This is a genomic window from Mesorhizobium sp. WSM4850 (assembly GCF_055811735.1).
The window spans coordinates 1-55,905 of the sequence record NZ_JBVVPV010000032.1; the positions used below are offsets into that span (position 1 = coordinate 1).

At 61.9% G+C, this 55,905-nt stretch carries 53 protein-coding genes (1 of these 53 only partly in view); 26 read left to right on the forward strand and 27 right to left on the reverse strand.

From position 1 onward, the window contains the following. Positions 1-295: hypothetical protein (locus tag AC0L2Z_RS24530; protein WP_473629547.1), on the forward strand; the 295-nt coding region annotated here is incomplete at its 5' end. 827 nt (positions 296-1,122) lie between these two features. Here AC0L2Z_RS24530 and AC0L2Z_RS24535 read toward each other — a convergent pair. Continuing rightward, on the reverse strand, positions 1,123-2,019 hold the full coding sequence (locus tag AC0L2Z_RS24535) for a LysR family transcriptional regulator (protein ID WP_473629548.1): 897 nt from the start codon (positions 2,017-2,019) through the stop codon (positions 1,123-1,125). 78 nt (positions 2,020-2,097) lie between these two features. Here AC0L2Z_RS24535 and AC0L2Z_RS24540 point away from each other — a divergent pair, with 78 nt between their 5' ends. The 5 genes from AC0L2Z_RS24540 to AC0L2Z_RS24560 are packed head-to-tail and all read left to right on the forward strand — an operon-like array spanning position 2,098 to position 7,442. Beyond that, on the forward strand, positions 2,098-3,312 hold the full coding sequence (locus AC0L2Z_RS24540) for a trans-sulfuration enzyme family protein (RefSeq protein ID WP_128168205.1): 1,215 nt from the start codon (positions 2,098-2,100) through the stop codon (positions 3,310-3,312). A gap of 29 nt (positions 3,313-3,341) precedes the next feature. Further along, positions 3,342-4,376, forward strand: coding sequence for a transporter substrate-binding domain-containing protein (locus AC0L2Z_RS24545; RefSeq protein ID WP_128244946.1), 1,035 nt, complete (start codon positions 3,342-3,344; stop codon positions 4,374-4,376). Positions 4,377-4,436: 60 nt separating this feature from the next. Beyond that, positions 4,437-5,552, forward strand: a complete 1,116-nt coding sequence (locus AC0L2Z_RS24550) for an amino acid ABC transporter permease (protein WP_128244945.1) — start codon at positions 4,437-4,439, stop codon at positions 5,550-5,552. A gap of 2 nt (positions 5,553-5,554) precedes the next feature. Then, positions 5,555-6,643: an amino acid ABC transporter permease gene (locus tag AC0L2Z_RS24555; protein ID WP_287260334.1), complete on the forward strand. Its 1,089-nt coding sequence runs from the start codon at positions 5,555-5,557 to the stop codon at positions 6,641-6,643. 55 nt (positions 6,644-6,698) lie between these two features. Then, positions 6,699-7,442, forward strand: coding sequence for an amino acid ABC transporter ATP-binding protein (locus AC0L2Z_RS24560; RefSeq protein WP_287363498.1), 744 nt, complete (start codon positions 6,699-6,701; stop codon positions 7,440-7,442). 78 nt (positions 7,443-7,520) lie between these two features. Here AC0L2Z_RS24560 and AC0L2Z_RS24565 read toward each other — a convergent pair whose 3' ends face one another. Beyond that, complete coding sequence (locus AC0L2Z_RS24565) at positions 7,521-8,102, reverse strand: TetR/AcrR family transcriptional regulator (protein ID WP_473629569.1); 582 nt, start codon at positions 8,100-8,102, stop codon at positions 7,521-7,523. 123 nt (positions 8,103-8,225) lie between these two features. On the opposite strand from AC0L2Z_RS24565, the gene AC0L2Z_RS24570 reads away from it, so the two are divergent. The 3 genes from AC0L2Z_RS24570 to AC0L2Z_RS24580 all read left to right on the forward strand — a co-directional run bounded on the left by AC0L2Z_RS24570 (position 8,226) and on the right by AC0L2Z_RS24580 (position 9,550). After that, positions 8,226-8,405: a hypothetical protein gene (locus tag AC0L2Z_RS24570; protein ID WP_023798529.1), complete on the forward strand. Its 180-nt coding sequence runs from the start codon at positions 8,226-8,228 to the stop codon at positions 8,403-8,405. A 2-nt stretch (positions 8,406-8,407) separates the two neighbouring features. Beyond that, a complete protein-coding gene (locus tag AC0L2Z_RS24575) occupies positions 8,408-8,929 on the forward strand; it encodes a hypothetical protein (RefSeq protein ID WP_473629549.1) in 522 nt (173 codons plus the stop codon). 288 nt (positions 8,930-9,217) lie between these two features. After that, positions 9,218-9,550 (forward strand): four-helix bundle copper-binding protein, encoded by a 333-nt coding sequence (locus tag AC0L2Z_RS24580; RefSeq protein ID WP_473629550.1) that lies wholly within the window; start codon positions 9,218-9,220, stop codon positions 9,548-9,550. Between the two features lie 180 nt (positions 9,551-9,730). Here the strand turns inward: AC0L2Z_RS24580 and AC0L2Z_RS24585 are convergent, their stop codons facing one another. Genes AC0L2Z_RS24585 through AC0L2Z_RS24595 form a run of 3 tightly spaced genes read right to left on the reverse strand, consistent with a single transcriptional unit; the run spans position 9,731 to position 14,741 of the window. Further along, entirely contained in the window at positions 9,731-12,898 is a 3,168-nt protein-coding gene (locus AC0L2Z_RS24585; protein WP_473629551.1) for an efflux RND transporter permease subunit, read from the reverse strand. Further along, entirely contained in the window at positions 12,895-14,343 is a 1,449-nt protein-coding gene (locus AC0L2Z_RS24590) for an efflux RND transporter periplasmic adaptor subunit (protein ID WP_473523199.1), read from the reverse strand. The genes AC0L2Z_RS24585 and AC0L2Z_RS24590 overlap by 4 nt, the downstream gene beginning before the upstream one ends. Next, entirely contained in the window at positions 14,340-14,741 is a 402-nt protein-coding gene (locus tag AC0L2Z_RS24595) for a FixH family protein (RefSeq protein WP_473629552.1), read from the reverse strand. The genes AC0L2Z_RS24590 and AC0L2Z_RS24595 overlap by 4 nt, the downstream gene beginning before the upstream one ends. Before the next feature lie 182 nt (positions 14,742-14,923). On the opposite strand from AC0L2Z_RS24595, the gene AC0L2Z_RS24600 reads away from it, so the two are divergent. Both AC0L2Z_RS24600 and AC0L2Z_RS24605 read left to right on the forward strand, forming a co-directional pair. Further along, positions 14,924-15,232, forward strand: a complete 309-nt coding sequence (locus tag AC0L2Z_RS24600; protein WP_287064511.1) for a hypothetical protein — start codon at positions 14,924-14,926, stop codon at positions 15,230-15,232. A 171-nt stretch (positions 15,233-15,403) separates the two neighbouring features. Continuing rightward, on the forward strand, positions 15,404-15,766 hold the full coding sequence (locus AC0L2Z_RS24605; RefSeq protein ID WP_473523198.1) for a hypothetical protein: 363 nt from the start codon (positions 15,404-15,406) through the stop codon (positions 15,764-15,766). Between the two features lie 54 nt (positions 15,767-15,820). Here AC0L2Z_RS24605 and AC0L2Z_RS24610 read toward each other — a convergent pair whose 3' ends face one another. The 13 genes from AC0L2Z_RS24610 to AC0L2Z_RS24670 form a co-directional block, all read right to left on the reverse strand. Beyond that, positions 15,821-17,221, reverse strand: coding sequence for an adenylate/guanylate cyclase domain-containing protein (locus AC0L2Z_RS24610; protein WP_473523197.1), 1,401 nt, complete (start codon positions 17,219-17,221; stop codon positions 15,821-15,823). 201 nt (positions 17,222-17,422) lie between these two features. Further along, on the reverse strand, positions 17,423-17,707 hold the full coding sequence (locus AC0L2Z_RS24615; protein ID WP_287249236.1) for a copper-binding protein: 285 nt from the start codon (positions 17,705-17,707) through the stop codon (positions 17,423-17,425). A 26-nt stretch (positions 17,708-17,733) separates the two neighbouring features. After that, positions 17,734-18,222: a cupredoxin domain-containing protein gene (locus tag AC0L2Z_RS24620; protein WP_287249237.1), complete on the reverse strand. Its 489-nt coding sequence runs from the start codon at positions 18,220-18,222 to the stop codon at positions 17,734-17,736. 42 nt (positions 18,223-18,264) lie between these two features. Next, positions 18,265-19,623: a multicopper oxidase family protein gene (locus tag AC0L2Z_RS24625; protein ID WP_128186672.1), complete on the reverse strand. Its 1,359-nt coding sequence runs from the start codon at positions 19,621-19,623 to the stop codon at positions 18,265-18,267. A gap of 17 nt (positions 19,624-19,640) precedes the next feature. Further along, positions 19,641-21,098 carry a TolC family protein gene (locus AC0L2Z_RS24630; RefSeq protein ID WP_473629553.1) on the reverse strand — a complete coding sequence of 486 codons (1,458 nt, stop codon included), beginning with the start codon at positions 21,096-21,098 and terminating at the stop codon, positions 19,641-19,643. Further along, the gene (locus AC0L2Z_RS24635; RefSeq protein ID WP_473550210.1) at positions 21,095-21,328 is read right to left on the reverse strand and encodes a hypothetical protein; all 234 of its coding nucleotides are present in this window, start codon (positions 21,326-21,328) and stop codon (positions 21,095-21,097) included. The genes AC0L2Z_RS24630 and AC0L2Z_RS24635 overlap by 4 nt, the downstream gene beginning before the upstream one ends. Positions 21,329-21,411: 83 nt before the next feature. Beyond that, positions 21,412-21,780, reverse strand: coding sequence for a hypothetical protein (locus AC0L2Z_RS24640; RefSeq protein ID WP_473629554.1), 369 nt, complete (start codon positions 21,778-21,780; stop codon positions 21,412-21,414). A 162-nt stretch (positions 21,781-21,942) separates the two neighbouring features. After that, complete coding sequence (locus tag AC0L2Z_RS24645) at positions 21,943-22,380, reverse strand: YqaA family protein (RefSeq protein WP_473629555.1); 438 nt, start codon at positions 22,378-22,380, stop codon at positions 21,943-21,945. Positions 22,381-22,406: 26 nt separating this feature from the next. Continuing rightward, positions 22,407-24,410: a multicopper oxidase domain-containing protein gene (locus AC0L2Z_RS24650; RefSeq protein ID WP_473629556.1), complete on the reverse strand. Its 2,004-nt coding sequence runs from the start codon at positions 24,408-24,410 to the stop codon at positions 22,407-22,409. Between the two features lie 66 nt (positions 24,411-24,476). Further along, positions 24,477-25,037 (reverse strand): cytochrome c, encoded by a 561-nt coding sequence (locus AC0L2Z_RS24655; protein WP_027151848.1) that lies wholly within the window; start codon positions 25,035-25,037, stop codon positions 24,477-24,479. Further along, positions 25,034-25,432: a Cu(I)-responsive transcriptional regulator gene (gene cueR / locus AC0L2Z_RS24660; protein ID WP_473629557.1), complete on the reverse strand. Its 399-nt coding sequence runs from the start codon at positions 25,430-25,432 to the stop codon at positions 25,034-25,036. The genes AC0L2Z_RS24655 and cueR overlap by 4 nt, the downstream gene beginning before the upstream one ends. 9 nt (positions 25,433-25,441) lie before the next feature. After that, on the reverse strand, positions 25,442-27,958 hold the full coding sequence (locus tag AC0L2Z_RS24665) for a heavy metal translocating P-type ATPase (protein ID WP_473629558.1): 2,517 nt from the start codon (positions 27,956-27,958) through the stop codon (positions 25,442-25,444). A gap of 229 nt (positions 27,959-28,187) precedes the next feature. Beyond that, positions 28,188-29,354: an FAD-dependent monooxygenase gene (locus tag AC0L2Z_RS24670; protein ID WP_473629559.1), complete on the reverse strand. Its 1,167-nt coding sequence runs from the start codon at positions 29,352-29,354 to the stop codon at positions 28,188-28,190. Between the two features lie 215 nt (positions 29,355-29,569). On the opposite strand from AC0L2Z_RS24670, the gene AC0L2Z_RS24675 reads away from it, so the two are divergent. Then, entirely contained in the window at positions 29,570-30,232 is a 663-nt protein-coding gene (locus AC0L2Z_RS24675; RefSeq protein WP_473629560.1) for an adenylate/guanylate cyclase domain-containing protein, read from the forward strand. A 32-nt stretch (positions 30,233-30,264) separates the two neighbouring features. Here AC0L2Z_RS24675 and AC0L2Z_RS24680 read toward each other — a convergent pair whose 3' ends face one another. Beyond that, positions 30,265-30,465 carry a hypothetical protein gene (locus AC0L2Z_RS24680; protein ID WP_473523190.1) on the reverse strand — a complete coding sequence of 67 codons (201 nt, stop codon included), beginning with the start codon at positions 30,463-30,465 and terminating at the stop codon, positions 30,265-30,267. Positions 30,466-30,677: 212 nt separating this feature from the next. On the opposite strand from AC0L2Z_RS24680, the gene AC0L2Z_RS24685 reads away from it, so the two are divergent. From AC0L2Z_RS24685 to AC0L2Z_RS24705, 5 genes are all read left to right on the forward strand, one after another. After that, positions 30,678-31,397: a FadR/GntR family transcriptional regulator gene (locus tag AC0L2Z_RS24685; protein WP_473629561.1), complete on the forward strand. Its 720-nt coding sequence runs from the start codon at positions 30,678-30,680 to the stop codon at positions 31,395-31,397. Between the two features lie 60 nt (positions 31,398-31,457). Beyond that, a complete protein-coding gene (locus AC0L2Z_RS24690) occupies positions 31,458-32,432 on the forward strand; it encodes a sialic acid TRAP transporter substrate-binding protein SiaP (protein WP_027151856.1) in 975 nt (324 codons plus the stop codon). A 79-nt stretch (positions 32,433-32,511) separates the two neighbouring features. Beyond that, positions 32,512-33,084 carry a TRAP transporter small permease gene (locus AC0L2Z_RS24695; protein WP_091593869.1) on the forward strand — a complete coding sequence of 191 codons (573 nt, stop codon included), beginning with the start codon at positions 32,512-32,514 and terminating at the stop codon, positions 33,082-33,084. Between the two features lie 3 nt (positions 33,085-33,087). Continuing rightward, complete coding sequence (locus AC0L2Z_RS24700) at positions 33,088-34,494, forward strand: TRAP transporter large permease (protein ID WP_091593867.1); 1,407 nt, start codon at positions 33,088-33,090, stop codon at positions 34,492-34,494. Continuing rightward, the gene (locus AC0L2Z_RS24705) at positions 34,491-35,540 is read left to right on the forward strand and encodes an L-idonate 5-dehydrogenase (protein WP_473629562.1); all 1,050 of its coding nucleotides are present in this window, start codon (positions 34,491-34,493) and stop codon (positions 35,538-35,540) included. The genes AC0L2Z_RS24700 and AC0L2Z_RS24705 overlap by 4 nt, the downstream gene beginning before the upstream one ends. A 42-nt stretch (positions 35,541-35,582) precedes the next feature. Here the strand turns inward: AC0L2Z_RS24705 and AC0L2Z_RS24710 are convergent, their stop codons facing one another. Next, a complete protein-coding gene (locus AC0L2Z_RS24710; RefSeq protein ID WP_473629563.1) occupies positions 35,583-38,186 on the reverse strand; it encodes a TRAP transporter permease in 2,604 nt (867 codons plus the stop codon). A 72-nt stretch (positions 38,187-38,258) separates the two neighbouring features. Beyond that, positions 38,259-39,242, reverse strand: coding sequence for a TAXI family TRAP transporter solute-binding subunit (locus AC0L2Z_RS24715; RefSeq protein WP_128168180.1), 984 nt, complete (start codon positions 39,240-39,242; stop codon positions 38,259-38,261). Positions 39,243-39,359: 117 nt separating this feature from the next. Here AC0L2Z_RS24715 and AC0L2Z_RS24720 point away from each other — a divergent pair, with 117 nt between their 5' ends. After that, a complete protein-coding gene (locus AC0L2Z_RS24720; protein ID WP_198032801.1) occupies positions 39,360-40,232 on the forward strand; it encodes a MurR/RpiR family transcriptional regulator in 873 nt (290 codons plus the stop codon). A gap of 10 nt (positions 40,233-40,242) precedes the next feature. On the opposite strand, the gene AC0L2Z_RS24725 is transcribed toward AC0L2Z_RS24720, so the two are convergent. Further along, the gene (locus AC0L2Z_RS24725; RefSeq protein WP_128168179.1) at positions 40,243-41,565 is read right to left on the reverse strand and encodes an aspartate aminotransferase family protein; all 1,323 of its coding nucleotides are present in this window, start codon (positions 41,563-41,565) and stop codon (positions 40,243-40,245) included. Positions 41,566-41,659: 94 nt separating this feature from the next. Between AC0L2Z_RS24725 and AC0L2Z_RS24730 the strand changes: the two genes are divergently transcribed. Together AC0L2Z_RS24730 and AC0L2Z_RS24735 are read left to right on the forward strand one after the other, a co-directional pair. After that, positions 41,660-42,517: a beta-keto acid cleavage family enzyme gene (locus AC0L2Z_RS24730; protein WP_128168178.1), complete on the forward strand. Its 858-nt coding sequence runs from the start codon at positions 41,660-41,662 to the stop codon at positions 42,515-42,517. A gap of 112 nt (positions 42,518-42,629) precedes the next feature. Further along, positions 42,630-42,905: a hypothetical protein gene (locus AC0L2Z_RS24735; protein ID WP_198032602.1), complete on the forward strand. Its 276-nt coding sequence runs from the start codon at positions 42,630-42,632 to the stop codon at positions 42,903-42,905. A gap of 84 nt (positions 42,906-42,989) precedes the next feature. On the opposite strand, the gene AC0L2Z_RS24740 is transcribed toward AC0L2Z_RS24735, so the two are convergent. Next, positions 42,990-43,676 carry a N5-glutamine methyltransferase family protein gene (locus AC0L2Z_RS24740; RefSeq protein ID WP_128168177.1) on the reverse strand — a complete coding sequence of 229 codons (687 nt, stop codon included), beginning with the start codon at positions 43,674-43,676 and terminating at the stop codon, positions 42,990-42,992. A gap of 373 nt (positions 43,677-44,049) precedes the next feature. Between AC0L2Z_RS24740 and AC0L2Z_RS24745 the strand changes: the two genes are divergently transcribed. Next, positions 44,050-44,724 carry a LuxR C-terminal-related transcriptional regulator gene (locus AC0L2Z_RS24745; protein WP_128168176.1) on the forward strand — a complete coding sequence of 225 codons (675 nt, stop codon included), beginning with the start codon at positions 44,050-44,052 and terminating at the stop codon, positions 44,722-44,724. A gap of 48 nt (positions 44,725-44,772) precedes the next feature. Here AC0L2Z_RS24745 and AC0L2Z_RS24750 read toward each other — a convergent pair whose 3' ends face one another. After that, a complete protein-coding gene (locus AC0L2Z_RS24750) occupies positions 44,773-46,521 on the reverse strand; it encodes a PAS domain S-box protein (protein WP_287260299.1) in 1,749 nt (582 codons plus the stop codon). A gap of 246 nt (positions 46,522-46,767) precedes the next feature. Here AC0L2Z_RS24750 and AC0L2Z_RS24755 point away from each other — a divergent pair, with 246 nt between their 5' ends. Next, positions 46,768-47,508, forward strand: a complete 741-nt coding sequence (locus AC0L2Z_RS24755) for a helix-turn-helix transcriptional regulator (RefSeq protein ID WP_023798571.1) — start codon at positions 46,768-46,770, stop codon at positions 47,506-47,508. A gap of 124 nt (positions 47,509-47,632) precedes the next feature. Here AC0L2Z_RS24755 and AC0L2Z_RS24760 read toward each other — a convergent pair whose 3' ends face one another. Continuing rightward, a complete protein-coding gene (locus AC0L2Z_RS24760; protein WP_473629564.1) occupies positions 47,633-48,169 on the reverse strand; it encodes a DUF982 domain-containing protein in 537 nt (178 codons plus the stop codon). Between AC0L2Z_RS24760 and AC0L2Z_RS24765 the strand changes: the two genes are divergently transcribed. The 4 genes from AC0L2Z_RS24765 to otsB all read left to right on the forward strand — a co-directional run bounded on the left by AC0L2Z_RS24765 (position 48,155) and on the right by otsB (position 54,095). Beyond that, positions 48,155-49,216, forward strand: coding sequence for a glycosyltransferase family 4 protein (locus AC0L2Z_RS24765; RefSeq protein WP_473629565.1), 1,062 nt, complete (start codon positions 48,155-48,157; stop codon positions 49,214-49,216). The genes AC0L2Z_RS24760 and AC0L2Z_RS24765 overlap by 15 nt on opposite strands. Positions 49,217-49,260: 44 nt before the next feature. Next, positions 49,261-51,423 (forward strand): amylo-alpha-1,6-glucosidase, encoded by a 2,163-nt coding sequence (locus AC0L2Z_RS24770; RefSeq protein ID WP_128168174.1) that lies wholly within the window; start codon positions 49,261-49,263, stop codon positions 51,421-51,423. A 153-nt stretch (positions 51,424-51,576) separates the two neighbouring features. Further along, a complete protein-coding gene (locus AC0L2Z_RS24775; RefSeq protein WP_287228153.1) occupies positions 51,577-53,337 on the forward strand; it encodes an alpha,alpha-trehalose-phosphate synthase (UDP-forming) in 1,761 nt (586 codons plus the stop codon). Further along, the gene (gene otsB, locus AC0L2Z_RS24780) at positions 53,334-54,095 is read left to right on the forward strand and encodes a trehalose-phosphatase (protein WP_023798576.1); all 762 of its coding nucleotides are present in this window, start codon (positions 53,334-53,336) and stop codon (positions 54,093-54,095) included. Before AC0L2Z_RS24775 ends, otsB begins: the two co-directional genes overlap by 4 nt. 69 nt (positions 54,096-54,164) lie before the next feature. On the opposite strand, the gene AC0L2Z_RS24785 is transcribed toward otsB, so the two are convergent. Together AC0L2Z_RS24785 and AC0L2Z_RS24790 are read right to left on the reverse strand one after the other, a co-directional pair. After that, positions 54,165-54,836: an ABC transporter ATP-binding protein gene (locus AC0L2Z_RS24785; RefSeq protein ID WP_023798577.1), complete on the reverse strand. Its 672-nt coding sequence runs from the start codon at positions 54,834-54,836 to the stop codon at positions 54,165-54,167. Beyond that, positions 54,833-55,905, reverse strand: the 3' portion of a protein-coding gene (locus AC0L2Z_RS24790) for an ABC transporter permease (RefSeq protein WP_287228155.1). It continues 169 nt past the right edge of the window; the window shows 1,073 of its 1,242 coding nt (coding positions 170-1,242); its start codon lies beyond the right edge, outside the window — the gene reads right to left on this strand; its stop codon occupies positions 54,833-54,835. The genes AC0L2Z_RS24785 and AC0L2Z_RS24790 overlap by 4 nt, the downstream gene beginning before the upstream one ends.

The following is a 55,905-nucleotide window of genomic DNA, read 5'->3' on the forward strand; positions in this document are numbered from 1 at the left end:
GTTCCCGTCGCTTTCGACGCAACAGCGGTCGACGGCTCAGAAATGCGGCTCCATGCGTAGGCCGGAAATGTCCGCGCTGGAGCAGAAGCCAAATTCAGTGGATGTTCGGAAAGCGATTGTCCAGTACCTGATCGATCATGTTCGAAACCCGAGCGTTTCGATATTCGAAGTGATCAGCGCCGTGAGGAAGATGTTCCCACTTTGCGAACTGACCGATTGGCAAATCGGCGATCTCATTGCGAGAAGCGCCATTGACGCGGGATTTGCCATTGAGTTCGACGCGGCAGACCCCTAGACGGCATAGCATCGTCGTAACGCTGTTCATGACGCTTGACCGAAGATACACCGCTGCTACCCATTGCGATACACTAAGGCGGGCGACGCTTTGAGGAAGTTGTCACATCAAACGCTTGTAAATGATCGCTTTTCTGGCCTTTTTGCACCCGGTTCGATTTGTCGAACTTGTCCGGCCCGGGAGTCACTTCCTTTTCTACGCCAGGGCGCGATACTGCGCGCCGACGTGCGATTTTTCCCCATGCATCGATCCGATTCATTCAGCTGGATTGGTGCAAACAGCAGAGATTCCGATCGAAGTCAGTGGTAAGCTAGCGTAGCACCTCCCCTCGCTTAGGCCTGCAAAGCTCTCATCGTAGAGTCGGCGGCAACATCGTGAACAGACATGCACCCGGCGCCATTGCGCCGAAACGAGCCGTTCAGAGATTTGGCCAACGACCGGTCCCCGCACGCTTCCAGTTCGAGGCCCGGAAGAATTGATCGAAACAGCCTCTCACAGGTCAGAAGGCGGATGACAAGTCTCCCCTCGGTCCCGCTCCCTGAGCGGTGATGTCGATCCTGTCTGGAATGCCGCAAAGGCCGTCGATAGAAGGGCACTACGACGAAAGCTCTCAGCGTCTTAGGCTTGGTGGATCAAATATTGGATGGGAGCGCAGCTGACGCATATGTGATTGGCTACTTCGGCGATCGGGGTTTGCAGGCCGCGCGGAAGTCCCCCCTGTCGCGCACCGCGCAGGCCAGCCGCCAACTTTAACGGTCTCGAGGAACTCGTTTTATCTTATGCTGGACAGGTATGGGCCTGCCGCGACTATGGACGTGCTCCCTTGCCTACTCTTCGGCCGACAGCACATTGCGCGCGGCATAGAGTTCCGCCGTGAAATCGGCAATCAGAGTCGAGTTGATGCCGTCTGGCGGTCGCAGGATCAGCGCTCGGAAATGGACCGCCGGCTCGAATGGTATTGCGATAATGCCAGCGATCATGCGGTCGGCGATAACGGACGGATTGACCAGGCCGATTCCCATGCCTTTTGCAGCAAGAATGGCGATCGTCAGGCCATAGGGGGTCTCGATCAGGATGCGCGGGCGCACGCCCTGCGCGGCGAAAACTTGGTCCATCGCAACCCGCACCGTGTCCTCCGGTGACAATGCCAGGAACGGCTCGTCGGCGAGATCGGTTGGCGTGATCACCGCCTTCTCCGCCAGTCGATGGTTCTTCGGCATCACGCAAACCGCGCGCGGCGTGTTGAAGACGCTGTGGAGCACACCGCTCGTGTCCACCTCGTCAGCGGCGAGCCCGATGTCGAAACTGCCTGACGCCACCAGATCGCGCACCACATTGGAGGTGCGCACCTGATAACTGATGCGCACCTGCGGATGCTTGCGCGAAAAGGCCACGATGGCGCGCGGCACCAGCCCGTGCCCCAGTGCCGACAAGCTGGCGACACGGATCGTCCCCGTGCCCACTTCCTTGATCTGGGCCGCTCGCAGCTTCAGCCGGTCGAGACCGACCAGATTAGCCTTCACTTCGGCATGGAAAAGTTCGCCTTCGCGCGTGGGTACCAGCCTTCCGCGGATGCGGTCGAACAACTTGAAGCCGAGTTCGGCCTCCAACTTCGCGAGCGAGCGGCTGATCGCTGGCTGCGAGGTGTCGAGCAGCGTTGCGGCAGCGCCAGCGCCGCGCGTGATCATGATTGCGTTGAAGACATCGACGTCGTGCAGGTTCATGGATAAGCCATATCAAAAACGGATGAACTTTATCGTTGCGGTCATAGATAGCAATGGGCGAGATGGCTATGGTTGCCTATGACCCAGCGCGACGACACCTCCCATGTCCATCCTCCCAAGCGTTCGCAAGAGCCGTTCCAGTCGCTCGCGATGCCTGTCGAGCGTGCGTCGACCGTCGTCTTCGACGATCTGGAATCCTTCGAACGTCGCGTCGAGCGTCTGTATGACGGCTTCAGCTACGGGCTCTACGGCACGCCGACCAGCCGTCAGTTGGAAGATCATATCGCCATGCTAGAGCACGCGACGCGCGCGCTTGTCGTCCCGTCCGGCATGGCCGCCATCGTGCTGGCGACCATGGCCACCTGCCGTGGCGGCGACCGGGTGCTTATGCCTGAAACACTGTACGGTCCGGCGCGCGACATGATGGCCCGTTTTCTGGGGCCGCTCGGCATCCACGCCGTTTCCTACGATTCCCGGCTCGACGCTGGAATAGCTGCGCTGCTTGACGACACGACACGGCTGGTGTGGGTGGAATCGCCGGGCTCGTCCACCTTGGAGGTGCAGGACGTGCCGGCCATCGTGGCAGTAGCTCACAAGGCAGGCGCATTGGTGGCGGCGGACAATACCTGGGCCTCGCACCTGCTGTTCAAGCCGCTCGACCACAACGTCGACATCTCTATGCAGGCGCTTTCCAAACATGCCGGCGGCCATGGCGATCTGCTGATGGGTTCGCTCGCCGTGCGTGATGAGGCTCTTTTCCGGCGCCTCAAGGATACGGCGCGATTTCTCGGCTATGGCGTTTCGCCAGAGGACTGCGCGCTATGCGAGCGCGGCTTGATGACCATGCCGGTGCGCATGCGACACGCCGACGCCACAGCCCGCAGCATCTTGGAGTGGCTGTCGGTGCGGACCGAAATCGCCCAGCTCCTTCACCCGAGCCTACCGGACCATCCCGGCCACGCCGCCTGGAAACGCGACTTTGCCGGTTCGGCAGGTATGTTTTCCTTCGTACTGCGGCCGGAACTGGCCTCGCTCCAATCAAAGGTTCTCGGTCGCATGCGCCTGTTCAGGCTCGGCGCGAGCTGGGGTGGCGTGCATTCTTTGATCGCCGTTAGCGATCCGCGAAAAAACCGGGCAAGCCTCGACTGGCTGAAGCCAGGTCCCGTCTGGCGCCTGTCGATCGGCCTCGAGGCATTGGACGACCTGCTGGCCGATCTTTCCCAAGCCTTCGACCTTTTTGCCGAAGCCCGGCGGAACGGAGCTGCCTTGGCCGGTGCCAAGGCTGCCGAATAACAAGAACCTCAACAACAAGGGGAATGAAGATGAAACGCAGAAGTTTAAAGTGGCTCGCCAGTGTGGCAATCGGGCTAGCCGGCGTGGTTTCCGGCATCAGTGACGTGGCGGCACAGGCCGTTGTCAACAAGATCAAGGAACGCGGTTATGTCAGCTGCGGCGCTAGCCAGGGCGTTCCGGGCCTCTCCCGACCGGATGAGAAAGGTTATTATCGCGGTTTCGATTCCGACATCTGCCGCACTTTCGCGGTCGCCATCCTCGGCGACAAGGACAAAATCCGCTACGTTCCGCTCAACGCCGGCCAACGTTTCCCGGCACTGCAGACGGGTGAGATCGACATCCTGTCGCGCACATCCACCATCACATTTACCCGGGATACGGTTGTCCGTTTCGTCTGGATCAACCTCTACGACACGGACGGTGTGCTGGTGCGCAAGGCCGACAACATCACTGAGCCGAAACTGCTCGACGGCAAGACCGTCTGCCTGCAGGGCGGCGGCTCCCTGACCGAAAAGGCCATTGAGGAAACCGAGGACGAATTTGGGATTTCCATGAAGAAGGTCTACTACGACTCGACCATTCAGGCGCGCGACGCTTTCTTCGGTGGTCGTTGCGACTCCTACGTAACCGACGGCACCGCCGCGGCAGGCCAGCGTGCCTCGGTGGCCAAGAATCCGGACGACTACGACATCCTCAAGGTCGGCCACGCCGCTGAACCCAATGGCGTGGCTGTCGCGCGCGGCGACGACCAGCTCTTCGACGTGGTGCGCTGGACAATGAACGCCCTGTTCTGGGCCGAAGCGAACGGCATCACCGCGCAGAACGTCGATGAAAAGCTCGCTGCGGGCAATCCGGAGATCAAACGGGTGCTTGGCGAAGAGCCCGGCTTTGGCGCGCCGCTCGGGCTGGACGACAAATGGGCCTACAACGTCATCAAGCAGATGGGCAATTATGCCGAAATCTGGGACCGGAACCTGGGCAAGGACAGCACGCTCAAGGTCGAACGCGGCATGAATGCGCTGTGGAAAGACGGCGGTCTCAACTATCCCTTCCCATGGGATTGAGCCTTGGTCGGGGCGTGCCGAGCGCGCGCCCCTCCCTTCAACTGATGAACCGAGGCCGGTATGCTAAGCGAAGCCAAGACCAGATCGATCATCATTCAAGGCGTGTTGGTGACGACCGTCATCGCTTTCGCTGCGCTGCTGGTCTCGACCACCTTCGCCAATCTAAGGGCGCGCGGTATCCCGATTGGCTTCGATTTCCTGACGATGCCGTCCAGGATCATCATTTCCGAGGCCATCCTCACCTATAAATCGCGCGATCCCTACTATTGGGCGATCGTTGTCGGGCTGGCCAACACGGTCTTCATTTCCGCTCTTGTCATCTTCTTCTCCTCCGCCCTTGGCCTCGTCGTCGGCATCACCCGGCTGAGCAGCAATCCCCTGGCAGCGGGTACCTGCCGGGTCTGGGTTGAAATAGCCCGCAACTCACCGCCGATCGTCCTTTTGATTTTCCTCTATTCGTTGTGGTGGAAGGTGCTGCCGCCGGTCGGCGAAGCACTGAATCCGCTGCCCGGTGTCTACGCATCCATGCGCGGCTTCGTCGTGCCGGCCATCAGCATCGACATCGGCATGACAGGCGCGCTGATCATCCTGTTCGCCCTGACGCTCGCCGCGCTCAGCTACGGTCTCGCCCGGAGTGGTCGCTTGCCGCCCTTGGTTGTGCCGGCGATCCTGGCTGCCGGCGTCGTGGGACTGTGGCTCGCCGATATTCGCTTCGCCGTCGATTTCCCGGTCTTCACGGGTTCGAACTTCCAGGGCGGCGGTGAACTGACGCCCGAGCTCAGCACCATCCTCATCGGCCTCACGATCTACACCACCGGTTTCGTGGCCGAGATCGTACGCGGCGGTGTTTTGTCGGTCGGTCGTGGCCAGTGGGACGCCGGCCATTCTCTCGGCCTGTCACGTGGCAAGATCCTGCGGCTGGTTGTCATCCCGCAGATGCTGCGGGTGATCGTCCCGCCGCTCAACAGCCAGTACATCAATGTCGTCAAGAATTCGACGCTGGCGATCGCCGTCGGCTACCCGGACTTCCTCGCGGTGATGAATACCATCATCAGCAAATCCAGCCACTCGATCGAAGGCGTCTTCATCATCCTCGGCGCCTATCTCGCCCTCAATCTTACCCTGTCGAGCGCGGCCAACTGGTACAACCGCCGCATCGCCATCGTGGAGCGGTGACCATGGCCATGTCTCTTCCCATGTCCTCCGAGGCAACGCCGGACCATTTCCGGTTCGCCGGCCTGCGGCGCCTAGCCAAGCTGTTGTTCGGCACACCGCTCAACGCCGCGCTCACGCTGCTGTTCGGCGCGCTGCTGTTCGTCACCGTGCCGCCCATGCTGCGCTGGCTGGTGATCGATGCGGTGCTCTTCGACCCCGACCCGAATGCCTGCCGAGCGGCCACTGGAGCCTGCTGGAGCTTCATTTATGCCAAATCCGGTCAACTTCTGTTCGGCATCTATCCGTTCGACGAACGCTGGCGCCCAGCCATTGTTTGCCTGCTCATTCTGGCGCTGCTCGGCTGGTCGGTGCGTCCGGCGAGCTGGACGTCACGACTGCTGGCGCTCTGGGTGGCGGCGTTCGCTTTGATCTTCTGGTTGATGGGGGGAGGCTTCGGACTGGCCGAAGTGCCGACTTCATCCTGGGGCGGCCTGCCGGTGACGCTGATTTTGACCGTCGTCGCCATCGGCATCGCCTTTCCGGTCGGCATCCTGCTCGCGCTGGCTAGGCGCTCGACGCTGCCGGCCGTCCGGGTCGGCGCGGTGGTGCTGATCGAATCCGTGCGTGGACTGCCATTGCTGTCCATCTTGTTCGTGGCGTCGATCATGATGCCGCTGTTCCTGCCCGAGGCGCTGCTGCCCGACAAATTCGTGCGCGCGCTTGTCGCGCTCACCATCTTCGCGGCTGCCTATCTCGCCGAAGTGATCCGCGGCGGCCTGCAGGCCATCCCGAACGGGCAGTATGAGGCAGCAGCGTCGCTCGGCCTGCCCTTTTGGCGCACACAACGTCTCGTCATCCTGCCCCAAGCCATCCGGGTGGTGATCCCTGCGCTCGCCAACACCATCATCGTTATGATCAAGAATACGAGCCTTGTCCTGGTCATCGGGCTGTTCGACCTGATCAGTTCAGGCAAGGCTGCACTGGCCGACCCCGAATGGCCGTCGCCGGCCGCCGAGACCTTTCTCTTCATTGGCGCGATCTTCTTTGCGCTGTCCTTCTCCTTCGCCCGCTTCGCCGATTTCCTGGAGCGGCGGGGCCCGGCCGCTCACTAGGAATGCTGCAATGTCGACTTCCGTATCTGCCATCCGGCACGTTCCATCCCTGCCCATGACAAACGATCCCACCGCCGTCGAGATGGTCGGCGTGAACAAGTGGTACGGGGCCTTCCACGTCTTGAAAAATATAAATCTCACCATCCAGCGCGGTGAAAAACTGGTGATCTGCGGACCGTCTGGTTCAGGCAAATCCACCATGATCCGCTGCATCAACAGACTGGAAGAGCACCAGCAGGGCCGCATCGTCGTGGACGGTATTGAACTGACCGGCGACCTGAACAAGATCGATGAAATCCGCCGCGATGTCGGCATGGTGTTCCAGCACTTCAATCTGTTCCCGCACCTGACCATTTTGGAAAACCTGACGCTGGCGCCGATCTGGGTGCGCAATATGCGCCGCAAGGAAGCCGAGCAGGTCGCCATGCACTATCTCGATCGCGTGAAAATCCCGGATCAGGCGCACAAATATCCCGGGCAGCTTTCAGGCGGCCAGCAGCAGCGGGTGGCCATCGCGCGCTCGCTTTGCATGAGCCCGAAGATCATGCTGTTCGACGAGCCCACCTCGGCGCTCGACCCTGAAATGGTCAAGGAAGTGCTCGACACCATGGTTTCGCTGGCCGAAGAGGGCATGACCATGTTGTGTGTTAGCCACGAGATGGGCTTCGCCCGACAGGTGGCCGACCGTGTCGTCTTCATGGACCAGGGTGAAATCGTCGAGATCAACACACCGGCCGAGTTCTTCTCGAGCCCGCACCACGAGCGCAGCAAGCTATTTCTGGCCCAGATCCTGCATTAGCTAACTCCTACGCAATTCCTCGTGCGTATGGTCAGCATGGAGCGCGTGGCGTGAGGCAATGTGATGACGGCTCCACGTTCACCTGTGGCTGGCGCATAGAGGCCGCAACCCGGCCAGAGTGACCGCAACGAGCCGGCGGACCGCTGCTTTGGATGGCAGGTTGCTGGCCGCTGCGAGAGCGTGGAGGCAAAAGATTGCAAGCTCGCCGGGCGCGACATCATCCCGGAAGCCGCCGGTCTTTGCACCCTCAGCGAGCAGGTCCCGGATGAAATTGCTGAGCTGCTGCTGCGCCTGGGCGACGTGCTCGCCTCGATGCAGGCGCGCCGCGAGTTCGGTGCTGTGGTGCTCGTGAGAAATGAACGCGTAGGCCTCGAGCACAGCTTTGAGCTTCTCGCCAGCGGTGCCAGCCTCATCCCGGATGGCAATCAGATGTTCGAGGTGGCCGGCGACCTGACGTTCATGCCAGGCGACGAGGATCGCTTCAACGTCGGGGTAGTACTTGTACAGCGTCGCACGACCGATTCCCGTCTCCTCGGCGATCTGTGACATCGTCACCGACAGCAGTCCATGCTTGGCCACCAGCGCCGCGGTGGCATCGAGGGTCGCATCGCGCACCGCCCGACGGTGCGCATCGATGGTTTCATTCCATAGCTTCGGCATCACCCCAACATACCTGACGTGGCAGCTTTGTCGAGATAAGAGACATCGTGGCATGATATAGACATTGCGTCTCGATAAAATCGAGCGCCATTATATGTCGATACAGACGATAGAGGAACGGACATGGCCGACCTGCCCCCCTACCCCGGCGCACCGCGCTGGGTGAAAGTGTCGGGGATCGTCGCGATCATTCTGGTCCTGCTGGTTGTCGCTGTGGTCTTCACCGGTATCGGCGGGCCCCACGGTCCCGGCCGGCACATGCCGTCCTCCGGCGTTACAGAAACCGGCGTGCAACAACGATGATTATGGCACCCGGCGTTCGCAAGTTAGCCCTCACTGCGCATGTCACGTCCTCTGTCGGCACGCTCGGCGCAGTCGCAGGCTTCCTGGCTCTCGCCGTCGCCGGCCTGGCAGCCAAGGATTCGCAGATGGTGCGCGCAGCCTATCTCGCGATGGAGTTGACCGCCTGGTATGTCATCGTCCCGTTGGTTCTCGCCTCATTGGTCACCGGGCTTGTCGTGTCGCTGGGCACCAATTGGGGCCTGTTCCGGCACTACTGGGTCGTGGCGAAGCTTCTGCTGAATATTCTTGTCACCGTCGTCCTGCTGCTTCAGCTGAATCTGATTGGCTATCTGTCAGACATCGCAGCAGAGACGACGTTTTCCAGGGTTGATCTTCGGGAACTGAGGATATCACCTGTGATCCACGCCGCGGGAGGGCTGCTCGTGTTGCTCGTGCCTGCGGCGCTATCGCTATACAAGCCGCGGGGCCTGACCCCGTACGGGTGGCGGAAGCAGCATGAGGGGTCGACGGCTCCGCAGCGTTAGAAGCAGCCGCTCCGTCGACACCCGCGCCCGCCGCATCGGAACAAAGTTTTCGCGCTTCCGTTACGCAGCATGTCATGCATTGCACTCTTGCGGATACTTCGGCGGGCGAAGGCAGCTTTTTTCATCTGCTTCGCTGTCGGTTTGCTTCTGTCTGGAGCGCCAACGCGCTGGACCACGACCATCAATTTCCCAAATCGCCGAGTTCAAGCAGTGGCTTGAGAACCAACGCAAAGTGATCGTTAGGAGGCGCCTGTAGCGCGCTCCTCGAATCGAAGAAAGGACACCCCCATGCATCACCTTAGCCCCGAAATGAAAAGCTGCATCGACGAATGCCTGCGCTGCTATTCCGTGTGCCTTTCGACCGCGATGGGCCACTGCCTGGAACTGGGCGGCCAACACACCGAAAAACAACACTTCACGTTGATGATGGCGTGCGCCGAAATCTGCCGGACATCGGCGCATTTCATGCTCATCGGTTCCGAGCACCACAAGCATACCTGTGACGAATGCGCCGAGATCTGCAACGAATGTGCGGATGACTGCGAGCGCATTGGCGACATGCAGGAATGCGTCGAGGCCTGCCGCAGCTGCGCAGCGAGCTGCCGGAAAATGGCGGCCTAGAAGCCTCGTCTGAGGGCGCCCGGTTCAGACCGCGCGCCTTGGTTGCCGCGATTGTCATCTGAAAAACAGGAACTTGATCAAGGCGGCGATCGCGAGAACGACCAGAGCGAGGAGGATGAAGCCTGCTACGCCCATGCCCCACATGCCGCCCGACATCATCTGGTCCATCATTTTTCGCTCCTATTCCGCGGCCAACTTCAGCCGACCGTCTGCTCTTGGCTCCTCGACCGCACTCCGGCTCGGCAACCGCCAGCCCTTGACGATGCCGTAGACGGCCGGAATCACCACCAGCGTCAGGATCGTTGAAGAAATCATGCCGCCGATCATGGGCACGGCAATCCGCTGCATGACCTCCGATCCGGTGCCCGTGCTCCACAGGATGGGCAGCAAGCCCGCCATAATGGCGACCACCGTCATCATCTTCGGGCGTACGCGCTCGACGGCGCCGAACATGATCGCCTCGTTCAGGTCCATCTTGGTCAAACTCCGCTTCCCGGCCACACATCTGGCCTTCGCCTCGCTCCACGCGTTGTCCAGATAGATCAGCATGATGACCCCGGTTTCGGCGGCCACGCCGGCGAGCGCGATGAAGCCCACCGCGACCGCGACCGACATGTTGAAGCCCAGCCACCACATCATCCAAATGCCGCCGACGATTGCGAATGGCAGCGACAGCATGACGATCAGCGTCTCGGTCAGCGCCCGGAAGTTGAGATAGAGCAGCAGGAAGATCAGCGCGAGCGTCAGCGGCACGACGATTTTCAGCCGTGCCTGGGCACGTTCGAGATATTCGAACTGCCCGCTCCAGGCGACCGAATAACCGGGCGGCAGTTTTACCTCGGCGGCGACGGCCTGTTGCGCCTCGTTGACATAGCCGCCGAGATCACGGCCAGCGATGTCGACGAAGATGTAGACTGCGAGCTGCCCGTTCTCGGTGCGGATCGAGGTCGCGCCGCGCGTGAGTTCGACCTTGGCCACCTCTCCGAGAGGTACGAAGCCGCCGCCAGGCAGTGCGATCTGCACGTCGCGGGCGATCGCACCGGGATCGCTTCTCAGCGCGCGTGGATAGCGCATGGCGACGCCATAGCGTTCGCGGCCTTCGACCGTGGACGTGATCACCTTTGCGCCGAGCGCCATGGAGATCACGTCCTGCACGTCGCCGATCGACAGGCCGTAGCGTCCGAGGGCTGCCCGGTCGGGCACGATGTCGAGATAGTAACCGCCGATCACCCGCTCGGCATAAGCGCTCGACGTGCCCGGCACCGCCCTGAGTACCGCCTCGATCTGGCGCGCGACATTTTCCATCTCGCCGAGGTCGGTGCCGTAGACCTTGACCCCGACGGGCGTGCGTATGCCCGTCGACAGCATGTCGATGCGGGCGCGGATCGGCATCGTCCAGGCATTCGACACACCCGGAAACTGCAGCGCGGTGTCCATCTCGGTTTTCAGACTTTCCGACGTGACCCCTGGCCGCCACTCCGATTTCGGCTTGAGATTGATGATGGTCTCGAACATCTCGGTCGGCGCAGGGTCGGTCGCGGTCTGCGCCCGGCCGGCCTTGCCGAAGACGGATTCCACCTCGGGGAAGGATTTTATAATCCGGTCCTGCATCTGCATCAGTTCGGCCGCCTTCGTGACCGAAATTCCCGGCAAGGTCGTCGGCATGTACATCAACGTTCCCTCGTCGAGGTTCGGCATGAACTCGCTGCCGAGCTGGCGCGCGGGCCAAACCGTCACTCCAAGGGCGACAATGGCGAGCAGGATCGTGAGCGTCTTTGCCCTCAGCACACTGGCAATGATCGGCCGGTAGAGCCCGATAAGCAGCCTGTTGAGCGGATTTCTGTGCTCCGGCACGATGCGGCCGCGCACCAGCATCACCATCAGAGCGGGCACCAGTGTCACCGAGAGCAGCGCTGCGGCCGCCATGGCGAAGGTTTTGGTGAAGGCGAGCGGACCGAACAGACGGCCTTCCTGGCTTTCAAGCGTGAATATCGGCAGGAACGAGACGGTGATGATGAGCAGGCTGAAGAACAGCGCTGGCCCGACCTCGGCTGCAGCCTTGATCAAAACCTCGATGCGGGGCTTGCCCGGAGGCGCCCGTTCCAGGTGCTTGTGCGCGTTCTCGATCATGACGATCGCCGCGTCGATCATCGCCCCGATGGCGATAGCGATGCCACCGAGGCTCATGATATTGGAGCCGAGGCCAAGCAGCTTCATAGCGGCAAAAGCCATCAGGATGCCGACGGGCAGCATGATGATGGCGACCAATGCGCTCCTCACATGAAGCAGGAACACGATGGTGACGAGGGCTACCACGATGCTCTCCTCCACCAGCGTCGACTTCAGAGTCTCGATCGCAGCCTCGATGAGCTTTGAACGATCGTAGACGGGCACGATCTCGGTACCTTCAGGCAGGCTCCTTTCGATCTCAGCGAGACTTTCCTTGGCGTTCTCGATGACGGTGAGCGCGTTCGCGCCGACCCGCTGCAGCACGATGCCGCTCGCGACCTCGCCCTCGCCGTTCAGTTCGGCGATGCCGCGGCGCTCGTCAGGCACAATCTCGACCTTGGCGACGTCGCCGAGCCTGAGCGGCACGCCGCTGACCGACTTCAACGCGATGCTTTCGATGTCGGACGCACTCTTTAGGTAGCCGCGTCCACGCACCATGAATTCGAACTCGGAGATCTCGACCGTGCGGCCGCCCGTGTCCATGTTGCTGGTACGAACCGCTTCGCCGATTTCCGAAAGCGTCACGCCCTGAGCGCGCATCCGCGAGGGATCGATCACGATCGAGTACTGCTTCACGAAACCGCCGACGCTTGCGACCTCGGACACCCCTTCTGCCTTCGAGACTGCGAAGCGGACCACCCAGTCCTGCAGGGAACGGAGTTCCGCGAGGGACAATTCCTTGGCAACGACGGCGTACTGGTAAACCCAGCCGACGCCTGTCGCGTCCGGTCCGAGTGCTGGAGAAACGCCGTCGGGCAGACGGCTGGCGGCCGCGTTCAGATATTCGAGCACCCGGCTCCGCGCCCAATAGGGATCGGTGCCGTCCTCGAAGATCACGTAGACGAAGGATACGCCGAAGAAGGAGAAACCGCGCACCACCTTCGACCGTGGCACGGTCAGCATAGAGGTCGTCAGCGGATAGGTGACCTGGTCCTCGACGACCTGCGGGGCCTGGCCCGGATAATCGGTGAACACGATGACCTGGACGTCGGAGAGGTCCGGTATGGCATCCAGCGGCAAGGTCTTGACCGCATAGACCCCCGCGGCAGCGGCAAGTGCGGTCGCGAAGAATACGAGGATCAGATTTCGGGCCGACCAGGCAATGAGCTTTGCGATCATGGCTGCGCCTCCGCAGGCGTCAGCGCGCTGAGCGCGGCCTTCAGGTTGCTTTCGGCATCGATCAGGAAGTTAGCCGAGACAACGACCTTTTCGCCTTCGGCAAGGCCCTCCATGATCTCGGCCATACCGTCGCCTCGCATACCGATCTTCACGTCGCGCGGCTCAAAGCTGCCTTCGCCCTTGTCGACGATCACAACCTGGCGGTCCCCCGTGTCGATGACGGCGCTGTCGGGCACGGCCACGACAGGATCAGTGCCGCCCGTCGCGATCTCCACCTCGGCATACATGTTGGCAAGCAGCAGCCCCCCGGGATTGGGGAGTTCTATGCGAATCCTCGCGGTCCGGGTCTGCCCCTGGATTTCAGGGTAGATCAGACCGACCTTGCCTTCGAACACCTTGCCCGGAAGGCTGCGGATGCGGACGGTCGCCTTGTCCCCGATACGAACCGAACTCAACTCGTATTCCGGCACATCGGCCATTACCCAGAGGGTCGAAACATCGGCGATCCGGAACAGGGTCTGGCCTGCCTCCGCCATCATGCCGTCGACGGCCAAGCGCTCCAGGACAACGCCGCTGCGGGGCGCCATCAGCGTAACCGAGATCGGCACCTTCTTCGTCTTCTCGATCTCAGCAATCGCTTCCGCAGGGACGCCGAGATTTTCCAGACGCTGTAGGCTGCCTGCGACCGCGCCTCCACGCGCGTCGCCCTTCAGGTCGGCGGCATAAAGCGCACCTGCCGCGGCGATCTCCTTGGCGTAGAACCGCACCAGCGGCTGGCCTTTTTCAATCGCCGTTCCAGTCGTCACGTCAGCCACTTCCTCAAGGAAAGCCTCGGTGCGAGTCGAGACGACGCTGACGCGGCGCTCGTCCAGCGTGACTGTGCCGGGGACCCGGACCGGACGTTTGATCGCGCCTCTGGTGGCCAGCGCTGTCTTCACGCCTGTCCGTTGCAGCTTTCCTGGCGAGACTTTGACGGTCGAGCCGTCATCCGCTTCACCTTCGAAGACGGGAATGTAGTACATCCCCATGGAATCCTTCTTCGGCACAGGAGACGTGTCCGGCAGGCCCATGGGATTGCGGTAGTAGAGGATCTTCCGGTTGCTCGGCGCCACCGCTTCGCCGCCTACCTTCATCTCGGGGCGAAACTCGAAGCTCACATCCTCGCTTGCCAGAACCGCCACGAAATCCCGGCCATCTTCGGTGCGCTTTGGTGTCGACGAATAGGCGGGATCTCCGTCGGGATGGCGGTAGTAGATGACGTGACCAGAGGGAGCCGGATCGGCAGTCGCCGGCTTCGGTTCCGCGTTGAGCGGGCGCCCGATGGTCGTCTCGATCATTTGCACGATGTCCGAGACGGATAGATCATGTTGTCCGGCCGAGTATCCGCCGGCGCCCGCCCCTGCCGTCAATACGGCGAGGGTCAGGAATGAGCCGAACCTTTTCATTGGACGGCCTTGAATTCCAGGCGGCGCTCGACCGTCTCGGTCTCGCCCTGGACCTTGGCGGCAAGCGAGAATCGCCAGCCGCCCGCCATCGTGAGGTTGGTCTTGAGGCGATAGATGCCGGGCTCCTCGGGCGGCAGCGCCTCGACGGGCGTGCTCATCGCCTCCATTCCGTCCGGAGCCATGTCCATTCTGGTGGCGAACACGACGGCGTTGGCCACCGGAGCGCCTGTCCTCTTGTCGAGGAGCCTAACGGCGACGATGGTGCCGCCCCCTTCCTTGATCTCGTTCTCAACGAGCTGGAATTCGTAGTCCTCTTGCGCTGCTTTGGCCGCTTGGGAAGCGACAGTGACGGATGCAAGCGCAAGCATCGCGGTGCGAAATGCGAGTTTCGACTTCATGATCAATGTTTCCGACTGACAGTGTTCCGCGCTTGCGCACGGCGCGAGCATGACAACGTCATGCGAACGGCCCATGCGGCCTTCCTCTGCACGGGTCGCGGCGCTAAACGCGCCTATTTGCCAGTCAGGCTTTGGGTGGTCGCGGGGGCGGTTCGCCGATAAGCGAGGGTAGGATCAGGTCTTTGCCGTTCAGGAAGTCGTCGCCGACCGGCGCAAGGAGAAAGAAGGAGTGCGCTTCGGCAAGCGGGGCGCTGACCATCCCCGACACGCACAAAACGGCCAACGGGCAATCCTTGCCGCAGTCCGGCACCATTGGCTTGCCATCCGGGCAGCAAGGCATGTTGTCTTGCATGATCGATAAAGCTGGCCCGGCGACAGCGGCACTCGAGGGCGAAGCTCCCAAGGGTGCAAAGGCCAGCCCGAATACGGCCAGCAGTAAGAGCATTCTTCCGAAACCGAACAAGTTCGTCATCGACCACATTTTGGCATAGGGAGCCACCGGACGATAGTGTTTCCGGGATTTGTGACCTTCTTGTGAACGGCGCACAAGCCGTTCGCTACAAACGCGATGTCATGGGCGCGGCCCACTGCCGGAGAGTAGAATCGAATCGAATATCGACGCGAGAGATGATAGCATCGTCTTGGATCCTCGGGAGGAGGAGATGCGCGCCATTGCATTTTTTGCCGGCGTGTTGATGGCTACGCCCTCGATGGCGGCGGAGCAACTGGTCTTTTACACTGCCAATTTTCCGGATGCCACCTCGGTTCAGCTCAGCGTCCTGAACAATAGCGTCTCGCAAGATGGCGACTATGACGTTGCCATCGGTTTAGTCGAAACGGACGCGAGCGGCGCCATCAGGTATGAAGATACCGGCAGGCATCGTGCGCGCGTTCGCTGTAATTATCCGGCGTATGTGAGTGTAGGCACGCGAAAATATCCAATGGTGATGCCTCTGAGCCGAGCCTTACATGACGATTGGAAAGAATATCTCTGGATGACATTTTGTGCGGTCCCCTCGTCTTGATACCCGTGAATGTGAGGTCACCGGATCGTCCGATCTTCAACTGATAATAGCGGCTTATACCCCTGATGCGGCCGACCGGGTTTCTGGCCTGACCGTCGCCGTGACAGGTCGCACGGCGCGCGGCGCATCGGCCGGCCGTGTAGCGTTCCGATCGGGACCCTGCGATTGGTAACTTTGTATCCTTGACGCCTGCGTTGGCAGCAGATGGACGTCGACGGTTTCAGATCGGCCCGGGACGGTTGCAGCCCTCTGCGTTTGCCACTCAGGCGTCCTCCAATGCCGCGGCAGTTTGCAGGCGAGTTCATCCGAGATGACGATGCGAGCGTCCGTTAGCTTGCACATCGCCTGAAGCCTGGCGGCCAGATTTACCGAATCGCCGATAACGGTGTATTCGCTATGATGTTCTCCCGGTATGACGCCCCCGATCACGTGGCCGTAGTGAACGCCGATCGCGAAACTGAGGGGTTCCTCGCCGTCGCGCATCCTGATCTCGCTCCACACATCGAGAAAGTTGGACAACTCGACCGCGCATTCGAACGCTCGGAGCGCAGCGGTCGCGAGCGGCAAAGGAAAGCCGAATACAGCCATGACGCCATCGCCGATGAATTTGTCCACGACCCCATCACATCCCGATACCGCCTGCGTCACCCGCCGCCTGTATTCGGTGAGGAGGGATGCTATCTCCTCCAGCGGCATCGTCTCCGAGAGCCTCGTGAAGCCTCGGATATCGACGAACAGTATCGCCGCTTCCTGGCGGCGAAGACCAAGATTCGCACCCTCCGTTGCCAAGCGCTCAGCCGTCTCGGGAGCAAAGAAGCGGGTCAAGTTCGCCCGCTCGCTAGAACTTGCGACCGCTTCTTGCACCAGCCGCCGGATGTCCAATACCAGAACGATCTGGATCGCCGCGACGACGGTGAAAGCCACAAGCCGAACCCCCGCTGCCTGAGTTTCTTCCGAAGAGAGGCGGAAGACGGCTCCAAAACCGTCCTCCCAAATCGGCATCAAGACAACCGCCGAGGAGCCAAGAATAACGATGAGTGCGAAGGCGGCAACCGGCCCCGCGCGCATGCGCATGCTCGCGTGTGAAAGAAGCACAAACGCGATCGCGAGGCTTGGCGTTGCCAGCGCATCGACCAAGGAAGAGGCGGAGTCAAGGAGGTGCTCGGCGGTCAGATAGATGACGAGCGACGCGTCTACTGCAACATAAATCCAGTTTAGCCATGGGCGGAATAACCTCGTAATCACCAGGCCTACAGCTAGAAAGGTGATCGCGGCATAGGCGCTCAGCAGCGTGAGGTGGATCTCGTGATTGACGATATCCGGTTCAAGCGCGACGGAGAGCGCGAACACGAACAAGGCCACGAACCGCCAAAGCGCGGTGCGCAGTTCGTTGCGCTGCTCGACCTCCGAAATGAGAACATCGATCTCCGTTCGAGCGCGATTGCTGGATGTCATAGGTACTCAGCTCGATTTCGAAATTAGGTGAACCTATCGACGTGGACCGCATCCTTGGTTTCGAGGGCCACAGGGGTCATCGATCGTCCCGATAGAACGATCGTAGCGCGGTCGACAGTGCGGCATCCCCAAAAGGATCTTGGCAGCCACTCGCGATGGCGGGCCGACGTTTTCCGACGGCCTGCCATCCACGCACCTCGCCTACTTGATTTCCGTGACCGTGATGCGCCCGTTCACGCGATCGGCTGTGAACTCTATCGCCTGACCCGTTTTGACTTTATCGAGCATGGCGTCCTCCGCGACGACGAACACCATCGTCATAGCGGGCATGTCGAGATTCGCCAGCGGCTCATGTTTGATTGTCAGCTTCTTCTGCTTAGCGTCGATTTTGACGACTTCGCCTTTAACGTATTCCTGTGCGAGCGCGCTCCCGCCGATGGCGAGCGCGAGGGCCAGGGTCGATAGTGCCTTTACCAATAGTTTCATGGCTGCTTCCTTTGCGGGTTTGAGGGTTAGTGAGCGACGCTGATGTCGCCCTTCATGCCGGAATCGTAGTGACCCGGGATCAGGCAGGCGAAGCCGAATTCGCCGGCGTTGGCGAACGTCCAGATGATCTCGCCTCTGGCGCCGGGCGCCAGCCGGATCGAATTGGGATCGGCGTGCTCCATCTCGGGGAATTTCTCCATCAGCGCCTTGTGCTCCATGATCCCGTCATGGACGTCCATGACGAATTCGTGGTCGACTTGGCCCTTGTTGACGAACTCCAGGCGAACGGTCTCGCCCTTCTTCACCTTGAGCACGGCCGGCTGGAACAACATTTTTCCGTCGTCCTTCTCCGACATTGAGATGTTGATGGTCCGCTTTGCCTTGCCAGCCTCGCCAGGGCTGCCGATCGGCATCGTGGCGGCTTTGTCGCCATGGCCTCCAGCGTGGGTTCCACCGGCAAGAGCTGCTCCAGAACTGACCGCCATCAAAACGGTCGCTGCGATTATATGTTTCATGCTGCACTTTCTCTCATGGTTGAGGTTGAGGGGTTTCGGTTCTCATCCCTGTTTGCCGTGACCGCCGTGCGCTGCCGGGGCCATCGTTTTTGCGTCGCCTGATTTCGTCGGAGCGGGGACATCCCCCTTCCACTCGTAAGCCACGGTTCCCTCCGGGTGCTGGTACCAGCCCGGATCGGCATAATCGTTCGAGGCGAGGCCCTCGCGAACCTTCACGACCGAGAACATGCCGCCCATCTCGATGGCGCCGAATTGGCCCCAGCCGGTCATCATCGGGATCGTGTTGTCGGGAAGCGGCATCTCCATCTCGCCCATGTCGGCCATGCCGCGGTCACCCATGGCCATGTAATCGGGCTGGACCCGGCGGATTTTGTCGGTGACTTTTGAGTTGTCGACGCCGATGTACGTGGGCACGTCGTGGCCCATCGCGTTCATTGTGTGGTGCGACTTATGGCAATGGATTGCCCAGTCGCCCTCATATTTGGCTTCGAACTCATATGCCCGCATGGCGCCGACGGGGATGTCGATCGACACCTCCGGCCACCGCGCCTCCGGGCGGACCCAGCCGCCATCGGTGCAGGTCACCTCGAAATCGTAGCCATGCATGTGGATCGGATGATTGGTCATGGTCAGGTTGCCCACCCGGACCCTGACCCGGTCGTTTTTCGCCACTGGAAGATGGCTGATCCCCGGAAAAACGCGGCTGTTCCATGCCCAGAGATTGAAATCCGTCATCTCCATGATGCGCGGGACGTACGACCCCGGTTCGATGTCGAAGGCGTTCAGCAGGAATACGAAATCGCGGTCCACGCGCATGAACTTCGGGTCTTTGGGATGAATGACGAAGAAGCCCATCATGCCCATGGCCATCTGGACCATTTCGTCGGCGTGCGGGTGGTACATGAATGTGCCGCTCTTCACGAGGTCGAACTCGTAGACGAAGGTCTTGCCGGGCGGGATGCCGGGCTGGGTTAGACCGGTCACTCCGTCCATGCCGTTGGGCAGGATCATGCCGTGCCAATGGATCGTCGTGTGCTCCGGCAGTTTGTTTGTTACGAAGATGCGGACTCGATCGCCCTCGACCGCCTCTATGGTCGGGCCGGGCGATTGACCATTGTAGCCCCAGAGATAGGCAGTCATGCCGGGCGACATCTCGCGCTCGACCGGCTCGGCCACGAGGTGGAACTCCTTCACGCCGTTGTTCATGCGATGCGGAAGGGTCCAGCCGTTGAGCGTCACGACCGGCTGGTAGTCCGGTCCGCTCGTTGGGAAGATCGGAGGCTGCATGTCGGGGGACTCCATGATTGCAGCGTCGGGCAGCCCCATCGCGGACGTTTTGGTCCATGCAGTGGCGCCGGCGAGCAGGGCTCCCGCGCCAAGCAATTGACGTCTTGAAAGCATTTTCTTCTCCTTGAGGTTCAGTGGCCTTCGGCGCCCGCTTCGGCTGCTGCCGGTGCGTCGCCGCCGCCGGGCGAGCCTGCGCCGCCACCGTGGATGGCGGTCCCGAGATTGACGTCGGCCAGCCAGAAATTGCGCTTGGCGTTGAGGGAAAGCATGATCGAGCTGATTTTCGCGCGTGTGTCCGCCAGCAGCTCGAACGTGTTGGTGATCATGCCGTTGTAGGTGAGGAGCGACTCCGCCTCGATCTTTGTTCGCAGCGGCACGACATTGTTCCGATAGTGCCGAGCAATGTCGTAGGTCGAACGGTAGGCGTCATAGGCCGATCTAGCCTCCGACCGGATGTTGACCGCCTTTTCCGCCATCCGGTTTGCAGCTTGCATATAGGCAAGCTCGGCCTTGCGCATGCGTGCCTTGCCGGTGTCGAAGATCGGAATGACGAATTCGAGCTCGAGAGTGGGTGAGACACTCGTCTCCGTTCCGCCCTCCTCCGCCTCCTCGCGTTCCACCTCCACGCCGGAAAGCAGTTCCAGATCGCTGACGTAGCGCGTCGCCTCGGTCAGACCGTAGGATTTCGCCAGCGCCTCCAGCTCGAGTTTCGCGATCTCAAGGTCGACGCGATTTTTTAGTGCCTCCGCCTCGATCGCGCGTTTGGCCTTGGCGCCTTTGGGCAAGGCTGGAAGCATATTGGGAACCGAGTAATCGACGTCCGGCCCCCATAGACCCATCAGACGGGTGAGTTCTTCCTTGGCGGTGCGGGCGGCGAGCCGCGCCTCCGCCGCCTGACCGGTGATTTCGGCATAGAAGACGTGTTCGCGGGCTTGGCCGGTCTTTGTGAAGGCGCCCGTCTCTCCAAGCCTTTGAGCGAGTTCGGAGGCAGCATCGGCGGCGGCTTGCGCCTTGTTCAGATAGGAAACGCTCTCCCAGGCCGAGACAGCATTGATCCAGGCCCGCCGCGTGTCCGCGGCCAGTCGCAGCGTTTCTTCGGCGGCGCGAAGCTGCGCCTGACGGAAACGTGCATCTGCGACTGCGACGCGCCCCTTATGGGTCGCCAGCGCAAGGATGTTGCTGACCACCGCTCCTTCAATAGTCCGCACAGGATCGACGCCGATCATGCCGATCGAGATTGTCGGATTGACGAACATTGTTTCCTGCCACATGTCGGCCGCCGACAGGCCGATCTCGGCGTAGGCGGCCTGCAGGGCCTTGTTGTTGAGCAAGGCGACCTGCACCGCGGTATCCGGACCGATCGTCTTCTTCTGGACGAGGCGCTTCACGCGCTCCGAGACCGTCCGCGCATCCACTCTGGACTGCACCCATACGGTTTGCTTGCCGGTCACGGATTCGGCACGTGCCGCGACTGTCGTGAAGCCGGCCATGGGGGCTGAGATGCCATCGAGGGCGGCGCTGGTCGTGCATCCGGCAGCGATCAGCGGGATCGTTACCACCGCAGCCATGGTCAAGGGCCGGCGCTTCATGATCCGGCTCCCGGGTTCGCAGAGGAGCGTTCTTCATTGAGACGCCGCCAATTCTGCGGGTCGACTGGCTCCCGGTGGCGATAATCGACGACGGCCGGGTGGTAGTGCGTATCACGGACGCCCATTGCTGGATCGGCCGGATTGAAGGCGGGAAGGATGTCCGGCGGCGTGGTTGCCGCACATCCTGCAATTAACAGCGATGCGAGCATCGCGAAGCTTGCGATTTTCATTGTAGACCTGAAGCTTGACGTATGCGTTTGGCCGCGCGGGAACGGATTCCCGACGCTGCGCGCGAACGCCCCGAAAGGGCGCGTCAGTTCAGATGTTTGGGTGGCCTTATGAGCGCTGTGTATTCGCCAAGCGGCAAAGTGACGGCAACGACGGGCGCAAAGCAGCGGGAGACAACATGCTCCAAGTCAGGGCAGTCGACCGGCACCGCATTTGCCGGCGCGCAATGGACTTCACACCTCTTGTCAGAGGATTGCTTGTCGCCGTGATGATGCTCTGACGTGTCCGCGTCGTCCGCCGTTGCGCCGTGATGGCCCATATCGTGTGCGGGTGTCTCGGCCTGGAGATCCACCCCGGCCTGAATATCCGCCCCGGCATGAAAACCCGTGGCATTGGCTGCAGCGAACAGACCAGGCTGAAGAGCCGACATGACCAGGAACACGACCGCCAGCATTGCTCGGAGCGGTATGCTTCCTAGGATCGTAGTTCGACCAAGAGTCCTCATCGCACCCTTCCGACAATTGTTCGTCTGATTTGTCAAGGTCGCCGCGGCCGCTTTGTTGCATTGCAACCAAAAGTGAACGCAACGCCTGCTGCGATGTCCGCGATTTCGATTTCACATCAGGCCCAGCACCGCTCCGGCGATAACCAGATAACGCGAAACCTTCGCGACGCCGACGATTGCGACAAAGCTCCATAGCGGCTCGCGCAAAGCCCCAGCGACCACGGTCAGCGGGTCGCCGACGATCGGCATCCAGCTTAACAAGAGCGACCATCTACCATAACGGCGATACCAGTTCGTGGCGCGGTCGAGCGTCGCTGGGCGCAGCGGAAACCAGGGCCTGTCCCGGAAGCGTTCGATCCCTCGACCAAGACCCCAGTTCACCACAGAACCCAGGACGTTGCCCAGGCTGGCGACAAGAACCAGCATTGCGGGCGAGAAGGAATCCATGGCGAGGAGCCCTGCAAGGGCGGCCTCCGACTGCGCCGGGAGAATGGTCGCCGCAGCGAAGGCAATAGCAAACAGGCCGCCGTAGATGGCAAGGATATCCATCTACGTTTCGCCTTGCGGAGCGGGCTTCAGGGTTGCACATCGATTACGACCATCAGTCCGCCACCGCCCTTCTCTTCGACATTGTTGTTGGTCGTATGATGCCCGATATGGCAATGGATCAGCCATTTTCCGGGCCGACGTGCCTGCCAGACGACATCGTAGCGTTGCCCTGGTCCGACGTTGACTGTGTCGGCAAGGAATCGTGCCGACTGCGGGATAGTCTCGCCGTCGCGGGCGACAACTTCGAATGGACCGCCGTGGATGTGCATCGGGTGGATAAACCCATTATTGGTGCCGATGAAGCGCACTTTCAGAGTTTCGCCGACCTTCATCCTGATCGTGTCCGTCGAAGGATAGGCGCGGCCGTTGATGGTGAAATAATTCGGCTGCCCGCCGTCCATCGGCATCGACGGAAAAGTCAGGCCCTCCCGCATCAGCCATTCCTGAAGCTGGATAACATAGTCGTGGTCTGCCGCAATCTCATCCTGGGGATTGGCGGGATCGATGATGAGTGCGCCGTAGAGTCCGAGCGCCTGCTGGCGATCGACATGGTCATGCGAGTGATAGAAGTAGGTTCCCGATTGCCCTGCCGTAAATTCGTATCGGTAGCTGCCGCCGGGCGGGATCGGCTCCTGCGTGATCTCGGCCGGGCCGTCCATTTCGTTCGGCAGGATCAACCCGTGCCAATGGATGGTCGTACTCTCCGGCAGGCGATTCGTCACATTGATGCGCACACGGTCGCCTTGCCGGATATGCAGCCGCGGGCCGGGAACCTGCCCGTTGATCGCATAGGCGTCGACTTTCACGTTCGCCAGGATCGCCCAGCGGATGACCGAGGTTTCCAGGTCGAACACCTTTACCCCGTTCTCCATCCTGGCTTCCAGTTCCCGGTCGCCGCGAACCTCCAGACCATGGCTGGCCGTGATCAGGCGAGGATGCACGGCGGCCATGTCCAGCATCGCTGCAGCCGGCGTGTCGCGGTCCATGATCATGCCGGGCGGCATAATGGCGCCGCCTACGTCTCGCGCGCTGAGGGCGAGGTTCACCCAGTTGGCCGGAGCGATCATGCCGAGCGCCAGCGCGAGTACGGACACGCCGCCGAAGGCCGCGAGTTGCGGCACAGTTGCATCCGGTTCCATACCGTCGTGACCGCCATGCGAACCACGCGACCCTCCTCCCCCATCGCCGTGGGAGGAGCCATGGCCGGATCCATGATGGCCAGGCCCGGGATTGCCGCCTGGGTTGGCATGTCTGGGCTTGGCTTGTTCATCGAGGCGCGCGTAAGCGTGGTGCCCCACCATCCCGGCTTTCGCGCCGCTATGTGCGTGCTCGCGCCTGCCTCCCCTTGCCTTGTCGAACTCCGGTTCGCGTTCGGTCATCAGCCCGTGCTTCAGTCCACGGGCCACCATCCATACGTTGGCGGGATATGCGGTGACGAATCCAACGATCACGCCGAACGACATCACGCCCCAGAACAGGAGCTCGGTCGGTTCCATGGCCCGCATGTCGCTGCCCATCATCAGGAAGCTCATGATCGGCGCCATGCCCGCCATCATGAAATTCATGCTGATGAATTCCGGCATGAAGCTCTTGCGGACATTGTCCCAGTAGGTGCCGCCCATCATCGATTTCATGAACAGCGACTGGAAGATGAACAGGCCGAATGCGAAACCGGCAACGTACTCGACAACAAGATCGATCCACATCGGCAGCCCAAGAGCGGCGGTGATTGCCGCCGCGAGGATGATGCCGGTGGCGTCTCCGGCGACACAGTGGATCGTCGAGCCGACGCCTTGCTTCCAGAGCGGTTTGGTGAACGCCTCATGTTCGCCTGGCCGAGGCTCCTTGTCGGCCAGCACGTAAATCAGCAGTCCCAGCGGCCCCATATAAAGCGTGACCAGGATGAAACCCCATTTCATCACCACGGGTTCGGGGTTGTTGCGGAACTGGTCCCACGCAACATAGGCCGTGCTCAGGCCCGCCAGAACGAACCAGACTGCGAGGAAGTAGTCGACGGGCTGTACGAACATTGCAGGATTCCTGTCGATTGTCGTCAATGTCACCTAGTCCGGCATCGGGTGAAGTCGATGCCTTGCCTACTGCCGTTTCTCCCTGAACTTGGCGTGGCAGTTCGTGCAGTTCTGCAGCATCAGATGGAATACGTGTTCGGCTGGGATCTTCGAAGGATCGGAATCGGCCGCGCCGCCAGCCCGTTTTCCGAGCAGGCTGCTGCCCATTGCCATTCCGGGTTTCATCCTCATGGCTTCCGTAATGCCTTCGGGCGCATCGTCAGCCGCATCTGACAGCGCCGCAGCCAGGCTTTCGAGATGGCGAGCGAGCGCGGCGAATTCTTCTTGGGACTGACCGATATCCGCCTTAGCGGCCGAGGGTTCACCAAGCGAGTCCGCTGGAAATGCGTCTACCATGGCACTTCCGGACCGGCGGCGAATGGTTTCGGTTGCCGCCTTGAAGGCTGCGGCATCGTAGGCCACCTTGCCGGCAAAAATTTCGGAGATGGTCTTGGCGGCGCTCGCCATCGCCTTCATCGACGCCTGGCGCTCGGCGACGACTGGGGCGACGGCTGTCTTCGGGAGCGCCGTCCCGGCGGCGATCCCGGCGATAACAAGGACTGCTGCAATGATGGGGACGCGCCTCACTGAACCGTGCCGTGTCCAGCAAGCCCGTCGATGATCGGGCAATCAGGTCGGTCATCGCCGTTGCAATGGTTGGCCAGATGCCGAAGCATGTCCCGCAGTCCGGCGAGTTCCGCAAGTTTCCGGTCTATTTCAGCGAGCTTGGCTTCCGCTATGGCCTTCACATCCGCGCTCTCGCGCTCCTTGTCGCGGTAGAGCGAAAGGAGCTGTCGGCATTCCTCCACAGAGAAGCCAAGGCTTCGGGACCGCTGCAGGAAGCGCAGGCGATGCACGTCGGCCGTCGAATAATCCCTGTACCCGTTGTCGGCACGATCAGGCCTAAGAAGACCGATGTCTTCGTAGTATCGGATGGTCTTCGGCGGCAGGCCGGACTTTTCTGCGGCGGTTCCTATGTTCATGGTCTGACCTCAAAGCTTCAGAGAACGAAGTCGCAGCGCGTTTCCGATCACGGAAACGGACGAAAGGCTCATTGCCGCTGCGGCGATCATCGGCGACAGCAGCGTGCCGAAGACCGGGTAGAGGACACCGGCCGCCACTGGCACGCCGAGCGCGTTGTAGACGAAGGCGAAGAACAGGTTCTGCTTGATATTGCGGATCGTCGCCTGCGACAGCCGCCGCGCCCGGACGATGCCGTTGAGGTCGCCCTTGACCAGCGTGATGCCGGCGCTCTCGACCGCCACGTCGGCGCCGGTTCCCATCGCGATGCCGACATCGGCCGCCGCCAGCGCCGGTGCGTCGTTGACGCCGTCGCCGGCCATCGCGACGCCCGCGCCCTTCGCATGCAGTTCGTCGATCAGCGCCTTCTTGCTCTCCGGCAGCATGTCGGCCCGCACCTCGTCGATGCCAAGCTTCGCCGCCACCGCCTTCGCGGTGCGCTCGTTGTCGCCCGTCGCCATAATGATCCTGAGCCCGCTGTCGTGCAGCGCGCGGATCGCTTCCACCGTTGTCGCCTTGATCGGATCGGCGACGGCGACGAAACCGGCAAGCCTGCCGTCGGCCGCGACGAACATCACCGTCTTGCCGTCGGAACGCAGCGCGTCGGCACGCTCCTTCGCCACCTCCAGGCCGATGCCCAGATCGTCCATCAGCGCCTGATTGCCGAGCGAAACGGCGCGGCCCTTGACCGTTCCCGTGACGCCCTTGCCCGTGACGGCCTCGAAATCCGCTGCGTCTTCGACGGTCGCGCCGCGCTCCCGCGCACCATCGACGATCGCCTCGGCAAGCGGGTGCTCCGAACCCTTCTCGAGGCTGGCGGCAAGGCCGAGAAGTTCGGCCTCGTCAAAGCCATCGAACCCGACGACGTCGGTCAACTTGGGCTTGCCCTCGGTCAGCGTGCCGGTCTTGTCGACGATCAGCGTGTCGACCTTGGAGAAGCGCTCCAGCGCTTCGGCCTCCTTGATCAGCACGCCAGCCTGCGCGCCGCGTCCCGTGGCGGTCATAATCGACATTGGCGTCGCCAACCCAAGCGCGCAGGGACAGGCGATGATCAGCACCGAGACGGCCGAAACGATGGCGAAGACCATGCTCGGCTGAGGCCCATAGATGGCCCAGACGATGAAGGCGACGATGGCGACCAGAACGACAGTAGGCACGAAGTAATAGGAGACGCGGTCGGCAAGTCCCTGGATGGGCGCTCTGCTGCGCTGCGCCTTGGCAACCATTTCGACGATGCGCGACAGCATCGTATCGGCGCCGACCTTTTCGGCGCGCATAACGAGCGTTCCGTTCTTGTTGAGCGTGCCGCCGGTCACAAAGTCGCCTTGCGTCTTCTCGACGGGGACAGGTTCGCCGCTCAGCATCGATTCGTCGACCGAGGAGCGGCCTTCGAGCACCGTGCCGTCGACCGGCACACTGTCGCCGGGCCGCACGCGGAGCCGCTCGCCGGCCTGCACTTCCTCGAGCGGCACATCCGTCTCAGAACCGTCCGCCCCGATCCGCCGTGCCGTCTTCGGCGCCAGGTCGAGCAGTGCGCGGATGGCGGAACCAGTGCGCTCCCTTGCCTTCAGTTCCAGCACCTGGCCGAGAAAGACCAGCGCGACGATTACTGCGGCTGCCTCGAAATAGACCGGAACCGTGCCACCGTGGCCGCGAAACTGGTGCGGGAAGATATCCGGGAACAACGTCGCCACGACGCTGTAGACATAGGCGGTGCCGACGCCGATCGAGATCAGCGTCCACATGTTCGGACTGCGGTTGACGATCGACTCCCAGCCGCGATGGAAGAAGGGGATCGCCGCCCAGAGCACCACCGGGGTCGCCAGCGCCAACTCAATCCAGGCTGCCGGATGTTCGCCGAGCCAGTCGCGGAACGGCAAGCCCAGCATCGGTCCCATGGTGATCAGAAGCAGCGGGATCGACAGGACGGCACTTACCCAAAAGCGGCGGGTGAAGTCGACGAGTTCCGGATTGGGACCTTCGTCGCCGGTCGGCACGCCCATCGGCTCCAGCGCCATGCCGCAGATCGGGCAGGAGCCGGGCTTGTCGCGGACAATCTCGGGATGCATCGGGCAAGTATATTGCGTGCCCTTCGGCATCGGCTCCGGCGCTGGCTGGCCGCTCAGATATTTCTGAGGATCGGCCTCGAACTTGGCTTTGCACCCGGCGGAGCAGAAGTAAAAACCCTTGCCCTCATGCCGCACGAAATGCTTCGCCGTGGCGCGCTCGACTTTCATCCCGCAAACCGGATCGGTCGCATTCAGAAAGGCTTCTGGCTCCTTCTGGAACTTGGTCCGGCAGCCTTCCGAACAGAAATGATAGCTGTGGCCGCCCAAGGTCGCTGACGGCTTTCCCGCCGCTGGATCGACTGTCATGCCGCACACTGGATCGCGAGTGACGACGATTGAGGCAGCGGCCGGCGCGTGCGAGGAACAGCACGAGCCATGCGATGCGTCGGTGTGGGTGGCATCATCGTGACGGTCGATCATGGGGCACTCCTAAATGGGCAACTCCCCTTCCACCTACGGTTTCCAGTTACTGGAAGGTCAAGTGGCTTTCTGCAAAATGATCGCTTACTTCCGCCGCGATATGGCCAGCGTGTCCCCCTGTGGGCTGCCGCAGGATGAGATGGGCGCCCCTTCACCTGCCGCCAGGGCCTTGGCCACTATGCCGCCGACAAGAAAAATTGGACGATTGGTGTGCGCTTAATCGCCGGCGCTAGGCGGCGGCTCTGACAGGCTCGAAATTTATATCGAGAACCGCCTCGAGCTGCCGGTCCATGAAACGCTCCGGTATGCTCTTTACCAGCAAGTTGCGTAGCGGGACGACAAGCGGGTTCTTCGATTGCGCAACTTTGGCATAGAGGCGTGATTCAGCCGCGACCCTATGTGCCCTGTCGAGACGGCGTTTGTCATACTCGCGGATGGCCCGGTCGGCCGGAAGTCGCCCGAACAACGCAGCAAGAACGGCCGCGTCTTCCATGGCAAGTCCGGCGCCTTGTCCCAGATCGGGCGTCACGGCATGCGCGGCGTCGCCAAGCAAAACCGCTCTTCCGCGCGTGAACGAGGGCATTGGATCGAGATCAAGAATGTCCGTCCAGATCAGCGAGTCCTCCGCGGTCCGATCAAGGACCTCCGGGATTGGCTCGTGAAATCCGGAAAACATCGCCTGCACTTCTGCAAGATCGGCCCGAGCCAGCCTGGGGTCGTCCCGTTGGTCTGCGCCACAGCAGGCAAACCAGTAGACCCTTTCGCCGGGGATCGCGGCCAGACCGATGCGTTTTCCGGCCCCCCAGCTTTCGGTAAGACGCGCCGGGTCCATTCCTTGCAGGAAACCGGGCGCGATCGCGCGCCAGCAAGCGTAGCGAGCGAAATGCTCGCGCGATTGGGGAAACAACGCTCTACGAACCGCGGAGTGAATGCCATCGCAAGCGAGCACCAGCTCGCTTTCCACGATCTCCCCATTCGCAAAGCGCAGGGCGATGTTGTCGCCAACCTGCCGAGCATCCACGCATTCCATTTCGGTGCGGATGATAGAACGTGGTAGTTCCGAAAGAAGGGCCTTGTGGAGATCGCCACGATGCAGCACGGCCATGCTGAGGTGACCATATTTCTGACTGAAGCGCTGAAAATCCGTGGATTGGAGAACTTGTCCCTTGTCGTCGAGAAGATCGAGCCTGTGTATTGGCTGCGCCTCGGCCACAACCGCTTCGTAGAGTTCGAGCGTACGAAGGGCACGAAGCGCATTGGCGCTGAGACTGAGACCCGCACCCAGAGGTTTCAGTTCGCTCGCCTGCTCGTAAATCTCGGTCTCCCATCCGAGGAGTCGCAGGCCCTTGGCAACTGCAAGTCCGGCGATGCCTGCACCAATGATGACTGCGCGCATGTTCACGCTCCCTTTCGCCTTTGCCACGCGGCAAAACACTTTGCGAGACCAAAGTGTTCCCGGCGGAGACTGAGGAAGCACAGCTAGCGCCATATCCAATTACACTCGAAGGGAGGTCTGCAGTGTGGCGTACCACGCCCTGAGAGCTTTGACGGTAGCGTCTGGATTCGCGAAACCGTGTGACAGGCGTTAAATAACTTCACATGGACAGGAATATGAGCCAGACGCAGAGTTCCGTCGGCGCTTCGGCTACGGTGGCATTCATCGATCTTGCGGGCTTTAGCGCCATCGCGGACGTTTATGGAGATGCAGCGGCAATCGATGTGCTCGAGATTTTCGAGAGCATGGTCCGCGAGGCGCTTGCTGGCTACGAGCCTCCGATCAAGTGGATCGGGGATGAAGCGATGCTCTCGTTTCCGGAGCCGGAGTTAGCGATCCAGGCGCTTGGAACGCTGTTGCAGGCATGCCGGGAAGAACCGCGCCTCCCGCTCACCCGGTCGGCGCTGAATCATGGACCGGTCATCCGCAGGGCAGGTGATCTGTTTGGATCGACCGTCAACATAGCGGCACGTATTGCTGCGCTTGCGTCCCCCGGTCAATTGCTTGCGACTCAACCCATTGCCGACGCCGCTGCCGCCAAAGGCATCTTGGTGCGGTATCTCGGAGAGGTGGCGCTGCGGTCGGTAGCTGATGAAATCCCTCTTTACGAGATCGAACTTGCTCCCTCGCCTGACCCGGCCTGGATCGATCCAGTGTGCAAGATGCATGCTCCTTATGCATCCTATCGACGGGCCGCCCCAGGAGGGCCATGGTTTTGTTCGCCGCGTTGTGAAGAGGCATATCGGAAGTCGCCGCAGACCTATCCACTGGCTCGATGACACGGCTCCCCTAGCTGCCCTGGCGCCCCCTCTCAGTCCATACTCATTGCGCAGGTGAGATATGCTACGGTGCCGGAAGTCGCCGCAGCATGATCCGCTGCCACAAGTGGCACATTGGTGCCGATGAAGCGCACTGTCAGAGTTTCGCCGATTTTCATCCTGATCGTGTCCGTCGAAGGATAGGCGCGGCCGTTGATGGTGAAATAATTCGGCTGTTCGCCGGCGGAAACCACGCGATAATCCTTCCAACTGCTGGAAGTTCAAGAGTTGCCGTCCAGCCATGGCCGATCGGTCGTTTCCAAGAAGTCACGGAGAATGGGTTCCATGGGCGTTCTCTGCTGCTTGACTCTCAGCCTTTTTCGCGGCAGGTTTCGATCAATAGGTCAGACCAATTTACCGATCCGGGATCAGCCAGATAATTCCGTTGAAGTAGAACTGGGTAACAATGCCGATCCAGGCCGTTGAACCGCGTCGTCTTTACCGACAGATCGCCGATCAGCTCAGGCAGTTGATCGACGCGGGCGAGTTCGCAGTCGGCGATCGGCTGCCGACCGAGCGCGAGCTGGCCGATCAGCTTGGCATCTCCCGCCCGACCGTCCGTGAAGCGCTGATCGCGCTCGAGGTCGAGGGGCGCATACGCATTCGCGTCGGCTCGGGCATCTACGTCACCGAACCGCCGCGTGCCGAAATTTTGACGGCAGAAATGGATGAGGGCCCGTTCGAGCTTTTGCGGGCACGCGAGTTCATCGAAGGGGCGTTCGCCGCCGAAGCCGCCCTCCATGCTCGGCCGATCGACATCGAACATATGGACGACGTGCTGCGCCGCATGGAGGACATACCTCGCCCGACCAGGATGACGATCGCGCTCGACCGCGAATTCCATACGATGGTGGCGGGCATTCTCGGAAACGCCGTTCTGGTGCGCTGCATCGGCGAGCTCTTCGATCAGCGCATGAACCCATATTTCGAACGCCTGTCGAGCTATTTCGAGAACAGGGAGTCCTGGCGGGCTGCCGCGGAGGAGCATCGCGCGGTGCGCGACGCGATCGCGGCGCGCGACCCTGAACGGGCCAAGGCCGCGATGCAGGAACATCTGCGTCAGTCGCAACTGAGATTCTCACGCAATTTCGGTGAGAAATCCGCGGCCAGGGAGGTCGCGGGATAGGAGTCCGCCGACCGGGAGGGTCCTGTCGGCACCGTCAATCCATTCACAGGGAGGAATATGATGTTGAGGAAATACGCCGTTCTGCTCGGCACGATCGCTGCAATCGCTCTGCCCATGGCTTCGGCCTCTGCGCAAACCGCGCTGAAATGGGCCCATGTCTACGAAACGTCCGAACCCTTCCACACCGAGTCGGTATGGGCGGCGGAAGAGATCAAAAAGCGCACCGACGGCCGCTATACGATCGACGTCTTCCCGGCTTCGCAACTCGGCAAGGAAGCCGACATCAACCAGGGGCTGACCCTCGGCACGGTCGACATCATCATCTCCGGATCGAGCTTCGCCGCCCGCGAATACCCGCCGATCGGCGTGACCTACTTCCCGTTCACTTTCCGCGACGCGGATCACCTGCTCGCTTACACCAAGAGCGACAAATACAAGGAGTTGACCGCCGGCTTCGAAGAGGCCTCCGGCCATCACATCACCGCGACCACCTACTACGGCACGCGTCACACGACCTCCAACCGGCCCATCGAGAAATGCGCCGACATGCAGGGCCTGAAGATCCGCGTGCCCGATGTGCCGGCCTATCTCGCCATGCCGCGCGCCTGCGGCGCCAACACCGCGCCGATCGCCTTCGCCGAGGTCTATCTCGCCTTGCAGCAGGGCACGGTGGAAGCGCAGGAAAACCCACTGACGACGATCGACGCCAAGAAGTTCTACGAAGTGCAAAAGCACATTATCCTGACCGGGCACATCGTCGATCATCTCAACACGATCGTGTCGCAATCGCGCTGGTCGCAATTGTCGGACGAGGACAAGGCGATCTTCACCGAGGTGATGCAGGAAGCCGCCGCGCGAGCGACAAAGATCATCGTCGATCGCGAGAAGGCGCTGGTTGAAACCTTCAAGGAGCGCGGTCTCACCGTCACCGAAGTCGATCGCGCCGATTTCGAAAAGAACGTGATGGAGAAGGTGACGTTCGACGAGTTCGGCTACCGCAAGGAGGATTGGGAGGCGATCCGCGCCGTCAAATAACCCGCATCGATCCGGGCCCGGCGCGACAAGCGCGTCGGGTCTGTCGAGCCCGCTGTCCAACAGTGCCCGGAGCTTGCCGATGACCCAAGAGGTCCACACCCAGGTTACCCCAGAAGAACTGGCGCATGCCTTCGAGGAAGAAGCGCCGCCCATCGATCTGTCGCGATACGCGGTGGAGGACTGGGTCACGCTCGCCGTGTTCTGGGGCATGTCGTTCTGCGTGTTCCTGCAGTTCTTTACGCGCTACGTCATGAACAACAGTTTTGCCTGGACCGAGGAGATCGCCATCAACTGCCTCGTCGTCGTGGTCTTCCTGGGCTCGGTCATGTGCACGCGCACCACGCGCCACATCCACGTCGACGTGCTCTATCACTATCTCCCCGCTGGGGCCGGGCGCTACCTGGCGCTCGCGGTCAATGTGATTACCATTTGCTTCTTCGCCTACATGTCCTGGCTCCTCTGGCGCTATGTCGGGATCGTCCACCGCGAGCGGATGGTCACCATCAACCTGCCGCGCAACGTCGTCTTCTACGCCGTCTTCGCCGGTTTCGTGCTGATGATGCTGCGCGCCATCCAGGTCTTCATCGGCAACATTCGCCGTGGCTACTCGGCGCTGGAGCGCCCCGCCGCGTTCGACGGATTGGGGGAATAGGCCATGCTGCTTCTGATCGGAGCCTTTCTCGTCCTGATGCTGGTCGGCGTGCCTGTCGCTGTGTCGATGGCGGTGTCGTCGCTGCTCTATCTCGTCTTCTATGGCGTAGCGCCCGACATCATCGCCGCGCAGCGCATGATCGCCGGTGTCGAGAGCTTTCCGCTGCTTGCCGTGCCGTTCTTCATCTTCGCCGGCAACCTCATGAACATCGCCGGTGTCACCGGGAGGATCTATTCCTTCGCGCTGGCGCTTGTCGGCTGGATGAAGGGCGGCCTAGCGCAGGTGAACATCATCGGATCGGTGGTCTTCGCCGGCATGTCGGGAGCAGCCCTTGCCGATGCCGCCGGCATCGGCACCATCGAGATCAAGGCGATGAAGGACCACGGCTATCCCGTCGAGGCGGCGGTCGGCGTCACCGCCGCCTCCTCGACGCTCGGCCCGATCTTCCCGCCGTCGCTGCCCTTCGTCATCTACGGCATGATGGCCAACGTCTCGATCGGCGCGCTGTTCATGGCCGGCATCCTGCCCGGCGTCGTCATGACGGCGCTGATGATGGTGACGGTCGCGATCTTCGCCCACCGCCGGGGCTGGGGTTCGGACACGCCGTTCAAACTGAACCGGCTCGCCGCCGCCTCGATCGAGGTCGCCGTCGTGTGCTGCTTTCCGCTGGCGGTCTATGTCCTTGTCCAGATGGGACTGTCGCTCAACATCGCCGTTGGCATCGTGCTCGTCGTCCTGATCGCCTGCGACTGGTATTTCGACTTTTCCGCCGTCATGGCGCTGATGACACCGATCATCCTGATCGGCGGCATGACCATGGGCTGGTTCACCCCGACCGAAGCGGCCATGGCCGCCGTCATCTGGTCGTTGTTTCTCGGGCTCGTGCGCTATCGCACGATGACACTCGCAGCCTTGGCCAAGGCCAGTTTCGATACGATCGAGACGACCGCGTCGGTCCTTTTCATCGTCACCGCAGCGTCGATCTTCGCCTGGTTGCTCACGGTCAGCCAGGCGGCGCAGCTGTTCTCGGTCTTCATCACATCGCTGACCGAAAACAAATGGGTGTTCCTGATCCTGGTCAACATCCTGATGCTGGTAGTCGGTTGTTTTCTCGACACGATCGCCGCCATCACGATCCTCGTGCCGATCCTCCTGCCGATCGTGGTCCTCTACGGCATCGACCCTGTGCATTTCGGTCTGATCATGACGCTCAATCTGATGATCGGTCTGCTTCATCCGCCGCTCGGCATGGTGCTGTTCGTCCTCTCGCGGGTCGCCAAGCTGTCGGTCGAGCGTACGACCATGGCAATCCTGCCCTGGCTGGTGCCGTTGATCGTCGCGCTGATCCTGATCACCTTCGTCCCCGCCATCTCGCTGTGGCTGCCGACGCAAATGGGGCTGATCCGTTGATCGACCGTGCAATCGCCGCGACGCTGTTCGGCCCTGAGGATCTGCGCGTCGTCGAGCACCCGCTCGGCCCGCTCGCGCCCGGAATGGTGCGCGTGCGCTTCGGCGCCGGCGGCATCTGCGGTTCCGACCTGCACTATTTCCGCCACGCGCGGACCGGCGATTTTGTCGTCACATCGCCGCTCGTGCTCGGCCACGAGGTCGCCGGTGAGATCGTCGAAATCAACGCGGACGCGCCAGGACTCGCCGTCGGTGATCGCGTGGCGGTCAACCCGTCGCGCTGGTGCGGACAATGCGCCCGATGCGCAGAGGGCCGCGCCAATCTCTGTGAAAACATCTATTTCATGGGCTCGGCGTCGAAAACGCCGCACATGCAAGGCGGTTTTGCCAGCGTGTTCGATGCCACGCCGGCGCAATGCGTCAAGGTTCCGCATGCTGTCGCCTACAAGGCGGCGGCGCTCGCCGAACCGCTCGCCGTCAGCCTGCATGCCGTGGCGCGGGCCGGCGACATTGCCGGCCGCAACGTCATCCTGATCGGCGCCGGCCCCATCGGGCTCCTGACCATGCTCGCCGCCAGGCTCAAGGGTTGTGGCGAGCTCACCGTCGCCGACATAGCCGAGGCGCCGCTCGCCTTCGCCAGCAAACTTGGAGCAAACAGGACGATCAACCTGTTCGGCGGCGACGACGAGCTCAAGGCGCTCGCGGCCGACAAGATGATCGATGTCGCGTTCGAGATTTCAGGCACCGCCGCGGGTCTCGCAGCTGCGATCGCCAGCGTCCGGCGCGGCGGCACGGTGGTTCAGGTCGGCAATCTGCCGGGTGGTCAGATCCCGGTGGCCGCCAATGCGGTGATGGCCAAGGAAATCAATCTGAACGGCACGTTTCGTTTCGGCGCAGAATTCAACGAGGCGGTCGCCCTCATCGTCAGCGGGGATATCGACGTCCTGAAGCTGGTGACCGCCGAACGCCCCCTCTCCTCGGCCTACGAGGCGTTTGCCCTAGCCGCCGACCGCTCGCAGAGCGTCAAGGTGGTGCTGACCGCGGACTGAGCGTTTTCCCGGCGCCTCCCAACTGTATCAACCGTTCCGGTTTCAGCCTGCCGGCCCGGTTTCCTTCCTGTCGGCCTGCTTGCGCGCCCGCGCAAACTGCAGCCCGGCGACGCCGGCGGTCGCAGCCAGCGCCAGGCCGATCGGAATGAGGCTCGAGGGCTGGTCGGCCTTTCTGAGCACCGCCACCACGTCATACCCGACATCCAGCCCGATGCGCTTGGCGTAGGATCCGAAATCGACATTGCTGATCATCAGCGCGTCGCCCGCTTGCGTGATGGTAAGGCCGATGCCGCGCAGCCGCTCCAGCGGCTCGCCCGGCTCGCCGAGCGGCACATTGACCGTCTTGCGGACATCCTCGCCCATGAGGTCGACACCCTCGACGACGAAATTGATGCGGCCATCGGCCGGCGTCTGCGCCACCGCCGGCAGGAACTCGCTTGCCGGCAACTCCTCGTAGGGCGGCGACACCTGGTTGAGCCACCAGTCCGGCCGAAACAGCGTGAAGCAGATGAGCAGCAGCGCCGCGCTTTCCCACAGGCGGCTTTTGGTCACGAACCAGTTCATGGTCGCGGCCGAAAACAGCAATATTGCGATCAGCGACACCGTTGCCACCCAGATCGTCTGCGGCCAAGTGTCGACTCCGATCAGCAGGATCGCCGGATTGAAGATGAAGACGAACGGCAGGATCGCCGTACGCAGCGAATAGAGGGCGCCCTGGAAACCGGTGGCGATCGGATCCTCCTTGGAAATCGCCGCCGCCGCGAACGCGGCCAGCCCGACGGGCGGGGTGATGTCGGCCATGATGCCGAAGTAGAAGACGAACAGGTGGACCGCGATCAGCGGGATTGGCAGTCCGGCCTGCGCGCCGAGATCGACCACGACCGGGGCCATCAGCGTGGCGACCAGAATATAGTTTGCGGTGGTCGGGATGCCCATGCCGAGCACAAGGCTGATCGCGGCGATCAGGATCAGCATCAGGATGACATTGCCGCCGGAAATGAACTCGACGAGTTCCGTCATCATCAGGCCGAGACCGGTCAGCGTGATCGTGCCGACGACGATGCCGGCGGTGGCGGTGGCGATACCGATGCCGATCATGTTGCGGGCGCCGAGCGCCAGCCCGTCGATCAGGTCGTCCCAGGCAGCCCGCACTGAGGCGGCGAGATTTCCTTTGCGGAACAGCGCCATCAGCGGCTTGCGGGTGGCGACAATAGCGAGGATTGAAACGGTCGCCCAGAACGCCGAGAGGCCGGGCGACATCTGCTCGACCATCAGACACCACAGAAGCACGGCGATCGGGATGAGGAAATCGAGCCCGGTCCGCGTGACATCCCAGGCGCGCGGCAGTTCCAGGATTGGCGCGTTCGGATCGTCGAGTGCGAGGTCAGGATAGCGCGAGGAATACCAGACCGAGGCGACGTAGAGAGCGACGCCGGCGAGCGCGAGCAGCGGCGGCGCGGCCCCACCGAAGACAGCCTGGATAGCAACGATGCCGTAATAGACGATACAGACGGCGAGAACGCTGCCGGACAGTCCCAGTCCCATCCGCAGCATCCGTTCTCTTGCCGGCGTCGGACGCTGCGGGATCGTCTTCAGGCCCATCTTGATCGCTTCGAGATGAACCATGTAGAGCAGCGCGATATAAGAGAAGACCGCCGGCAGCAGCGCGTGCTTGACGATCTCCGAATAGGGAATGCCGACATATTCGACCATCAGGAAGGCGGCCGCGCCCATGACCGGCGGCATGATCTGGCCGTTGATCGAGGCTGAAGCCTCGATGGCGCCCGCCTTGACGCCGGAAAGGCCGGTGCGCTTCATCAGCGGGATGGTGAAGATGCCGCCTGAAACCACGTTGGAGACGGATGAGCCGGACACGACGCCGTTGAGGGCCGACGAGACCACGGCGACTTTCGCCGGGCCGCCGCGCAGGTGGCCGAGCAGCGCGATGGAAATCTGCATCATCCAGTTGCCGGCGCCTGCCTTTTCCAGAAGCGTGCCGAACAGGACGAACAGAAAGACGAAGCTCGTCGACACGCCAAGTGCAATCCCGAAGACGCCTTCGGTTGTCAGCCATTGATGGTTGAGAAACTTGGTGAGCGATGCGCCGCGATGCTGAATCACGTCCGGCATGTACTGGCCGGCAAAGGTGTAGAAGATGAAGACACACGCCACGACCACCATCGGAAGGCCGAGCGCACGGCGCGTCGCCTCGAGCAGCAACAGGATGCCAACGGTGCCGGTCACCAGATCGAGCGTGGTCGGCTGGCCCGGCCGTCCGGAAAGCACGACGTAAAAGAGAAAAAGGTAGGCGCCGGCAAATCCGCCGACCACGGCCAGCACCCAGTCGAGCAGCGGCACGTGATCGCGGGGCGAGGATCTCAGCGCCGGATAGGCGAGAAAGGTCAAGAACAGCGCGAAGCCGAGATGGATAGCGCGCGCTTCCGTGTCGTTGAGAATGCCGAAGCCGAACACGAACGGCAAAGGCGAAGCGTACCAGAGCTGGAAAAGCGACCACGCGACTGCAACCCAGAGCAGGATTCGCCCGACCGTGCCAACCGGATGCCGGCCACCCGTGTCGGCCTCCGCGACAAGTTGTTCGAGCTCTTCGAGATCGACGCCGGCCGGTTGTGCCTTCACTTCGCTCATGACGTCGTCTCCTGTTGCGGATGGCCCCGGCGGATCAGCTGGACCCGCCGGACCGTCGTCAGGTCACGAAGCCTACTTCAACCAGCCCTTCTCCTTGAAGTATTTTTCAGCGCCCGGATGCAGCGGCGCGGAATTTCCTTCCGCCACCATCTTGGCGGGATCGAGATTGGCGAAGGCCGGATGCAGCGACTTGAACTCGTCGAAGTTCTCGAACACCGCCTTGGTCAATTGATAGACGCTCTCATCGGGAACCTTGGCCGAAGTGACCAGCGTGGCGAGCACGCCGAAAGTCCCGGTATCGTCGGGATTGTTCGCGTAGAGTCCGCCCGGAATGATCGCCTTGGCGTAGTACGGATTCTCGGCGACAAGCTTGTCCACGACTTCTCCAGTCAACGGCACCAGCTTGGCGGCGCAGGTGGTCGTCGGATCCTGGATGTTCGCTGAAGGATGGCCGACGCCGTAGAAGAACCCGTCGATCTTCCCGTCGCAGAGCGCCGGCCCGTGCTCGTCAGCCTTCAGCTCCGATGCGAGCGAAAAGTCGGCCAACGTCCAGCCCATCGCACCGAGCAGACGCTCCATGGAAGCGCGCGTCCCGGAACCGGGATTGCCGACGTTGAAACGCTTGCCCTTGAAGTCCTCGAATTTCGTCACGCCGGCATTGGGATGCGCCAGCACCGTGAACGGCTCCGGATGGATCGAGAAGACCGCGCGCAGGTCGGTATGGGGGCCACCGTCCTTGAACGATTCCAGTCCCTTGTAGGCGTTGTACTGGACGTCCGACTGGGCCATGCCGAAGTCGAGTTCGCCTTCCTTGATCGTGTTCACGTTGAATGCCGATCCGCCGGTCGATTCGACCGAGCAGCGGATGCCGTGTGTCTTGCGATCCTTGTTGAGCAACCGGCAGATAGCGCCGCCGGCGGCATAGTAGACGCCGGTGACGCCACCGGTCCCGATGGTAACGAAATTCTGCTGCGCCATTGCGCTGGCCGAAAACAGCAGCGCCGCCGACAAGGCGGCGATCTGCGCTCCGAGGCGTGCAGTCCGGGCATGTTTCATCTGGTTCTCCCTTGGTACTTTGCGTGCCGTCGCGGCCGTCCGGTGTTTTGGTGTCAAGGCACGTCGATGCATGCTACGATTGTTGCGCTTTATCAATCAAGGGAAATGCTTGTTACAATGGACAGTCGGGAGATGGGTTTCGACGCGCTTTTGGCGCGCATACTGACCGAACTCCCAAAATTGAGCTCGGAACTGCGCAAGGCGGCGCGTTTCCTGGTCGATCACCCCGACGAGGTGGCGCTGGTGTCCATGCGGGTGCTGGCCTCGAGATCAGAGGTGACACCGACGACCTTCGTGCGACTGGCACGGCGACTGGGTTTTGGCGACTGGGCGGCGCTGCGCAAGCCGTTCGAAGACCGGCTGCGCTCCGGCAAGGCGCCTTTCGCGGCAAGGGCCGATGCGCTTGTCAGGCGCAGGTCGGAGACGATCTTCGCCGAATCGCTGAGGACGACGGTGGCCAATCTGGCGACGGCCGAAGCCGTCAACGGCAGCGAAGAAATCGCAAGGGCCTGCGCGATACTGGAGAAGGCTCAGCGCATACGTGTCGCCGGGTTCCGAAGCTGCCGCGCGCCCGCCCACGCGCTTGTCTATCTCTGCCGGATGTTTCGGCGCGAGATCACGCTGCTCGGCGGCGACGGCGGTGCGATCGAGGCGGAACTCGCAGCGCTTGGAAAGAAGGAAGCGGTCGTCGCGATCGGCTTTTCGCCCTATTCGCGTGAACTCGGGCCCGTGGTGGAGGCTGCGCAACGACACAGCGTTCCGATTGTCGCGATCGTCGACAGCATGGCTGCTCCGATCGCGCGGCATGCGCAGGTTGTCTTGCGATTCTCTACCGACAGCCCGTCCTTCTTCCCGTCGGTAGCCGCAGCCATGGCTATCGTGGAAGCGCTGGCCGCAACGATGCTGGCGCGCAGCGGGCCGGCCGCGGCGGCTCGTGTCAGGGAGACGGAACTGGAGTTACAGGCGTTCGGGGCCTATCTGCCGGAATGAAGAGCGCTGGCTATGCCACCGCGGCGTCTATCGCGTCGCCGAGCCGTTCAACAACCGCGTCGATTGCCGCGGCGTCTATGATGAAGGGCGGCGCCAGCAACACATGATCGCCGCGCACGCCGTCGATCGTGCCCCCTGCGGGATAGACCAGCAGGCCGCGCGCCATCGCCTCGCGCTTGATCTTCGCATTGAGCTTCCGCTTCGGTTCGAAGGGCGCCTTGGTCGAGCGATCCTCGACCAGCTCTACACCCATGAAAAGGCCACGCCCGCGGATGTCGCCGATATGGGCATGGTTGCCGAACCGTTCGCCCAGCCGCCGCGAAAGATGCGCTCCCATCGCCCGGACATTGGCGAGCAGATCGTCGCGATCGATCACCTCCTGGACGGCGAGCGCCGCCGCGCAAGCCATCGGATGGCACATATAGGTGTGGCCGTGCTGGAAGAAGCCGGAGCCTTCGGCGAAAGCGTCGAAGATGCTGCGCGAAAGCAGCACCGCACCGATGGGCTGGTAGCCGCCACCGAGGCCTTTGGCGATCGTCATCAGGTCGGGCGCGACGCCGTCCTGCTCGCAGGCGTGCAGCGTCCCGGTGCGGCCCATGCCGCACATCACCTCATCGAGGATGAGGAGCACACCGTAGCGGTCGCAGATTTCACGGACATGCCTGAAGTAGCCGGGAACCGCGGGCACTGCTCCTGCTGTCGCGCCGACCACAGGTTCCGCGACGAAGGCCATGACAGTGTCCGGACCGAGTTCGAGAATTTTATCCTCGAGCGCCTGGGCGGCGCGCAGTCCGTAGGCCGCCTCGCTCTCACCGGCTTTCTGGTAGCGGTAGGCATAGCACGGGTCGATGTGATGCGTGTCGATCAGCAAAGGGCGGAATTGGGCGCGGCGCCACTCATTGCCCCCGGCAGCGAGAGCGCCGAGCGTGTTGCCGTGATAGCTCTGGCGGCGGGCGATGACGTTTCGCCGCTCTGGCCTGCCGGTCTCGACGAAAAACTGCCGTGCCATCTTGAGCGCCGCCTCCACCGCTTCGGAGCCGCCGGACACGAAGTAGGCGTGGCTGACACCTTGTGGCGCGCCCGCGACGAGCTTGTCGGCCAATGTCTCGGCCGGCTCGTTGGTGAAGAAGCTGGTGTGGGCATAGGCGAGCTTGTCGGCCTGCGCATGGAGTGCGGCCGTCACCTCGGGATGGCCGTGGCCGAGGCAGGAAACCGCCGCGCCGCCTGACGCATCGATATAGGCGCGGCCATCGCGGTCGAACAGTTCGATGCCCTTGCCGCCAGCCGCGACGGGCAGGCTCGCGTGGATCTGGCGGTGCAGGATGTGTGTCATGCCTTCCCCGATTGACGATGGCGCGATTTGCAGCGAACCTATCATGCAACATATGTTACACACTGTGCAATACTGAAACAATTGGACTGAGCCTATGACCGTCGACAGGGACGCGACCCGCCCCGGACTTATCTCACCGACGGCAATCGCCGTTGCGCCGAATGGTGGACGGCGTGGCAAGCAAGACCACCCTGCCCTGCCGATAGGCCCCCAGGAATTGGCCCGGACCGCCGCCGCCTGCCTCGAGGCCGGCGCCGCCATGATCCATACCCATGTCCGCGACCGCGACGGCGGCCATTTGCTCGACGCGCACGCTTATCGCGAGACGACGAAAGCGATACGTGATGCGGTGGGCGAGCGGCTGATCATCCAGATCACCAGCGAAGCGATCGGCCGCTACCAGCCGGCCGAGCAGATGGCGGTGGTACGCGCTGCCCGCCCTGAGGCGGTTTCGCTGGCGCTGCGTGAACTGGTGCCGGACGCCGCCCATGAGACTGATTTCGCGCAGTTCCTGGCGTGGTTGAAGAGCGAGCGGATCGCCCCTCAGATCATCCTTTACGCGCCCGAAGAGGCGTCGGCCCTGGCCGCCATGCAGCAGCGCGGGCTGGTGCCTTTCGACGACATCCCGGTGCTCTATGTGCTCGGCCGCTACACGCCGGGACAGGTTTCGCGACCGGCCGATCTGCTGCCCTTCCTTGCGCAGGACCGCCCGCGCTTCGCGCACTGGATGGTCTGTGCCTTCGGTCGGCAGGAAACCGCTTGCGTTGCGGCCGGTGCGCTGCTGGGCGGTCATGCCCGCGTCGGCTTCGAGAACAATTTTACCCTGGCCGACGGCACGACTGCCAAGGACAATGCCGCGCTCGTGACAGCGACCAGAGGCGCTCTGACTGCTTGTGGCGTCAGGATCGCCCAAGCCAACGACCTGCGCGCCGCTTGGTCGATCCAGGGCTAACCCTCGCCCGCACGCCTCTTCGGTCCGTCACATTTGTCGAAAATCTCTTTGCTACGCTGCAACCGAACTTTTTGACTGACGTTAGGGTTGCAGTGGCGCTGGGGAGGCCTTTATGCAGACGTACCTCGTCGAACAAATGGAGGGCGATGACGTGATTACGGTGCGTGTCATCAACGCGCCGAGCCCCTTCAAAGCCGCCGCCATGTCGACAGATCGACATGTTACGCTGCGAAGGTGGGAAAAGGATTGGATCCGAGTGACCGACGAGAACCGGGGACACATCTTTGCATACAGCTTTGTCTCCGACGCAAACCCAGACAACAGCGGGCTTGTAATAGCACCGAATAAATCAAGAAAAGCCCAAAAAGCTGATCAGGGACGCGAGTAAGCGCCACCTTTTTTGCTTTTTGCTGGAGTGCGCCAGAAGCGTGAACACCGCGAATTGAGCCAGCCGTTGCGGCATGGCTGACGCTCACGGCGTAGTATGTCCCACAACCACCCTTCCCTCGCCGGCTTCGTTCGTGACCGCCCGGATCCCGTGGAAGGACTTGGAGCGCTCCAGCAGACGCATGACCTGCCGGTCCTGGCCGAGACCGACCTCGAAGAGCAGGATGCCTCCGCGCCGCAAGTAGCGCGGCGCGTCCTTGATCACCCGCATATGGATGCTCAGGCCGTAGGGGCCGGCTGCAAACGCTTCACGCGGCTCGAGTTCGGTCAGATGCGCGCGGTCGCCCTCGAGCCGCTTTTCCGAAATGTATGGCGGGTTGCAGACGATCACGTCGATCGTGCCGTCGAGTTGCAAGCCCGAGAAAGCACTGAACAGGTCACCCCTCAGCACCGACACGCGATCTGCCATGTCGTGATGGGCGACGTTGCGGCGCGCGACCTCGACGCATCCATCGGTGAGATCGCTCGCCCAGACCTGCGCGGCAGGGGCGTAATGCGCAATGGCGCAGGCCAGATTGCCGGCCCCGCAGCACATGTCGACAACCCGCGGCGCCGACAGGTTCATTTGCCGCAGAACATCAAGTGCTGTCGTGCCGAGCAACTCCGTCTCCGGCCGGGGAACGAGCGCACCGGGCGCGATGAGCAACTCCAGCCCCATGAAGATGGTGCGGCCTCTGCGGTAGGCCTCGGCGACACTGATCTCTTCGCTCACGACAGCTCCCTCCCTGTCTTGCCGGTCGCAGTGCCCGACAATTGAGTGGAAGTTAAATCACTAAGTTGCCGATCGACAATCGAAAAACACGCCTCGCCATGGGCATTTGCGATCGCGAGTTATCGGCATCGTCTCAAAGGCGTTGGCACATGGTCCTGGAGGATAGGAACGGAAGATTCGACGTGCTCAGCGGCTCCCGTCGACAGGGTTCAAAAAAAGAGGAGCCTTACCTGCCTTTTAGGATTATATTAGCAATCTGGGCTTGCGGTGTTGGGGCACCGCTGGCGTTGACTGGATGAATTGACGAGTGATTGGCCACGACTCCAAAGGCCGGTGACCGTTCAATCCATTCAGGTTTCGTTGGGGTAGTTCAATGTATCGAATCGTCATCGCCGACGATCACGGCCTGTATCGTCGTGGCCTGCGCTTGGCTCTGAGCGCAGGCATTCCAGGTGTGGAGATATTTGAGGCGTCGTGTTTCGACGCCGCGCTCAGTCTGCTGGCCGAGCAGGCGTCCGTTGATCTTGCGATCCTGGACCTGAACATGCCGGGATTGTTCAATCAGGAAGTGCTCAGCGGCATTCTATCGGCTTATCCGGATACTCGATTTGCCATCGTTTCCGGAAACGATTCACGCTCGGAGATACTCACGGCTCTGTCGATCGGTCTCCACGGCTATATCGTAAAGTCGCAAAAAGACGAGGAGGTCGTCATGGCCGTCAACGAAATCCTCTCGGGCCGCATCTACGTCCCTGCACTTCTGTCGCGCCCCGGTGCTGCGCAAACAACTCACGTACCTGCTCCCGCCGAGCCTGTCCCGCAGCGACGCACCAACACCGGCAATCTTGGCAGGCTGACCTCGAGGCAAAAGGAGGTCCTCAAGCTGATGGCGGAAGGGTATTCGAACAAGGAAATCGCGCGCGATCTGGAGATCGCCGAAGCGACGACGAAAATCCATGCCGCTGCGGTTTTGCGTGAGCTTGGGGTGCGGAATCGGACGGAGGCTGCCGTTATGCTGAAGACGTGGTTAACGAGGGATATCAATTAACTAGAGCACCACGTTCTTTTGATACGCAAGGGGCTTGGCCCGCTGGCGTCAAGGGCCGATTTCCTTGCGCGACAGCCGCAGCGAATAGCGCAGCCCGTGATCCGTCATTTCCAGCTTGGGAGAGTGACCGACAAGCGGCGCCCCATCCACTCCGATTATCATTGAACCGAAACCATGGCGGACAACTTTTGCAGGCCGCCGCCGCCCTGATTCCATCCAATCGAACACGATGTCACCGCCCGCATCTTCCGACGCGAACGTCCAATTTACCTCGACCCGGCCCTTTGAATCGCCAAGGGCTCCATGTTTCAAGGAATTGGTCGCAAGCTCGTGAACAATCATCGCAAAGCTCTCGGCGGCGCCTCCCGACATCGTAACCGAGGGACCGCTGACAGATATTTCGCGTGTCCCCATATACGGTTGCAACTCCTGGGCAACGAGATCGTGAAGCATCCCCGACCCGCTGCTGTTGCCCGAAAGGAGCAGATGCGTTGCCTCGAGCGAACGAATCCTGTCGATGAGCGTCTCCTTGTACCTGGCGAGATTGTTCTCGGGATCATTGACCATGTTCACCAGTGCCGTGATCACCGGGAACAGGTTGATGAACCTGTGGCGTTGCTCGAGCATGATGCGCTCCCGCTTCTTTGCCGCGGCACGCAGCAGCGTGGTTTGCCGTCGCTCGGTCAGGTCGGCGGCCACGCCGAGCCGCTGTAGACGATCATCGTATTTCTCTTCCCTTCCGCGCAGAGCAACCCAGCGGATATGTCCGTCCGGGCGTCGGACGCGAATCTCGACGTCGTAGTTGGTGACCGATGCGAGCTTTCTCGATACGGCCAGCTTTGGCCAGTCCGCCGGATGAACGACGGCCGACAGTTCCTCCAACCGGCGGCTGCCGGCCGGAGGCAGTCCGAGAATGTCCCAGAACGCGCCCGAACCGGTAACGATGCCGTCTTTAAGGTCGATCCGCCACGTGGCCAGGCGTCCAGCAGACAAAGCGAGATCCAGCCACTCCTTCTGAGCCCGAAGCGCTTCGTGCACGGCTCGTCGTCCCGAGATATCGTCGACCACCACGAAAATGGTCTCTGAGAGAACCCCGTCGGGCACGGACAAAGACAGCGTTAGCCGCGCCCAGAATGCCGAACCGTTCTTTCTTGACAGACGCACCTCCGAAGCGAACGAAGCGGAGTCTTTGCCCAGGCCAGCCAGCAATTGCGCCAAGGCATCACGGTCGTCCGGGTGAACGAGTGTCTCCAGCTGCAATTGGGCAAGCTCGTCCTCCTCGTAGCCTGTCATCTCGCTGAGGCGTCTGTTGGATTGCAGCAGCTCACCTTTCTCGTTGATGTTTGCGAACCCCATGGCGGCGCGCTCGAAAGCCCAACGATAGCGGCTTTCGGTTGCTTCGACGGCAGCGAGCCTGGCTTCGGCTACCTCCAGCAGCTCACGCACGTCCTGCCGCAGCCGATGGAATGTCATGGCAATCACGCCACCGGAAATCAGAAGCAGGATGGCGCGCGCCCAATCTTCTCCGGAGATCTGACCATGCAGGGTGCTTCGTGTCCACAAGCCGGCAGCCACCATCAGGACCGTCGCCGCAAGCGCAGGACCACGGTCTTCAAGGTAGGAAATGATAATAATAGCTGGAATAAATTCCAGGAAACTCGACCCTTCTCCGATGTATGCTGACGCTTTTGTTTCAAATATCAGCGTAGCAGCCAGCACCGATGCGGAGGCAATGTGAGTTAGCAGTCTGCCTGTTGGGTTCAAATCCGACCTGCGCGACTGCCAGTTCATCGACATAGACTACTACCTTTTGACTAGGCCATCGAGACTAGAGCAAAAAACGTACAACCTAGTCCGACTGCGGGATTGCCATACCACTATCACAGCGCGCATTTTATCAAACAGGGGCGAACAGAACTCATCAGAATATAACGAGTTTCAAGACAGTAGGGAGCGCATTTTTTGCGAGCCCTGCGCAAGAAGACTGTTCGTAAATCCCGGGCAAGTTACTACGGGCTGATGGACCTTTGGGGAGGTTGGAAAATGGCTATGATCGATAGATACAGTGATGCCGTTGTGGGCGACCGGTACATCACGACAGGAACCAAGTATAACCCTGACGCGCAGGTGACGCGGCCCTCCTATGCTTATCCTTCAGCTCGTGCATCCGATCGGCCGGAGACAGAGGGCGACGAACCAAGGAGACGCAGCCTGGAATCCGTCACCGGCATGCTTGATCGCCTCGGCTGTGGCTATCTCGTACTAGACCGCGATAGAAAAGTAATCGAATGGAACGCGGCCGCTCTAACCACGCTGGAGCGCCCCACGCCGGAGCGCCCCACTCTGGAGCACAAAGGCGAAGCGGCTGATACAGCCAGTGTGCTTTCGGCAGCCCTAAGGCGGCTGGTCGCAAACGTCCCGGCGCCTTTCCTGCCCGGCTCCCTTTCCTGGGTGGTGATCCGCAGCACAGGTGACAGGCCGGTGGTACTGAAAGAGAACGGTCTTATCGCCCCCGATGGAACGAGCATCGTGGCATTGCTTGGCCGTGTGAACAGGTCGGGGCCAAACCCTCAGACACTGCAAAGGATGTTTGGCCTGACGAGCGCGGAAACGCATCTGGCTCTGCGTTTGGCTCAGGGCGATGCGCCGTTGGAGATCGCCCGCAGCTGGCGGCTCAGCCGCACCACGATCCGCTCACAGCTTGCCTCGCTGTTCGCCAAGACCGAAACGAGACGTCAGGCGGAACTGGTGGCTCTTCTGGGGCGGATTTCGGTCTTGCCATGATTTTGGGGTCGGCCTGGATCCAGGCGCCCAGGCATCCTGCGCACCGACGCAGATCGCCGCTGTCGCGGTGACGCTGCTCGCCAACTGGGCCGGTCGGCAAACTGGCACCTGGGAGCGCTGGCGTCTATCGCCGAGGCGTGTATGCGCTGTCCATCTTTTCGCCGCGTATCGGCAGCGCTATGTCATCATCCAGGAGCCGGGTGATCCGGGCAAAGCCCTTAAAAGCCTTTCTTGCTTCCTCGGCAGACATCCGACCTGCCAGTGCCGCAGCGCAGCAGTTCAGCGCGCATTGATACACCGGGCCGCGCCTACCCTTCGGCCAGTGGCGCAAAAACGTCATCGCTTCGCTGACATTGTCGATTTCTTCCACAGGCTCTCTGTGCCCGCGCGCAATTCGCACCGGCGTAAAGAATTCCAGGCGATTCATCTTTTCCTCCCGTCGATCGCGATGCGTTCGATCGAACCTTATTAAATTCACGGCCAGCCAATTGGTTCCCGAAAAACGCGAGAAATGGCAGCGGGCCGGCTGGCTGAATCGCCACTCATTGCCCGAGTTCTTGCCCCCGACTTCTTGGCCGTCGCGGGAACGTTCGGGGGAGTGGTGCATTTCGACATCAGCGATGATCTTTCTGGGAAATGCCAGTCTATGAAAATAGCCCATGTGGCGCCACTCCACGAATCCGTGCCGCCTCGGCTCTATGGAGGCACGGAGCGCATTGTCTCCTATCTGACCGAAGGGTTGGTCGAGCTGGGCCATGACGTAACTTTGTTCGCCAGTGGCGATACAAAGACCTCGGCAAAATTGGTGCCGTGCCGCGAGCGTGCGCTGCGTCTTGACCCAAGCCCGCTGAAATCCGAGACAGCCGCGCACCTTTCGATGCTTTCCGAGGTGAGGAAACGAGCTCACGAATTTGATATCATTCACTTCCACCTCAGCCATTTCCTGCATTTTTCCTTCTTCGAGCACATCCATGAGCGGACGGTGACGACGCCGCATGGCAGGCTCGACTATGTCGATCTGGCACCGGCCTATGAGCGTTTTCCGCGCTTTCCGATGATCTCCGTGTCCGGCAGCCAAAGGACGGGGCTGGCCGACGCCAACTGGCTGGCGACGATCCACCACGGGCTGCCGACCGAACTCTACAAGCCGGTTTTCGAGCCGGGCCCAGGGGAGCCCTACCTCGCCTTCCTTGGCCGGATGTCGCGCGACAAGCGTCCGGATCGTGCCATCGAGATCGCGCTGCGCTCGGGGCTGAAACTGAAGCTTGCAGCAAAGATCGGCGACGACGACCGGGCTTATTTCCGCAAAATGGTCGAGCCGCTGGTCGATGGTGATCGTGTCGACTATGTCGGCGAGATCGAGGAAGACAAGAAGGCGGAATTCCTCGGCAAGGCGGCCGGCCTCGTATTCCCGATCGACTGGCCGGAGCCGTTCGGTCTTGCCGTCATAGAAGCGATGGCCTGCGGCACGCCGGTGATCGCCTGGAAATCCGGCGCCTTGCCGGAAATCGTCGATCAAGGCGTGACCGGTTTTATCGTGGATTCCATGCAAGGCGCGGTTGCGTCGGTGCCCGACCTGCTGCGGCTCGACAGGCGGAAGGTGCGAACTGTCTTCGAAAGGCGGTTTTCTGCCAAAAGAATGACCCGCGACTATGTTTCCGCTTATGCGCGCCTGATCGGCGCCTCGGCCGAAGCAAGAGCGTCGTGAGCGGCATTACCTCAGGGGGGCGAAACGAGAGGGATATGTAGAGAATGGCCCAACTCGACGAGCGCCAGCTTGATCCCGCGGTAGCACTTGCGTCCCTGGACGCCACCGCACCTCGAGAGCCGCATCGGCTGTTCGCCCTCAAGCAAGGCGATTGTTTTGCCGTGGCCGACGCCTACGGCGATATCCGCGGCGCCGGCGACGGTTTCTTCCGTGACGACACGCGCGTGCTTTCCGAATTCCGGCTGACCGTCGGCGACCGGCAGACATCGCTGCTCGGTGCGTCGCTCAGCCAGGACAATGTGCTCTTCAACTCCAACCTGACCAATCTGCCGATGCAGAGCGTCCGCGGCCGGGACATTCCGCAGGGCGCGATCCATATCGAACGCGTCAGGCTGCTTTGGCAGGACCGGCTGTTTGAACGCATCATCCTTTCCAACTACAGCCAGGAACAGTCCACCATCCGCGTTTCGCTGCATTTTGCCGCAGATTTCCGCGACATGTTCGAAGTGCGCGGCTCGACAAGACTGAAGCGCGGCATGGCCCATGCCGCCGAGACGGATGCGACCTGCGTGCTGCTGCGCTACGACGGGTTGGACGGGCTGGCGCGGATATCGGCGATATCGTTCTCGCAGGCGCCAGACCAGCTGACGGGCGACCGAGCCGACTTCCTGATTGCCGTGACGAGGCGCAGCCGCAAGGTGCTGTATGTCGAAGTCGGTCCCGAAACGGCGGAAACGCCGAACCGCGATCGCTTCCGCGCCGCCGCGGCCCGGGCTCGCTTCGGCATGCGGGCCAAGCGCCGCCATGGTGGTACGGTGCACAGTTCCGGGCGCGTCTTCAACGATTGGGTCGAGCGCGCCCGCGCCGATGTGGCGCTGCTGACCACCGAGCTTACGACCGGACCCTACCCCTATGCGGGCATCCCTTGGTTTTCGACGGCGTTCGGCCGCGACGGCGTGATCTCCGCCTTGCAGATGCTGTGGCTCAACCCGGGCTTGGCGCGAGGCGTGCTGGCCTTCCTTGCCCAGCACCAGGCGACGGAGACATCGCCGTTCAGCGATTCGCAGCCGGGCAAGATCATGCACGAGACCCGCAAAGGCGAAATGGCGGCGCTGCGGGAGCTCCCGTTCGGCCGCTACTATGGCGGTGTCGACACGACGCCACTCTACATCCATCTCGCCTGCGCCTATGCGGACCGTACCGGTGACATGGCGTTCGTCGACAGCCTGTGGCCGTCGCTCTGCGCTGCGGCTGAATGGATCGAGGAGGCAAGCCGGCCGACCGGTTTCGTCACCTATCAGCGTGCCGCCGAGTCCGGCCTCGCCAACCAGGGATGGAAGGACAGCAGCGATTCCGTCTTCCATGCCGACGGCCGAACCCCCAGGGGACCGATCGCCCTGGTGGAGGTGCAAGGCTATGCCTTTGCCGCGTTCCGGGGGTTGGCGGCGCTCGCCCGCCGCCGCGGCGAGATCGACAGGGCCGATCATTGGGAGAGCAGCGCCGAAGCCATGCGCGCCGCTGTGGAGCGCCATTTCTGGCTGGACGATCTCGGCTTCTATGCCTTGGCGATCGACGGCGCCGGCGAGCCCTGCAAGGTGCGGACCTCTAATGTCGGGCACCTTCTCTATGTCGGCCTCCCCGCGCCGGCACGGGCGCAGATGGTCGCCGACCAGCTGCTTTCGGCGTCCTTCCATTCGGGCTGGGGGCTGAGGACGCTCGCCGACGATGCTGTGTTCTTCAACCCGATGTCATACCACAACGGCTCGATCTGGCCGCATGACACCGCCATTTGCGGCGCCGGTCTGGCACGCTTTGGCGAGCGTGAACACGTGATCCGGCTGATGAGCAGCACCTTCGAATCGGCGGTCCACTTCAAAATGCGGTTGCCCGAACTGTTCTGCGGCTTTACCCGCGCGCCGGGCGAGGCGCCGATCGCCTATCCCGTCGCCTGCCTGCCGCAGGCATGGTCGGCTGGGTCTGCCTTCATGCTGATGCAGGCCTGCCTCGGCCTCGAGATCGATGGCTGGGACGGCGAAATCCACGTCACCCGTCCCAGGCTGCCGATCGGCATCGACACGCTGACGCTGAGGCATCTTGGCGTTGGCACCAGGAAGGTGGATCTGACATTCCAGCGTGTCGGCGACAGGGTGGTCGCCTTTCTCGCCGACCGGCACGAGGGATTGGTGCCGCTCATCGTGCGGACCTAGTTTGGCTTTTCGCATGGAACCAGCTGCCGGGCTGCAATTAGCGGAACCGATGGCCCGTCCGAGCGTTCCGACGCACGGCAGCTGATTGGCGGCTGCGAGTTTCGAAAAACAATCAAAAGGGCCACCGACCGGCCGGAGAAGATCGTTGTTCCCATGTCAGACTTTGGCACAGAGGTACTCTGGGTTCTAATCATTGCAAGCCTTGGCCTTTCCGCTGTTGCCCTGGTGTTCTCGATATCCCGCCGGCGCCACATACCTGCGGCCGCATCCTCCCCAGGCGATGACCTGGCTTCGGAAGCGGCTCGCACGGTGCTGCGGGAGTTTGAAAAGAATGGCCACTCGGCCGATGCAGCGCTGATCACATGGTCGCCCGACACCTTGCGCAAGATCCTGGCCGACGATCTGCCGGAGACGCAGGTGATCGTCGTATCCAACCGCGAGCCCTACATCCACAACACCAGGAATGATGGCATCGAGCTCCTGGTGCCGGCCAGCGGGCTGGTTTCGGCACTTGAGCCGATCACCCGCGCCTGTGCCGGCACCTGGATTGCGTATGGCGGCGGAACAGCGGACCGTCTTACCGTCGATGAGAACGACCGGGTTGAAGTGCCGCCCGGCAATCCGTCCTACACGCTGCGCAGGGTCTGGCTGAGCGAGGAAGAATACCAGGCCTATTATCTAGGCTTCGCCAATGAAGGCCTGTGGCCGCTTTGTCATATCGCCTTCACCCGCCCGATTTTTCGGGGGTCGGACTGGCAGGCCTATGAAGCCGCCAACCGGAAGTTCGCCGACACGGTGGTTGCCGAAGCGCGCAACGAGCGGCCGATCGTGCTGGTCCAGGACTACCATTTCGCGCTCTTGCCGCGCATGATCCGTGAGCGCCTGCCCGAGGCGATCATCATTACTTTCTGGCATATCCCATGGCCGAACTCGGAAGTGTACAGCATCTGTCCATGGCGTGAACGGATCCTGGAAGGTTTGCTCGGCAGCTCCATCATCGGCTTCCATACGCAGTTTCATGCCAATAATTTCACCGAGAGCGTCGATCGCATCCTGGAAAGCCGGATAGAACGGGCGGACGCGGCGATCTCCTATGGCGGGCAAACGACTCTGGTCCACGCTTACCCCATCTCCATAGAATGGCCGGCCGAACTGCTGGCAAGATTGCCGGCCGTCGAGGAATGCCGTGCCCGTGTGCGCCAAAGATTCGGGCTGCCTGCGAACGTCAAACTGTGCGTCGGCGTCGAGCGCCTCGACTACACCAAAGGCATTCCCGATCGCTTTCACGCCTTGGACGAATTGTTCACGCGATATCCCGAATGGGTAGGCAAAGTGGTTTTCCTGCAGGTCGCGGCGCCGAGCCGGGGCACATTGCCGGCCTACCAGCAACTTCATGACGAATGCCATCGCTCTGCCGAAGAGCTCAACCAGCGCTACGGCAGCGACAACTACAGTCCCGTCCTGATGCTCGCCGAACATCATTCGCAGGAGCAGGTCTACGAGATCTATCGCGCCGCCGACATATGCATGGTCACCAGCCTGCATGACGGCATGAACCTGGTGGCCAAGGAATTCGTCGCGGCGCGCGACGACGAACAGGGCGTGCTGCTGCTCAGCACCTTTGCCGGCGCTTCGCGCGAACTGCTGGAGGCACTGATCGTCAACCCCTATGATGCGACCATGATGGGCGAGGCGCTGCTGCAGGCGCTGACCATGACGCCGGACGAGCAGCGCGAGCGCATGCGGCCCATGCGCGAGATGATCCGCGACAATAATGTGTATCGCTGGGCCGGCAGCATGCTCTTGGACGCTGCGCGCCTTCGCAAACGCGGGGTGACCGGCAACGGCGAGCGGCCATCCAACAGCAACAACGTCGTTTCCATCTTCGAGCGGGCACGAAAGGCGGCGTCGTGACGGACCTACGACTGCCGCTGGCCCCCGACCTGCCGGAAGGGCAATGGGCGCTTTTTCTCGATATCGACGGCACCTTGCTGGAACATGCCGCTCATCCCGACGCTGTGTTCGTCGGTGATGAACTGCGTCAGCTTCTCGGAAATATAGAGCGAAGGCTGGGCGGCGCCCTCGCCTTCATCACCGGGCGTTCGGTCTCTGCCGCGGACAGATTGTTTCATCCCCTGAAACTGCGCGTTGCCGGGCTATACGGCCTCGAGCATCGGTTAACGGCGGACGGTCAAGTCGACCTTGCCGACGCTCCGGCGGATATCGCGGCTCTTGCCGACGAGATTGAGGCCGAACTGGGTGGACGCAAGGTCTATGTCGAGCGCAAGGGGCCAGTCTTGGCCATCCATACCCGCGCTGCGCCGCAACTGCTTGCCCGGGCAACGCAGCTTGTCGAACAAGCATTGACGCAGCTTCCGCGGGGGTACCGCGTGATTGCCGGAAACGCTGGCGTGGAACTCATGCCGCTGGAAGCCGTCAAAGGAGCTGCCATCCGGCGTTTCATGGAAATCCAGCCCTTTGCCGGCCGGCGACCCGTATTCCTCGGAGATGACACTTCGGACGAAAACGGTTTCGAGGCAATAAACGAGGGCAACGGCATCTCTATCCGCGTGAAGGCGCGCGGACCGACGGCTGCAAGCTATGTTCTGGACGACGTGACCCAGGCAATAGCCTGGCTCGAGGCCAATTTCGGCGCGGCGTGGGTGTCCTGATCGCGATCCCGGTGATCATCAGACAGGCTCGCGCCATGGCTAATCCCATCAACGCCGATTGGTTCCGGTTCAGCCGATCTTCCCGTCCACGATGTGAATGCGGCGATCCATGCGCGCCGCCATGTCGAGATCATGCGTAACTGCCACGACGGTCTTGCCGCGCTCGCGCACCAGATTCTCAAGAATTGCGAAGACTTGCTCCGAGCTCTTGCTGTCGAGGCTCCCCGTCGGCTCATCGGCGAGGATAAGCGGCGGGTCGTTGGCGAGCGAGCGCGCCACCGCGACGCGCTGACGCTGGCCGCCAGAGAGCTGGTCGGGCCGCTTGTCGAGATGTTCGCCGAGCCCCAGGGATGAAAGCAGTTCCCCGGCCCGTTCCCGCATCTGAGGCCGCGCCAGCCGGCCAAGCTTGCGCATTGGGATTTCGACATTTTCGCGCGCCGTGAACTCCGGCAGCAGAAAATGAAACTGGAACACGAAGCCCAGCATCGAAAGCCTGGTCCGCGCGCGCTCCCTTTCATTCATCGGCTCGGCATCGCGGCCGCCTATTGTCAACGTCCCGGCGGTCGGCCGGTCGAGCAGACCGAGCAGGTAGAGCAATGACGATTTTCCGGAGCCGGAGGGACCGGTGACGGCGACGAATTCCCTTTTGTTGATCGCCAGCGTGATGTCCTTGACCAGCGTGACGGGAACCGTCTCGGGCAACACGCGGGTCAGTTTCTCGGTCTCGATGAGTGCGCTCATGACGCGCCTCTGATGATCTCGACGGGGTTCAGGCGCGCCGCACGACGCGCCGGCAGGTAGCCGGCCACTGCCGCCGAGCCCAGCGCGAAGGCCGACGCGATGACGTAGTGCATCAAGCTCCAGGCGATCGGCAGCCGGGTCATCTCCTGGCCGGTCGCGGCGATCTCGAAACGCACCAGCGACAGCGCATAGGTCATGGAGACGCCGAGCAGCCCGCCGAGCACGGAGCCGGCAGCGCCGATCGCGACGCCTTCCAGCAGAAAGAGCCGGCGCATGTCGGACTCCGGGAAGCCAAGCGACTTCATGATGGCGATGTCGCGCGCCTTTTCGTGCGTGATGGTGGAGATGATGTTGTAGATGCCGAAGCCAGCGACCAGCATGATCGCGCCGACAACGGTGTACATGATGACGTTGCGTACGACGAGCGCTTCGAGGATCGATTCATTGGCCTCCTGCCACGCCACCGCCTTGTAGCCCAGTTCGGCCTCGGCACGCTGCGCCACCGCCGGAGCGCGGTCAGGATCGTCGAGCTTGATGCGGATCTCGTTGATGGCGTTCGGACGCGCCGAGAGGATCTGCGCGTTTTTCAGAAGCACATAGGCCTCGCCTTCGTCGCGCGCGGTGGTGCCGGTGTGGAACAGGCCGGCGATCTTGAAGTTGCGCGACAGTCCCTCGGAAGAAACCGCCGTTATCGTGTCGCCGAACCCGGCGCCGAGCCGGCTCGCCATCGTGTCGCCGATGAGCACGTTGTTGCCGCCCGCGGCAAGCGCCGAAAAGCTGCCTTCGACGAAGTTTCCGACAATCGGCGACACGCCGGACTCGCGCTCCGGTTCGATGCCAATGATCGCCGCGCCGACTTCGCGGCTGGAAAAGCGGATCACACCCTGCGTTTTGAGGCTTGCCGCGAACCGACCGGGAATCCAGCTCTCCAGCCAGGAGGTCGCGGCGGTCGGGTTGATGATGCCGCGGCGATCGTCGCGCGGCCTGAGCCCGGAAATCGCCACAGTCGCAAAAGCATCCTCGGCCGGTTGACGGCGGGCTGTGCGCTGCTCGTCGGTGATGTCGACAT

What these genes read in the sequence shown, in the direction of transcription:
- AC0L2Z_RS24690 (WP_027151856.1), top strand. Translation starts at nt 31,458, where the DNA reads ATGTTGAGGAAATACGCCGTTCTGCTCGGCACGATCGCTGCAATCGCT.
- AC0L2Z_RS24575 (WP_473629549.1), top strand. Translation starts at nt 8,408, where the DNA reads ATGGCACCCGGCGTTCGCAAGTTAGCCCTCACTGCGCATGTCACGTCC.
- AC0L2Z_RS24580 (WP_473629550.1), top strand. Translation starts at nt 9,218, where the DNA reads ATGCATCACCTTAGCCCCGAAATGAAAAGCTGCATCGACGAATGCCTG.
- AC0L2Z_RS24700 (WP_091593867.1), top strand. Translation starts at nt 33,088, where the DNA reads ATGCTGCTTCTGATCGGAGCCTTTCTCGTCCTGATGCTGGTCGGCGTG.
- AC0L2Z_RS24670 (WP_473629559.1), bottom strand. Translation starts at nt 29,354, where the DNA reads ATGCGCGCAGTCATCATTGGTGCAGGCATCGCCGGACTTGCAGTTGCC.
- AC0L2Z_RS24770 (WP_128168174.1), top strand. Translation starts at nt 49,261, where the DNA reads ATGGCCCAACTCGACGAGCGCCAGCTTGATCCCGCGGTAGCACTTGCG.
- AC0L2Z_RS24555 (WP_287260334.1), top strand. Translation starts at nt 5,555, where the DNA reads ATGGCCATGTCTCTTCCCATGTCCTCCGAGGCAACGCCGGACCATTTC.
- AC0L2Z_RS24545 (WP_128244946.1), top strand. Translation starts at nt 3,342, where the DNA reads ATGAAACGCAGAAGTTTAAAGTGGCTCGCCAGTGTGGCAATCGGGCTA.
- AC0L2Z_RS24535 (WP_473629548.1), bottom strand. Translation starts at nt 2,019, where the DNA reads ATGAACCTGCACGACGTCGATGTCTTCAACGCAATCATGATCACGCGC.
- AC0L2Z_RS24760 (WP_473629564.1), bottom strand. Translation starts at nt 48,169, where the DNA reads ATGGGCTATTTTCATAGACTGGCATTTCCCAGAAAGATCATCGCTGAT.
- AC0L2Z_RS24625 (WP_128186672.1), bottom strand. Translation starts at nt 19,623, where the DNA reads ATGCTTTCAAGACGTCAATTGCTTGGCGCGGGAGCCCTGCTCGCCGGC.
- AC0L2Z_RS24590 (WP_473523199.1), bottom strand. Translation starts at nt 14,343, where the DNA reads ATGAAAAGGTTCGGCTCATTCCTGACCCTCGCCGTATTGACGGCAGGG.
- AC0L2Z_RS24615 (WP_287249236.1), bottom strand. Translation starts at nt 17,707, where the DNA reads ATGAAACTATTGGTAAAGGCACTATCGACCCTGGCCCTCGCGCTCGCC.
- AC0L2Z_RS24695 (WP_091593869.1), top strand. Translation starts at nt 32,512, where the DNA reads ATGACCCAAGAGGTCCACACCCAGGTTACCCCAGAAGAACTGGCGCAT.
- AC0L2Z_RS24715 (WP_128168180.1), bottom strand. Translation starts at nt 39,242, where the DNA reads ATGAAACATGCCCGGACTGCACGCCTCGGAGCGCAGATCGCCGCCTTG.
- AC0L2Z_RS24710 (WP_473629563.1), bottom strand. Translation starts at nt 38,186, where the DNA reads ATGAGCGAAGTGAAGGCACAACCGGCCGGCGTCGATCTCGAAGAGCTC.
- AC0L2Z_RS24620 (WP_287249237.1), bottom strand. Translation starts at nt 18,222, where the DNA reads ATGAAACATATAATCGCAGCGACCGTTTTGATGGCGGTCAGTTCTGGA.
- AC0L2Z_RS24640 (WP_473629554.1), bottom strand. Translation starts at nt 21,780, where the DNA reads ATGCTGGCGGTCGTGTTCCTGGTCATGTCGGCTCTTCAGCCTGGTCTG.
- AC0L2Z_RS24745 (WP_128168176.1), top strand. Translation starts at nt 44,050, where the DNA reads ATGTATCGAATCGTCATCGCCGACGATCACGGCCTGTATCGTCGTGGC.
- AC0L2Z_RS24570 (WP_023798529.1), top strand. Translation starts at nt 8,226, where the DNA reads ATGGCCGACCTGCCCCCCTACCCCGGCGCACCGCGCTGGGTGAAAGTG.
- AC0L2Z_RS24540 (WP_128168205.1), top strand. Translation starts at nt 2,098, where the DNA reads ATGACCCAGCGCGACGACACCTCCCATGTCCATCCTCCCAAGCGTTCG.
- AC0L2Z_RS24785 (WP_023798577.1), bottom strand. Translation starts at nt 54,836, where the DNA reads ATGAGCGCACTCATCGAGACCGAGAAACTGACCCGCGTGTTGCCCGAG.
- AC0L2Z_RS24610 (WP_473523197.1), bottom strand. Translation starts at nt 17,221, where the DNA reads ATGACATCCAGCAATCGCGCTCGAACGGAGATCGATGTTCTCATTTCG.
- AC0L2Z_RS24685 (WP_473629561.1), top strand. Translation starts at nt 30,678, where the DNA reads ATGCCGATCCAGGCCGTTGAACCGCGTCGTCTTTACCGACAGATCGCC.
- AC0L2Z_RS24730 (WP_128168178.1), top strand. Translation starts at nt 41,660, where the DNA reads ATGACCGTCGACAGGGACGCGACCCGCCCCGGACTTATCTCACCGACG.
- AC0L2Z_RS24750 (WP_287260299.1), bottom strand. Translation starts at nt 46,521, where the DNA reads ATGTCGATGAACTGGCAGTCGCGCAGGTCGGATTTGAACCCAACAGGC.
- AC0L2Z_RS24595 (WP_473629552.1), bottom strand. Translation starts at nt 14,741, where the DNA reads ATGAAGTCGAAACTCGCATTTCGCACCGCGATGCTTGCGCTTGCATCC.
- AC0L2Z_RS24565 (WP_473629569.1), bottom strand. Translation starts at nt 8,102, where the DNA reads ATGCCGAAGCTATGGAATGAAACCATCGATGCGCACCGTCGGGCGGTG.
- AC0L2Z_RS24550 (WP_128244945.1), top strand. Translation starts at nt 4,437, where the DNA reads ATGCTAAGCGAAGCCAAGACCAGATCGATCATCATTCAAGGCGTGTTG.
- AC0L2Z_RS24675 (WP_473629560.1), top strand. Translation starts at nt 29,570, where the DNA reads ATGAGCCAGACGCAGAGTTCCGTCGGCGCTTCGGCTACGGTGGCATTC.
- AC0L2Z_RS24775 (WP_287228153.1), top strand. Translation starts at nt 51,577, where the DNA reads ATGTCAGACTTTGGCACAGAGGTACTCTGGGTTCTAATCATTGCAAGC.
- AC0L2Z_RS24720 (WP_198032801.1), top strand. Translation starts at nt 39,360, where the DNA reads ATGGACAGTCGGGAGATGGGTTTCGACGCGCTTTTGGCGCGCATACTG.
- AC0L2Z_RS24665 (WP_473629558.1), bottom strand. Translation starts at nt 27,958, where the DNA reads ATGATCGACCGTCACGATGATGCCACCCACACCGACGCATCGCATGGC.
- AC0L2Z_RS24585 (WP_473629551.1), bottom strand. Translation starts at nt 12,898, where the DNA reads ATGATCGCAAAGCTCATTGCCTGGTCGGCCCGAAATCTGATCCTCGTA.
- AC0L2Z_RS24645 (WP_473629555.1), bottom strand. Translation starts at nt 22,380, where the DNA reads ATGGATATCCTTGCCATCTACGGCGGCCTGTTTGCTATTGCCTTCGCT.
- AC0L2Z_RS24765 (WP_473629565.1), top strand. Translation starts at nt 48,155, where the DNA reads ATGAAAATAGCCCATGTGGCGCCACTCCACGAATCCGTGCCGCCTCGG.
- AC0L2Z_RS24630 (WP_473629553.1), bottom strand. Translation starts at nt 21,098, where the DNA reads ATGAAGCGCCGGCCCTTGACCATGGCTGCGGTGGTAACGATCCCGCTG.
- AC0L2Z_RS24725 (WP_128168179.1), bottom strand. Translation starts at nt 41,565, where the DNA reads ATGACACACATCCTGCACCGCCAGATCCACGCGAGCCTGCCCGTCGCG.
- cueR (WP_473629557.1), bottom strand. Translation starts at nt 25,432, where the DNA reads ATGAACATAGGAACCGCCGCAGAAAAGTCCGGCCTGCCGCCGAAGACC.
- AC0L2Z_RS24735 (WP_198032602.1), top strand. Translation starts at nt 42,630, where the DNA reads ATGCAGACGTACCTCGTCGAACAAATGGAGGGCGATGACGTGATTACG.
- AC0L2Z_RS24560 (WP_287363498.1), top strand. Translation starts at nt 6,699, where the DNA reads ATGACAAACGATCCCACCGCCGTCGAGATGGTCGGCGTGAACAAGTGG.
- AC0L2Z_RS24605 (WP_473523198.1), top strand. Translation starts at nt 15,404, where the DNA reads ATGCGCGCCATTGCATTTTTTGCCGGCGTGTTGATGGCTACGCCCTCG.
- AC0L2Z_RS24755 (WP_023798571.1), top strand. Translation starts at nt 46,768, where the DNA reads ATGGCTATGATCGATAGATACAGTGATGCCGTTGTGGGCGACCGGTAC.
- AC0L2Z_RS24635 (WP_473550210.1), bottom strand. Translation starts at nt 21,328, where the DNA reads ATGAAAATCGCAAGCTTCGCGATGCTCGCATCGCTGTTAATTGCAGGA.
- AC0L2Z_RS24650 (WP_473629556.1), bottom strand. Translation starts at nt 24,410, where the DNA reads ATGTTCGTACAGCCCGTCGACTACTTCCTCGCAGTCTGGTTCGTTCTG.